Origin of the sequence: Mesorhizobium sp. M6A.T.Cr.TU.017.01.1.1 (assembly GCF_004023115.1) — a bacterium.
GTDB classification, from domain to species: Bacteria; Pseudomonadota; Alphaproteobacteria; order Rhizobiales; family Rhizobiaceae; genus Mesorhizobium; species Mesorhizobium mediterraneum.
Genome location: NZ_RZTA01000045.1, coordinates 1 through 45487 on the forward strand (window position 1 = coordinate 1; position 45487 = coordinate 45487).

Genomic DNA, 45487 nt, shown 5'->3' on the forward strand with positions numbered 1-45487 from the left:
GGATCTGCTGCGTGCCCGACGTGTCGTTGCCGCCGATGTAGATGAAGGCGTCGGCGCCGGCCTTCTTCAGGCCGTTGAGGATGATCTCGCAATAGGCCTCGTCCGGCTTGTCGCGCGTCGAGCCGAGGGCGGCGCTCGGCGTGGCCGCGATCAGCCGCAACCGGTCCTCGGCAATGGCAGAAAGATCGACATAGTTGCCGTCACGAATGCCGCGCACGCCATGGATGGAGCCTAAAACCTTGGCGCCGGGATGCCGCTTGCGGATCTCGAGCGCGGCGCCCACCATCGTCTGGTTGATGACGGCGGTCGGGCCGCCGCCTTGCGCGATCACAAAAGTTCCGGACATGCTTCACGTCTCCCGAGCAGTGGCTTTGCAGGCACATTCGCCTGTCTTGCGAGATCACGCAACGGGAGAGTCGAGCGGCCGCGCCAGCCGCTATGAGGTCAGGCGACGACCGGGAGGGTCAGACGACGACGACCGGGTTCTTCCTGGAGACGCGGCTGTAGAGGTCGATAATGTCCTGATTGATCAGGCGAACGCAGCCCGACGACATCGCCTGGCCGATGCTCCACCATTCGGGCGAGCCGTGGATGCGGTAGCCGGTGTCCTGGCCATTCTGATAGATGTAGAGGGCGCGCGCGCCGAGCGGATTTTCGAGGCCGCCGGGTTGTCCGCCTTGCCATTTCACCAGCTCCGGCTTGCGGGCGATCATCTCGGCCGGCGGCGTCCAGACCGGCCATTCCTTGCCGTACTGGATGTTGGCGCGGCCGGACCAGCGGAAGCCTTCCTTGCCGATGCCGACGCCGTAACGGATCGCGTCACCGCCGGGCTGCACCAGATAGAGCAGCCGCTCCTGCGAATGGACGACGATGGTGCCGGGCTGCTCGCCGGTCGGGTCGACGACGATCTGGCGGCGGAATTCCGGCTTGACCTTGAGGTAGGGCACTTCCGGCAGCGTGAAACCGCCATCGGTGACGGAGGCATACATCACACTCGGGCTGGTGATGTTCTTGTCGACGCTGATGCTCGGGCGGACAGGGGTGATCGCGCCAGTGGTGACGCCGTCGAGCTGCAGCGATGGCAAATCGAGCGTCTGGCTACAGCCGGCAACCCCGAGCAGCGCCAGCGCACCGGCGCCGGACAACACCGCGCGGCGGGAAAGCTGGTTTTCGGAAATTTCGATTTCGACGGCGTCGCCATTGTACGGCGGTGTCAGACCTTGCGGCAACTCACGCATGTACCCAAACCCTACGCTATCGGCGGGAAACACGGTCCGGCCGGATCGATGGTATTTTCACCAATCATGGTTGAAAAAGCGTGAAGACGTCTTGCCCTACCTTAACCTCTGGCCGAGCCGTCGTGCCGTCTATTTCAATGCTGCCCCTTTACATCTTCGCGGGGTCGAGGATTTATCCTCTTCTTTGAGTTCAAGGAGACGAGCATGTCCTTCGAAAACTGGGCCGCCTTTGCCGCGGCCTCGACGATCCTCCTTGTCATTCCCGGCCCGACCATCCTTCTGGTCGTGTCCTATGCGCTCGGCCAGGGCTGGCGCACGGCGCTGCCGATGGCGGTCGGCGTCGCGTTTGGCGACTTCACGGCGATGACGCTGTCGATGCTGGGCATCGGCGCGCTGCTGGCGGCCTCGGCCACCGTGTTCACGGTGCTGAAGGTGATCGGCGCCGGCTATCTGATCTATCTCGGCGTAAAGCTGTTTCGCGCCGGTGGCACGCTCAGGGCCGAGCCGCGCCTGGATGCGGTGTCGTCGGCCAAGATGATGGCGCATGCCTGGCTGGTCACCGCGCTCAACCCGAAAAGCATCACCTTCTTCGTCGCCTTCCTGCCGCAGTTCCTCGACCGGCATGGCGATTTCTGGACGCAGATGCTGATCTTCGAAACCACCTTCCTGGCGCTCGCCTTCGCCAATGCCTTCGGCTATGCCCTGATCGCCGCAAGGGCGCGCAACGTGGTGCGCAATCCCCGGGCGATCCGTATCTTCAACCGCACCGGCGGCACGCTGCTGGTCGGCGCCGGCATCGCCACGGTGGCGATGCGCTCGGACAATTGAGGACATGACATGGCAGTCAGGGACGCATTCGGCCTGACTTTTTCGGGCGCGACCGAAGCCGGGTTCTCGCCCTACAGCCAAGCTGTCCGCGAACTGCAATGCTTCATCGGCGATCCGGTCGGCTCGGTCGACCGAGCCATCGCCGAGGATCCCGGCTTCGTCATGGCGCATGTGTTCAAGGGCTATCTCTTCGGCCTCGCCACCGAGCGCGAGGCGACTGCTGTGGCCAGGACATGCCACGAGGCGGCGCTGCCGCTTGCCGCGACGACGCGTGAGCAGGCGCACGTCGCAGCACTCGGCCATCTTGCAGCAGGACGCTGGCATGAAGCCGCCCGTCTGCTCGAGGATATCGCGATCGAGTTTCCGCTCGACGCGCTGGCGCTGCAGACCGGGCACCAGATCGATTTCTTCACCGGCAACGCTCGCATGCTGCGCGACCGCATCGGCCGCGCGCTGCCGTCATGGCAGAGCGGCATGCCGGGCTATCACGCCATACTCGGCATGCAGGCGTTCGGGCTGGAGGAAATGGGCGACTATGCGCGCGCCGAAAAGCTTGGCCGCGCGGCAGTCGACATCGAGCCGCGCGACGGCTGGGCGCAGCACGCCGTCGCCCATGTCATGGAGATGCAGAGCCGGCAAAAGGACGGCATCGCTTGGATGCGCGCCAACCCCGAAGCGTGGACGCAAGAGAGCTTCCTGCAAGTGCACAATTGGTGGCATCTGGCGCTGTTCCACTACGATCTCGGCGAGACCGACCAGGTGCTGGCGCTTTATGATGGGCCGATCTACGGCGAGCGCTCGACGCTGGCGCTCAACATGGTCGACGCCTCGGCGATCCTGTGGCGATTGCATCTCGGCGGCGGCGATGTCGGCGACCGCTGGGCGGCAATCGCCGCCAACTGGGCCAAGGCAAGCGCCGGCAACTATGCCTTCAACGATGTCCACGCGATGATGGCCTTCGTCGGCGCCGGCCTCGAAGCGCCGGCTCGCACCTTGCTCGAGGCGCAGCGCGAGGCTATGCGCGGCAACGACGACAACGCCGCCTTCACCCGGGACGTCGGCCATCCCCTGACGCTCGCCATCAAGGCATTCGGCGACGGCAATTATGCCGAGACGGTGCGCCTGATCCGGCCAATCCGGGCGATCGCCCACCGCTTCGGCGGCAGCCACGCGCAACGCGACGTCATCGACCTGACGCTGGTCGAGGCGGCGTTGCGTTCCGGCGACCATGCGCTGGCAAGGGCGCTTGCTGCGGAACGAGCGCTGGCGCGGCCGGACAGTCCGCTGTCGGCACTGTTCTCGCGGCGGGCGGACGATTCGTCGGAGAATTGACCGGAGGCGGTTCTTGTCTTAAAAACTGCCAAGTCAGATTTTTTCGAGATCCGAAAAAATTAATGACATTGGGAGGACACCATGTATCTCGGCCTCGATCTGGGCACGTCGGGCGTCAAGGCGCTTTTGATCGATGCCGGGCAGACCGTCATCGGCTCCGGCCATGCTTCACTCGACGTGTCGCGGCCGCATCCCGGTTGGTCGGAGCAGAATCCCGCCGACTGGATCCGCGCCTGCGAGGAAGCGGTCGCCGAGCTCAAGGCATCGCATCCAGGGCAGCTCGCCGCCGTGAAGGGCATAGGCCTGTCCGGCCAAATGCATGGCGCCACCTTGCTCGACGCCGGCGACCAAGTGCTGCGCCCCTGCATCCTGTGGAACGATACGCGCAGCCATGCGGAGGCGGCCAAGCTCGACGCCGATCCGCGCTTTCGCAAGCTCACCGGCAACATCGTCTTCCCCGGTTTCACCGCGCCAAAGCTGGTCTGGGTGAAAAACAACGAGCCTGATATTTTCGCCAAGGTGGCAAAGGTCCTGCTGCCGAAGGATTTCCTGCGGCTCTGGCTTTCCGGCGAACACATTTCGGAAATGTCTGACTCGGCCGGCACATCCTGGCTCGATGTCGGCAAGCGAGGCTGGTCATCCGACCTGCTCACTGCCACGTCGCTTGATGAGAAGCAGATGCCATCGCTGGTCGAAGGCACTGAGAAGGCTGGCGCCTTGCGCAGCGAATTGGCCTCGAAATGGGGGATGCAGGCCGGCACCCCGATCGCCGGCGGCGCGGGCGACAATGCGGCCTCGGCCTGCGGCATGGGCACGGTCGCAGCCGGTCAGGCCTTCGTCTCGCTCGGCACGTCAGGCGTGCTGTTCGCCGCCAACGCGTCCTATCTGCCAAACCCGGAAAGCGCGGTGCACACGTTCTGCCACGCGCTGCCCGATACCTGGCACCAGATGGGTGTCATCCTGTCGGCAACCGATTCGCTCAACTGGCTGTCGGAGATATCAGGAAAAGGCGCCGGCGAGCTGACCGCCGAACTCGGCGATGCGCTGAAGGCGCCGACCGGCGTGTCCTTCCTGCCCTATCTCTCCGGCGAGCGCACGCCGCACAATGACTCGGCCATTCGCGGCTCTTTTACCGGGCTTGCACATGAAACCAGCCGCGCCGTGTTGACCCAGGCCGTGCTGGAGGGCGTGGCTTTCGCCTTCCGCGACAGTCTCGAAGCCTTGGCCAAGGCCGGCACGACGCTGACGCGGGTGACGGCGATCGGCGGCGGCTCGCGCTCGCGCTACTGGCTGACGGCCATCGCCACCGCGCTCGGCCTGCCCGTCGACGTTCCCGCCGACGGCGATTTCGGCGCTGCCTTCGGTGCAGCCCGGCTCGGCATGATCGCGGCGACAGGCGCCGATCCGCTCAGAGTGTGCACGGCGCCAGCCACCGATGCCACCATCGAACCGGTCGCCACACTGAGCAACGCCTATGCGGATGCTTATCAGCGCTACCGGGCGCTCTACCCGGCGATCAGTGCTGTAACCGCGTGAGCCGGCGCTTACCCCCCTCTGGCCTGCCGGCCATCTCCCCCTCAAGGGGGGAGATCGGCAGCGTCGACGGCTATGCCAGTCTTGCGAGATCGGTGATTGGCGAAGGCGGAAAAGCCAGCCAATCTCCCCCCTTGAGGGGGAGATGCCCGGCAGGGCAGAGGGGGGTGCTTGGCTCCCACTTTGCCGAGATTTCCTCACTGCGCCGGAACCTTGTCGAGAAAGCCGGTGACGCTTTTCAGGCGGCCATTCTCGATGACGCCGATGTCGGTGCCTTCGATGACGGAATCAGTGCCTTCCGGCCCGAGATTCCACGAAAAGCGGATCGTGTCGCCAAACCCGTCCGGCTTACCCTTAAGCGAGAACCGGAAGCCGGCAAAGCGCTGCTGCACGCCGTCGATCAGTGCGGCGACGCCATCATGGCCGTCGCCCTGCATGATCGGGTCGCGGTAGCTGACGTCCTCGGTGAAGGTCGCCTTGAGCAAGGCTTGCCGGCGAGCCGCATCACTCTCGTTCCAGGCGGTGATGTAGTTTTCGGCGATCGTGTTGAGGTCGGTCATGGTCTGTCTCCGTTGTTGAGTGGCTTTGACACGACCCTTTTCACCCAGCGCCAGCGCGAAACCAATTACGCCTGAGGTAATCAGGACAGAACCATGCGAGAGGACAGACAAACATGACCAGCGGCTTTTTCGGCGACATCAAGACGATCAAATACGAAGGACCGGATTCTACCAATCCGCTGGCCTACCGCTTCTACAACCCAGACGAGGTGGTCGCCGGCAAGCGGCTGGAGGACCATCTGCGCTTTGCCGTCGCCTACTGGCATTCGTTCGCCTGGCCGGGCGGCGATCCGTTCGGCGGCCAGACTTTTGACCGGCCATGGTTCGCCAAGGCCGGCGGCACCGACACGATGGAGTTGGCCAAGCTCAAGGCCGATGTCGCCTTCGAGATGTTTTCGCTGCTCGGCGCACCCTATTTCTGCTTCCACGATGCCGATGTGCGGCCGGAAGGCAGGGACTTTTCCGAGAGTGCCGCGCGCCTCGACGAGATCGCCGATTACTTCGCCGGCAAGATGAAGCAGACCGGCGTCAAGCTGCTTTGGGGCACGGCCAACCTGTTCTCCAACCGCCGCTTCATGTCGGGGGCCGCCACCAATCCCGACCCGGATGTCTTTGCCTATGCGGCAGCGACGGTAAAGCACTGCATCGACGTCACCAAGCGGCTGAAGGGCGAGAACTATGTGCTGTGGGGCGGCCGCGAAGGCTATGAGACGCTGCTCAACACTGACCTTGCCCGCGAGCAGGAACAGGCAGGCCGCTTCCTCAACCTGGTCGTCGACTACAAGCACCGCATCGGCTTCAAGGGCACCATTCTGATCGAGCCGAAGCCGCAAGAGCCGACAAAACACCAGTACGATTATGATGTCGCCACGGTCTATGGCTTCTTGAAACGCTTCGGACTGGAGAAGGAAGTCAAGGTCAACATCGAGCAGGGACATGCGATCCTGGCCGGCCATTCCTTCGAGCATGAGCTGGCGCTGGCCAATGCGCTCGGCATCTTCGGCTCGATCGACATGAACCGCAACGACTACCAGTCGGGCTGGGACACCGACCAGTTCCCCAATAATGTGCCGGAGATGGCGCTGGCCTATTACCAGGTCCTGTTGGCGGGTGGCTTCAAGACCGGCGGCACCAATTTCGACGCCAAGCTGCGGCGCCAGTCGCTCGATCCGCAGGATCTGCTGATCGCCCATATCGGCGGCATGGACGCTTGCGCACGCGGCCTCAAGGCTGCCGCCAAGATGGTCGAGGACAAGGCGCTGTCGGGTCCGCTGGCCGAGCGCTATGCCGGCTGGAACTCTGCCGAGGCCAAGGCGATGTTTGCCGGCAAGCGGACGCTGGAGGAGATCGCCGAGCGCGTCGTCAAGAAGAAGATCGAGCCGCAGCCCAAATCCGGCCGCCAGGAACTGCTCGAGAATATCGTCAACCGCTACGTCTGAGGTGTCGCGCCGGCGGGGCTCCTAACCGACCCGCCGGCCCGGAACAGCTTTGCGCGAGGGCGGAACCGGCGACAAGGTTTTGCCTCGCACGCCCCTCAATCGCCTCGCTCTTGCCTTCAAACAGCCGTCACGAATCTCGTATAGTGTGGTTCGTGGCGGGAACAGAAAGAAGGAGGCGAAACGATATGCAGCACGAACGCGAAATCGACGCCCTGCTCTCATCTGGCGAGGCCGGATCGATCATCGACCGGCTGATGGCGCTGCCGCATCCGAAGCATGGTGCGCGCAGTGCAAACGAATGGGATCGCGCGGTCGCCAGCCGCTTCGAGACCCACCTTGCGAGACAGATGCGCTCGCAGATCGACGGCAACAGCGACCGCCAGGACGCTGCCTAATCCCCACACTATCTCTGACGCAGCCTGACCGGCGCTTCGCCGAAAGCTCTTGAAAACGCCCTGGAAAATGCCGCGGCGGACGAGAACCCTGTCCGCCCGGCAATATCGGCCATGGCCACGCGCGTGTCGACCACCAGCCGGCGCGCGGCGCCCAGCCGCAGCTGGAGATAATAGGCACCCGGCGTCTCGCCGATCGATTTGCGAAAAATGCTTTCCAGCGTTCGCGCCGTCACCCCGGCGCGCTTTGCCACCGCGGCAATGGTCAAAGGCTGGTCGACATGGGTTTCCATCAGCCGGATGGCTTGCGCCAGTCGCGGATCGTAGCCGTCTAGGCGGCCGAGCGAGACCAGCGGCTGCGCATCGGTCGCCGCCCGCGCCTGGTCGTAGATGAAGACACTTGCCACATCGAGTGCGACAGCCATGCCGAGCCGCGTGCGGATCAGATGCAGCATCAGATCGAAGGTCGGCGAAGCGCCGCCGGAGGTGAAGACCGGCCCGTCGATGACATAGCGGTCGGGGCGCACATCGACGCCTGGAAAAGCCGCCGAGAAATCCTCCATGTCCTCCCAATGGGTGGTGGCGCTGCGCCCTTCCAGCAAGCCCGCGCGGGCAACCAGCCAGGTGCCGGCCTCGACACCGCCGCAGGCGCGCGCAGCGCGGGCCGCGCGGCGCAGGCCGGCAAGCAGGGCCGATGTGGCATAGTTCTGCGTGCCGAAGCCGGCGACCACAACAAGCATATCGGTTGTGTCCGCTGCATCGAAGCGGCCGCTGACCGCAACCGGCAGGCCGCATGTGGTGAGCGGCGCTTCGCCGGTCACCGAAACCAGCCTGAAATCGAACAGCGTCTCGCCGGCAATACGGTTGGCGGCACGCAGCGGATCGACGGCCGATGCAACGCACATGATCGACGAGCCGGAAAACACCAGCAACGTCACCTTGAGCGGCGCGCGCTCGGCGCGAAAGATCGATGGCTTTTCGCTTTTTATCATATGGCCTTCGTAAAACGCAAAACAGTTTCCGGCAAGTCAGGCATTGTTGCCATATGTTCGATCGGGCCCATGTTTGAATGGGCCATATTTGATCGTAGCCGTTTGTGCTGATTGGGAGAAAAGTCCATGCCGCTTGTGATGAATCGTGAGGTTTTCATTACCTGTGCCGTGACCGGGTCCGGCAGCTCGCAGGACCGCAGCCCACACGTGCCGCGTTCGCCCAAGCAGATCGCCGATTCGGCGATCGATGCAGCAAAGGCGGGCGCGGCGATCGTGCACTGCCATGTGCGTGATCCCGAAACCGGCAAGCCTAGGCGTGACGTGCATCTCTACCGCGAAGTGACCGAGCGTATCCGCGCGGCAGACGTCGACGTGGTGCTGAACCTGACTGCTGGCATGGGCGGCGACATGGTGTTCGGCTCGCCGGAAAACCCGCTGCCGCTGAACGAAAAAGCCACCGATATGGGCGGCGCCACCAACCGCGTGGAACATGTGCGCCAGTGCCTGCCGGAAATCTGCACGCTCGACTGCGGCACCATGAATTTCGCCGAGGCCGACTACGTGATGACCAACACGCCCGGCATGCTGCGCGCCATGGGCGGCATGATGACGGCGCTCGGCGTCAAGCCGGAGATCGAGGCCTTCGACACCGGCCATCTGTGGTTTGCCAAGCAATTGGTCGAGGAAAAGGTGCTGGATCCGGATGCCCTCGTGCAATTGTGCATGGGCGTGCCATGGGGCGCGCCGGATGATCTCAACACCTTCATGGCCATGGTCAACAACGTGCCGTCGAGCTGGACCTGGTCGGCGTTCTCCATCGGCCGCAACCAGATGGCTTATGCCGCCGCCGCGGTGCTGGCCGGCGGCAATGTCCGCGTCGGGCTCGAGGACAATCTCTGGCTCGACAAGGGCGTGCTGGCGACCAACGCACAGCTGGTCGAGCGGGCGGTCAGCATCGTATCGAATATGGGCGCAAGGGTCATCGGCCCGGATGAGGTGCGCAAGAAGCTCAATTTGACGAAACGCGCGCCGCTTTGAACAGGGAATCGGTAGGGAGGAGCCGCCGATGAAGACCGTGAAATTCACCGCGATGAAGGACGGCGATCGCGAGGATTACGCCTTCCTCACCGAGCACGAGATCGACTATGCGGCGAAGACCGGCGAGCGGCTGCTTGACGCGCTTGTCCATCTCGACGAAGGCCTGTCCGGCTATAAGATCACCCGGCTCGGCCATTCGCTGCAGGCGGCGACGCGCGCGTGGCGCGATGGGGCCGACACGGACTGGATCGCCTGCGCGCTGTTGCACGACATCGGCGACATCTACGCGCCCTACAATCACGACGAATATGCGGCTTCGATCCTGAAGCCGTTCGTGCGCGAGCAGTGCACCTGGGTGGTGGAAAAGCACGGCGACTTCCAGCGCCTCTATTACGCGCATCATCTCGGCGGCAATCCGCATGCGCGCGACCGCTTCGCCGGGCACTTCTATTTCGACGATTGCGACCAGTTTTGCGAGCGTTGGGACCAGTCGAGCTTCGACCCCGGCTATGACACGCTGCCTATCGATTTCTTCCGGCCGTTCGTGCTCGAAGTGTTCGGGCGCAAAGCCTATGACGCGTCCGTGATCCGCGCCGGCGAGCGCGTGCCCCTGATCGACCCCAAAACAGCCACGACAAGAACCGGAGCCTCCGCATGAGCATCATCACCAAGGCGGCCGCCGTCGGCGGCGGTGTCATCGGCGCCGGTTGGGTGGCGCGGCTGCTCTTGAACGGCATCGACGTGTCGATTTTCGATCCCGACCCCGAAGCTTCCCGCAAGGTCGGCGAAGTGATGAAAGGCGCGCGCCGCGCCTACAAGCAGATGCTGCCCGACGGCCTGCCCAAGGAAGGCAAACTGTCCTTTGCCAAGACCATCGCCGACGCCGTCGCCGATGCCGATTTCATCCAGGAAAGCGTGCCCGAAAGGCTCGACCTGAAGCACCGCGTGCTGGCCGAGATCGACCTTTATGCGCCGGCCAACGCCATTGTCGGCTCTTCGACCTCGGGCATCAAGCCGACCGACATGCAGGTGGCGATGAAGAAGCATCCGGAGCGGCTGGTCGTCGGCCATCCGTTCAACCCGGTCTATCTCTTGCCGCTGGTCGAGATCGTCGGCGGCCAACAGACCTTTCCCGAGGCGATCGAGGTCGCCAAGGAGATGTACGCCTCGATCGGCATGAAGCCGGTGGTGATCCGCAAGGAGATCGAGGCGTTCGTCGGCGACCGCCTGCTGGAGGCGGCATGGCGCGAAGCGCTGTGGCTGATCAAGGACGGCATCTGCACGGTCGAGGAGCTCGACGACATCATGCGCTATGGCTTCGGCCTGCGCTGGGCGCAGATGGGCATGTTCCAGGTCTATCGCGTCGCCGGCGGCGAGGCCGGCATGCGCCATTTCATGGCGCAGTTCGGGCCGTGCCTGAAATGGCCTTGGACCAAGCTCATGGATGTGCCGGAATTCAACGACGAACTGGTCGACCTGATCGCCACACAGTCGGACGACCAGGCGCATGGCCTGTCGATCCGCGAGCTCGAAAAGATCCGCGACGACAATCTGGTCGCCATCATGGAGGCGTTGTCGAAGCAGAACAAAGGCAAGGGCTGGGGCGCCGGCGCCTTGCACAAGGACTATACCAAGCAGCTCGCCAAGCTTGCGGCGAAGAAGCCCGCCTCTTCCAAGGCAGCCGAGAAGGCCAAGGCGACCAAGCCGGTGAAGGCCAAGGCTGAAAAGCCGAAGAAAAAGAAGAAGGGCTGAGACCATGGATTTTGGTCTTTCGGAAGAACAGAAACTCATCGTCGAGACAACTCGCGCCTTCGTCGAGAACGAGCTTTATCCGCATGAGCGCGAGGTCGAGCGGACCGGCGTGCTGCGCCGCGAGCTGATCGAGGAGATCAAGGCCAAGGCGATCGAAGCCGGGCTCTATGCCGCCAACATGCCGACGGATGTCGGCGGCGCCGGGCTCGATACGGTGACCTGGCTGCTCTACGAAAAGGAGCTTGGCCGTGCCAATTACGCGCTGCACTGGACCTGCGTGGCGCGGCCCTCCAACATCCTTCTGGCCGGGACGCCGGAGCAGCGCGAGAAGTATCTGTTCCCCTGCATTCGCGGTGAGAAATGGGACTGCCTGGCGATGACCGAGCCGGGCGCCGGCTCCGATCTGCGCGGCATGAAGGCGACCGCGGTCCAGGATGGCGACGACTGGGTGCTGAACGGCACCAAGCATTTCATCAGCCATGCTGATCTCGCGGATTTCGCTATCGTCTTCATGGCCTCGGGAGAGGAAGAAACTTCGCGTGGAAAACGCAAGAAGATCACCGCCTTCTTCGTCGACAAGGGCACCAAGGGTTTTACGGTGCGCGACGGCTACCGCAACGTGTCGCATCGCGGCTACACCAACGCCATCCTTGAATTCGACGATTGCCGGCTGCCGGCGAGCCAGGTTCTGGGCGAGGTCCACAAGGGTTTTGACGTCGCCAATTCATGGCTTGGCGCGACCCGCCTGCAGGTCGGCGCCACTTGCCTCGGCCGTGCCGAGCGTGCGCTTGGCCACGCCATTGAATATGCCGCGCAGCGCCAGCAGTTCGGCCAGCAGATCGGCAAGTTCCAAGGCGTGTCGTTCAAGCTCGCCGACATGGCGACCGAGTTGAAAGCCGCCGACCTGATGGTGTTCGAAGCCGGCTGGAAGTACGATCAGGGCACCGTTACCGATCAGGACATGGCCATGGCCAAGCTGATGGCCACCGAAATGCTTGCCTTCGTTGCCGATGAAGCGATCCAGATCCATGGCGGCATGGGGCTGATGGACGATCTGCCGCTGGAACGCATCTGGCGCGACGCCCGCGTCGAGCGCATCTGGGAAGGCACTTCGGAAATCCAGCGCCACATTATCTCGCGGGCGCTGCTGCGCCCGTTTGGGGCTTAGAGCATGATCCCAAAAAGTGGAATCCGGTTTTTGGAAAAGATCATGATCAGACGAAAAGATCACCATGCACAGACTTGAGCGTCTCCTGCGTCCACGATCCATTGCAGTGTTCGGCGGTGCGCAGGCGGCTGCCGTCGTCGCCCAATCGATCAAGATGGGCTTTGCCGGCGAGATCTGGCCGGTGCACCCGAGCAAGGACGAAGTCGCAGGCCGCAAGGCCTACCGTTCGGTAGCCGATCTGCCCAGCGCCCCCGACGCCGCCTTTGTCGGCGTCAACCGGCATTTGACCATCGAGGTGGTCAAGGCGCTGGCCGAGCGCGGTGCCGGCGGCGCCGTCTGCTTTGCCGCCGGCTTTCTCGAGACCGAGGCCTATGACGAGGACGGCGAGCGGCTGCAGGCCGAACTGGTCGCAGTGGCCGGCCAGATGCCGATCATCGGGCCGAACTGCTACGGCCTGATCAATTATGCCGACGGCGCGCTTTTATGGCCCGACCAGCATGGCGGCATCAGGCTGGTCGAGGGTGGCCGCGGCGTTGCCATCATCACACAGTCGTCCAACATCGCCATCAACATGACCATGCAGAAGCGCGGCCTGCCGATCGCCTTTCTAATGACCGCCGGCAACCAGGCGCAGACCGGCCTTTCCGAAATGGCGCTCGGCCTGATCGAGGACGACCGCGTCACTGCGCTCGGCCTGCATATCGAGGCCTTCGATTCGGTGGCCGGCTTCGAAAGGCTGGCGGCGCGGGCGCGTGAGTTGAGAAAGCCGATCATTGCCATGAAGGTCGGCCGCTCCGAGCAGGCGCGGCAAGCGACCGTCTCGCACACGGCATCGCTGGCCGGCTCGGATGCGGCCTCGGGCGCCTTCCTGAAGCGGCTCGGCATCGCCCGCGTCGACTCCATCCCCGCCTTCATCGAGGCGCTGAAGCTGCTGCACGTCACCGGACCCCTGCCCGGCTACCGGCTGTCGTCGATGAGCTGTTCGGGCGGCGAGGCCTCCGTCATGGCCGACAGCGCCGAAGGCCGCTGGGTGAATTTCCCTGTTCTGACCGACACGCATCGCGCCCACGTCAAATCGACGCTCGGGCCGCTGGTTGCAGTGGCCAACCCGCTCGACTACCACACCTTCATCTGGAACAACGAGCCGGCGATGACCGCCACCTTCACCGCCATGGTGTCGGGCGGCTTCGACCTCAACATGCTGGTGCTCGACTTTCCGCGCCCCGACCGCTGCTCCGACACTGACTGGTGGGCGACGCTGCGTGCTTTCGAATCGGCGCTGAAGACCAACAAGGCGCAGGGCGCGATCGTGTCGTCGCTGCCGGAGAACCTGCCCGAGGAATACACCGCCGGACTGATGGCGCGCGGCATGGTGCCGTTGTTCGGCATTTCCGAGGCCATGGACGCCGCCCAGGCGGCTGCCTTCATCGGCTGGGCCTGGCGCGAGCCGCAGGCGCAGCCGATCGACACCTCCGCTTCCGGTGCACCGAGTGGCGACCATGTCACGCCTGATGAGGCCGAGGCGAAAGCGCGGCTGATCGAGGCCGGGCTTCCCGTGCCCAAGGGCGAACGCGCCGGCAACGCCGTCGAGGCGGTGATCTCGTCGATGGCGCTCGGCTTTCCGGTGGCGCTGAAGGCTTTGGGCGTCACCCACAAATCCGAGCTTGGCGCGGTGCGGCTCAACCTCAGGGATGCCGAATCCGTCAGCACCGCCGCCCATGATCTCGATCCGCTCGGCACCGGCCTCTATGTCGAGCGCATGGTGCGCGACGGCGTCGCCGAGCTGCTCGTCGGCTTCACCCGCGACCCGATGTTCGGCGCGGTGATGACGCTCGGCACCGGTGGCGTGCTGGTCGAGCTGTTGCGCGACAGCGTCACGCTGATGCTGCCGGCGACACGCGACGACATCGAGGCGGCCCTGCGCGGGCTCAGATTGTTCCCGCTGCTCGAAGGCTATCGCGGTCGGCCGAAGGCCGATGTCGCGGCGGCCATCGATGCAATATCAGGCATCGCCGCCTTCGTGCAGGAAAATGCCGGCGAGATCGAGGAACTCGACATCAATCCGCTGATTGTCTGCGCGCAAGGCAAAGGCGCCTGGATCGCCGACGCGCTGCTGGTGCTTGGAGAGAAAAAGAATGTCTGACGTCATTTCAACGCGCCGCGAGGGCACGATCCTCGAAGTCACGCTCGACCGGCCCAAGGCCAACGCCATCGATCTGAAGACCTCGCGGCTGATGGGCGAGACGTTCAAGGCGTTCCGCGACGATCCGGATCTGCGGGTCGCTATCGTCAAGACCGCCGGCGACAAGTTCTTCTGCGCCGGCTGGGACCTGAAGGCCGCGGCCGGCGGCGATGCGGTCGACGGCGACTATGGCGTCGGCGGATTCGGCGGGCTGCAGGAACTGCGCGACCCCAACAAGCCGGTCATCGCCTGCGTCAACGGCATGGCGGTCGGCGGCGGCTTCGAGCTGGCGCTGTCCTGCGACCTCATCTACGCGTCCGATCATTCCTCCTTCGCGCTGCCCGAGATCCGCGCCGGCACGCTTGCCGATGCGGCGACGATCAAGCTGCCGAAGCGCATCCCCTATCATGTCGCCATGGATCTTTTGCTCACCGGCCGCTGGATGGATGTCGCAGAGGCGCATCGCTGGGGCCTGGTCAATGAGGTGCTGCCCAGGGACAGGCTCGAGGACCGCGTCTGGGAGATCGCACGGCTGCTGGCCGGCGGTCCGCCGCTGGTCTTCGCCGCGATCAAGGAGACGGCCCGGGTCGCCGAATCGCTCACCTTCCAGGACGCGATGAACCGGGTGACGCGCAGGCAGCTGCCGACCGTCGATGTCCTCTACGGTTCGGAGGACAACATGGAAGGTTTTCGTGCCTTTGCGGAGAAGCGCCAGCCTGTGTGGAAGGGACGATAACGTCGGAGATGATGGCGCGAGGCACCCCCCTCTGCCCTTCCGGGCATGTCCCCCTCAAGGGGGGAGATCGGATGTCGCGAAGGCTTTCGCCAATCTTCTATGTCGCAGGGAAAGCGCCGAGCCCGAAGCTGCCAATCTCCCCCCTTGAGGGGGAGATGCCCGGCAGGGCAGAGGGGGGTGCCTGGGCGCCGTCGTCGCAGGTTGGTCTCCTCTCATGACCGACTACAAAACCCTCATCGACGCCGAGACTTGGGCCTTCATCGAATGGACCAATTCCTACTATCCGCCTGATACGATCGACTATACGATCGATCAGCAGCGCGAAATCTACGACCGCATGTGCCGTGAGTTCTCTGCCGGCTATCCCCACGGCGTTACGGCGGAGACCACCGCCATTGCCACGCCCTCGCACCCCATCCCGATCCGCGTCTACCGCACACCAGCGCCGGAAGCGGCGGCGATGGTGCTCTATTTCCATGGCGGCGGCTTTATCCTCGGCGGGCTCGACAGCCATGACGACCTCTGCGCCGAGCTTTGCAGCCGCACCGGCTATGAGGTGGTTTCGGTCGACTATCGGCTAGCGCCGGAACATCTTCATCCGGCTGCCTTCGACGATGCCATCAGCGCCTTCGAATGGGCGGCGACAACTTATAAGCGCGCGATCCTGCTTTGCGGCGACAGCGCCGGCGGCAATCTCTGCGCCTCCGTCAGCCACGCGACACGCGGCCATGCGCGAAGGCCGATCGGCCAGGTGCTGATCTATCCCGGTCTTGGCGGCGACCGGTCGCAAGGGTCTTACGTGACCCATGCCGAGGCGCCGATGCTGACGGTGCGCGACCTCGATTTCTACACGAATATCAGGACTGGCGGCGAGGACCGCACCGGCGATCTCACGCTGTCGCCGCTGGCCGACGCCGATTTTGCCAATTTGCCGCCGACCGTGCTGATCACCGCGCAATGCGACCCGTTGTCGTCAGACGGCGAGGCCTATCGCGACCGCATCGTTGCGGCGGACGGCCACGCCTACTGGTTCGAGGAGCCGGGGCTGGTGCATGGCTATCTCAGGGCCCGGCATACGGTCGGCCGCGCCCGTTCGAGCTTCACCCGCATCGTCGACGCTGTGTCGGTTCTGGGACGCGGCGAATGGATCTGGTGAGGGTTCTACCCCACCGCCCGCGCGGCAGCCCGGCCGGCGCTGCGCCCGGAAAAAATGCAGCCACCGAGAAACGTGCCTTCCAGCGCTGCATAGCCATGCATGCCGCCGCCGCCGAAACCGGCGGCTTCGCCGACGGCATAGAGCCCTTCGATCGGCTGGCCATTGGCACCCAGAACGCGGCTGCCGAGATCGGTCTGCAAGCCGCCCAGCGTCTTGCGGGTCAATATGTTGAGCCTGACCGCGATCAGCGGGCCATTGGCAGGATCTAGCATCTTGTGCGGCCTGGCCGTGCGGATCAGCCGGTCGCCGAGATAGGCGCGAGCGCCGCGCAGGGCGGTGATCTGCATGTCCTTGGAGAACGGATTGTCGAGCTGCCGGTCACGGGCGCGGATTTCGCGCTCGACCTGGCGAAGCTCAAGCAGCGGCTCGCCACCGACAAGCGCGTTCATGCGGGCGACCAGCGCCGGCAAATCAGGCTCGACGATGAAATCCTCGCCCTTCTCCATGAATGCTTTCACCGGACCGGGAACGCCTGATGTGGCGCGGCCGAGCACCTGGCGCCAGCTCTTTCCGGTGAGATCGGGGTTCTGCTCGGAGCCCGACAGCGCGAACTCCTTCTGAATGATTTTTTGGGTCAGGATGAACCAGGAATAGTCGAAGCCGGTGCCCATGATGTGGCTGAGCGTGCCCAGCGTGTCGAAGCCGGGATAGAGCGGCACCGGCAGGCGCTTGCCGCGGGCGTCGAGCCACAGCGATGACGGACCGGGCAGGATGCGGATGGCATGGTCGGTCCAGAGCGGCGCCCAGTTCTTGATGCCTTCGACATAGTGCCACATGCGGTCGCGGTTGATGATGCTGCCGCCGGCCGCCTCCGTGATGGCCAGCATGCGGCCGTCGACATGGTCAGGAACACCGCTGATCATGCGGCTGGGCGGCGTGCCCAGCCGCTGCGGCCAGTTTTTCCGGACAAGCTCGGGATTGCCGCCGATGCCGCCGGAAGCGACGATGACCGCTTGCGCCTTCAGCTCGAAATCGCCGGCGATGTCGCGCGAACTCTTGCGGCCGCGCTCGACGTCGCTCGGCGCCAACATGTCGCCGCGTACGCCGTCGACGACGCCGCCCGTGCGTGTCAGTTCATTGACGCGGTGGCGGAATCTGAAGCGTATCAGCCCGTGCTTCTCGGCCTCGCGCACGCGCTGAACGAACGGCTCGAGCACGCCGGGCCCGGTACCCCAGGTGGCGTGGAAGCGGGGCACTGAATTGCCGTGGCCGACGGCGTTGCCGCCGCCGCGCTCCGCCCAGCCGACCACGGGAAAGAACTTTATGCCGCGCTGCATGAGCCAGGAGCGCTTTTCGCCGGCGGCGAAGCCGACATAGGCTTCGGCCCATCGGCGCGGCCAGAGATCTTCCGCACGGTCGAAGGCGGCGGTGCCCAGCCAATCCTCGAGCGCCAGATCATGCGAATCGCGGATGCGCATGCGCCGCTGTTCGGGCGAACCGACGAGGAAGATGCCGCCAAGTGACCAGAACGCCTGGCCGCCGAGCGACTGTTCCGGTTCCTGGTCGACGACGATGATCTTCTTGCCAGCCTCGACCAGTTCCGCCGCGGCGACGAGGCCGGCAAGGCCGGCGCCGACAATGATCACATCGGCATCGTCAGCCATTTTCTCCTCCCCGGCTTGACGAAATTGTCAGACCGTCTCCCAGCCTTCCTTCTCGCCGGCGCGGAAGATGGCGTCGATGACCTTCTGGTTGAGCACGGACTCTTCCAGCGTGAAGACGCGCTCCGTGCCGCCCTGTGCTGCCCGCGCGAAGGCCTCGACCTCCAGCCGGTACTGCTGCATGCCGGGGAAGCGGAACACTTGCGCCTCGCTGTGTTTCTGGTTGTGCAGCTCGATGCGATGATGATCGTAGATACCGGCGTTGAACGGCGAAAGCACCTCGATGAAGCCCTTCTCGCCGTGGAACACCATCACCTGCCGCGCCGCCATCTGCGTCGACAGATAGAACGACAGTTCAAAGTCGCCGAAATCGGCGCGGGTCGAGGAGTAGATGTCGGTGCCGAACGTCTTGTCGCGCTCGATCGTCGCCTGGACGCGCAGCGGCTCCTTGCCCGTCGAAAAGCGCGTCGACACCGTCGGATAGACACCGATGTCGGGCAGCGCGCCGCCGCCGAGGTCGAGCTGGTTGCGCATGTTGGCGGGATCGACATTGTAGTAGGAGAACGCGCCCTGGACATGGCGCAGCCGGCCGATGGCGCCGTTGGCGATCAGCTCGCGCACCTTGATCCATTGCGGGTGGTAGACGACCATGAAGGCTTCGCAGACCAGCACGTTTTTGGCATCGCGCAGCTTGATCAGCGGCGGAATGTCCCTGGCATCGAGCGCCAGCGGCTTTTCGACCAGAACATGCTTGCCGGCTTGAATGGCCTTCGCAGTCCATTCGACATGCTGCGCGGTAGGCAGCGGGATGTAGACGCCGTCGATGTCCTTGGATGCGAGCAGCTCGTCATAGGAGCCGAAGGCATGGGGCGCGCCGAAACGGTCGGCCAGGGCACGGGCTTTCGACAGGTCGCGGCTGGCGATCGCCGACAGCACGCCGTTCTCCGCCTCGACCATTGCGGGCAAAAGATGCTCACGGCCGATCTTGGCCGTCGACAAAACACCCCATCGGAACATCAGGCTTCTCCCTCTCGATTGCAGGACTGGAGGTTTGCCCTAATTCAGGAGAAAAGCCAATCAGACACTGGCTCGTCGATCCGCACTTTCGTCATCCTCGGGCTTGACCCGAGGATCCATGCCGCGACAGTCGCCGAGGAATGCGACGAAACAGAATTCTGAACCGTTGCAACGCTTTGATGTCCCGGCATGGATCCTGGGGTCTGCGCCGCGTCGCTTCGCTCCTTGCTCCGCCCCAGGATGACGAAGTGAGAGATGTCTCTGCCAATCGCGAAAGTGTGCGATGTGCGAACGAAAGGAACGACCAGTCAAACCCACCGCGCAGAGGTACTAACCTCGCTTGCCGGTCAGTGTCATGTCGAAGTGGACGACGTTCGAATAGATCGGCGTGCCGACGTCCATGCCGTAGCGCGAGCGCAGCACCTTGCCGGTGACATGGAATCTGATCGTGCCCGACTTGAGGCCGCTAAGCTCGGCAGTGAACTTTTCCGGAAAAGTCTTGCCGCGCGCCGTCAGCCGGCCGGTGATAAGGGCTGACGTCTCGCCGGTGCGTTTCACGCTGGTCGAGCGGAACTGGATTTCCGGGTTGTTGGCGGCGTCGAACACCGCGTCGGAGCGAAGGAAGGCGTCGACGCGGCTCTGGCCGGTGCCGACGCTTTCGGGAAAGATGGTGATATTGACACGCGAGCGCCCGACATCGCTGTTGTCGATGCGGATGCTGCCCTTGAAACGGGCAAAGGCGCCGTCGAATCCGCCGCCACCGAGCTTGCCGATCGAGAAGCGAATGCTCGAACCGGCCGGGCTGATCGTGTAGCTGCCGGCGGCATCACCAAGCGCGACCGCAGCGAAAACAGGCATGGCAAGGCAGGTGGCGACCACCGCGAATCCGAGGATGCGCGCATACATGGGATTAGTCCTTTTCTTGCAGGCAACGCTTTTTCCGCGTCCTCGCCCCATCAACGAATGAGCCGCCAGCTCTATTCCGCATCGTGATTTGAAGAAGGCGTGATCATGCGCGTCAGCACCGCGTCCTTCAGCCAGAAATGATGGCGCAGCGCCGCGGCGATATGCAGGGCGACAAGTCCGATGCCAGCATAAGCAAGATACCAATGCGTTGAGATCCAGAAGCTTTCCGCCGTGTCCGATTCCACGAGTGGCAGGTCCGGCATGACGAACAGGTTGAACGGCACGCTCGGTATTTCCAGCATCGACACTGATACCAGCGCCCAGCCGGACAGAGGCAGCGCAAGCTGAAACGCGTAGAGCGCGAAATGAACGAGCGCCGCCGCCCGGCGCTCGAAGCGTCCGACTGAGCGTGGCAGCGCCGGCACCGCATTGCCGAGCCGCCAGGCAATGCGCAGGATCACCAAGCCGAGCAGCAAGAAACCGAAAGATTTGTGCAGCTGGATCAGCTCGAAGGCGGTGCGCTGGCTGAACACCCGCATCATGACGAAGCCGAGCACGAACTGGCCGATGAAGATCGCGGCGATCAGCCAATGGAGGACGATCGCCGCCCAGCCATAGCGGGTGGTGTCGTTTGTGATCAATGCGGGCATGGGAAGTGAACGCCGGCGAGCCCGGCTTTCATCCGGCTATCTTGAAGAAATCGACAAAGGCCCTGAGCGCCGGCCGCATCTGGCGGCGGCTCGGATAGTAGACGAAAAAACCGTCGAAGGGTTGGCACCAGTCCTCCAGCACGCGAATGAGTCGGCCGGTGGCCAACGCCTCGCGGACATAGTCCTCGAACAGGAAGGCAAGGCCGGCACCGTCGACTGCCGCATTGGCGACCAAATGATCCTCATCGAGGATCAGTGGCCCCTGCACCGCCATCTCGATCGCCTCGCCGTCCTTCTCGAACTCCCAGCGGTAGAGGATGCCGCTGGAGAAACGGAAACGGAGGCAACGATGACCTACGAGATCGTGCGGATGGCGCGGTCTGGGCATGGTCGCGAAATAGGATGGCGCGCCGACGACGGCGCCGCGAAGGTTTGGCCCGATGCGCACCGCGATCATGTCGCGCTGCAGGCTCTCACCGAGCCGGACACCAGCGTCGAAGCCGCCTTCGACCACATCGGTGAAGCGATCCTCGATGACGATCTCCAGCACGACGTCCGGGTAGGCCGATGCAAAGGCGCCGAGCCGCGGCGTCAGCGCCAGGTGGGCTGCGGTGCGCGGCACGGTCAGCCTGAGATTGCCGGCCGGCCGGTCGCGCGCCTCGACCGCCGCTTCCAGGGCGAGGTCGATTTCGGACAATGCCGGCCTCAGCCGCTCGAGCAGCTGGGCGCCTTCCTCGGTCGGGGCGACGCTACGCGTGCTGCGCGCCAGGAGCCGCACGCCAAGACGTGCTTCCAGGCTCGATACAGCATGGCTGACTGCGGATGGCGCGATGCCGAGTTCCCTGGCGGCGCCGCGAAAGCTGCCGCATTGGGCGACGGTTGCCAACACGGCGAGTTGGGAAAGATAGCTTCGGTTCATTGATCTATTCTTTAGAACAACCCGTGCGAATGAGAGCCGATTATCGAACGCGATGCAAGACGCTATTTCCGTCGCATCACAACAAGGAGATGCGTGATGCAAACCCGCAAGCTTGGAAATGAACTTGACGTCTATCCGGTCGGCCTCGGCTGCATGGGGATGAGCTTCGTCTATGGCGGTCAGCCTGAGGCCGACGCGATCGCCACGCTGCGCCGCGCCGTCGAGATCGGCGTCAATTTCTTCGACACGGCCGAAGTCTATGGCCCCTATGAGAACGAGACCCTGCTCGGCAAAGCGTTGAAGCCGGTGCGCGATCAGGTGACGATCGCGACAAAATTCGGCTTCAAGATTCTTGAGGAAGGCAACGGCGTCGAGCGCATGGCTGGCGTCGACAGCCGTCCCGAACACGTCAAGGCGGTCGCCGAAGCCTCGCTCCAGCGGCTGGGCGTCGAGGTGATCGATCTCTACTACCAGCATCGTGTCGATCCCAACGTGCCGATCGAGGATACGGTCGGCGCCATGGCCGAGCTGGTGCGCGAGGGCAAGGTGCGCGCGCTCGGCCTGTCGGAGGCGAGTGCGGCGACCATTCGCCGGGCGCATGCCGTGCATCCGATATCAGCCGTGCAGAGCGAATACTCGCTGTGGAGCCGCGATCCGGAAGAAGAGGTGTTTGCCGTCTGCCGCGAGCTCGGCATCGGCTTTGTCCCATACAGCCCGCTCGGCCGCGGCCTGCTGACCGGCACGATCGCCAAGCCCGAAGCCCTCGGCGCCGACGACTGGCGCCTCACCCTGCCGCGCTTCCAGGCCGACGCCATGGCCGCCAATGCGGCCGTTATCGCCACGCTGGCGAGGATGGCAACCGAGAAGGGCGTCACGCCGGCGCAACTGGCGCTCGCCTGGGTGCTGCATCAGGGCGATTTCATCGTGCCGATCCCTGGAGCGCGAAAAATCCGCCATCTGGAGCAGAACGCGGCAGCGGCACAGATCGCGCTGAGCCAAGTCGAGGTTGCGGCCATCGGCGACGCGCTGTCACCGGAAAAGGTGGTCGGCAAGCGCTACACCGAGGAGGCGCTGGCGCTAGTCAACGGATAAACGGCGGGCTGGATGAAAATTCGAAGGGGGCGGCTTCGGCTAGGGCAATCGCCTCAGGCTTGAGTTCGCCCCCCTTATCCGGGGCGAGCCGCTTGTCTCGCCGCCGTCCAGCCTCGCGCGGCTCTCCCTTCTCCCCTTGTGGGAGAAGGTGTCGCCGAAGGCGACGGATGAGGGGTGCTCCAGCTTGGCACCGCCGCACTCCGTCCAACACCCCTCATCCGTCTTGGCGCTGCGCGCCAATCCACCTTCTCCCACAAGGGGAGAAGGCAAAAGCCGGCGCGGCGCCCCTTCTTGTTTCCAAATTTATGCTCGCAGCACGCCACCGGTCTGCTTGTGCACATTCTCGACGATGCGCTTGGCCAGCGCCTCGAAATCCTCGTCGGTCAGCGTCTTCTCCACCGGCTGGATCGACACCTCGATGGCGATCGATTTCTTGGCAGCACCCAGCGACGCCCCTTCGAACACGTCGAAGACCGAGACATTGGTGATCAGCTTCTTGTCGGCGGCAAGGGCGGCGCGGGTCAGCGTGGCGGCTTGGACCGCTTTGTCGACGACAAAGGCGAAATCGCGCTTGACCGCCTGGAAGGCGGACAGTTCCAGCTTCGGCTTTGTCCGCGTCGGCTTAGCCTTCGGCTCGGGCACGGCGTCGACGAAAACCTCGAAGCCGCAAAGCGGGCCGGAGACATCCAGCCCCTCCAGCGTCTTCGGATGGAATTCGCCGAATGTCCCCAAAATGACTTTAGGCCCGAGCCTGATCGTGCCGGAACGGCCGGGATGATACCAGGCCGGCCCGCCGGCCTCGATCTGCAGCCGCTCGACCGGCGCGCCGCAGGCTTCGAGCGCGGCGATCGCGTCGGCCTTGGCGTCGAACACACCGACCGGACCCGAATTGCCGGCCCAATTGCGGCCGGAGCCGTCGAGCTTGGCCGTGCCGCGCCGCACACCGGCAGCGACGCGTCGCTGCTGGTCGGCGCCGTCCCCTTCATAGGTGCCCGACACTTCGAACAGCGCGACATCGCCGATGCCCTTGTCGGCATTGCGCTGGGCGGCGGCGATCAGGCCCGGCAGCAGCGACGGCCGCATGTCCGACATGTCGGCGGCGATCGGATTGGCGAGCTTCAGCGCGGTCTGGCCGCCACCGAACAGTTCGGCATGTTTTGCCGGAATGAACGACCAGGTGACGGCCTCCATCATGCCGCGCACCGCCAGCGCCCGCTTGGCCGCCCGGGTGCGGATCTGCAGCACGGTCAGGATCTTGGCGTTGACGGCATCATGGGCGCCGAGCGGCTGCGGCGCGATATTGTCGACGCCATGGATGCGCATGACCTCTTCGACCAGGTCGGCCTTGCCGTCGACATCCGGCCGCCAGGACGGGACCGCCACATTGACGACATCGCCCGCGCCTTCCGGCTTGAAGCCGAGGCGGTTCAGGATGCCGAGGCTCTCGTCCCTCGGCACCTCGATGCCGGTCAGCCGCTTCACTTCCGACAGCGGGAAGGAAACGATCTTCTCGACATGGCCGGCATAGCCGACGACTTCGGTTTCGGTCGGCGTGCCGCCCAAGAAATCCAGCACCAGTCTGGTCGCCAGCTCCACGCCGGGCACCATGAATTCAGGGTCGACGCCGCGCTCGAAGCGGTAGCGCGCGTCGCTGATGATGCCGAGCGTCCTGCCGGTGCGGGCGGTGGTGATCGGGTCCCAAAGTGCCGATTCGATCAGCACGTCAGTGGTGTTCTCGTCGCAGCCGGAATGCTCGCCGCCCATTATGCCGGCGATCGACTCGACGCCGTCCTGGTCTGCTATCACGCACATATCAGGCGTCAGCGTGTATTCGCGGCCGTCGAGCGCCAGCACCTTTTCGCCGTCGCGCGCTCGGCGCACGACCAGGTTGCCGGCGACCTTGTTCGCGTCGAACACATGCAAGGGCCGGCCGCGGTCGAAGGTGACATAATTGGTGATGTCGACCAGCGCGCTGATCGGCCGCAGACCAATGGCGATCAGCCTTTGCTGCAGCCATTTCGGCGACGGGCCGTTCTTCACGCCGCGCACCAGGCGCAGCGCAAAACCGGGGCACAGCTCCGGCGCTTCGATCGTCACCTTGACCGGCGTCTCGCCCTTGCCGGGGATCGCCTCGACCGGCGCGCTCTTAAGTTGGCCGAGCCCGCTCGCCGCCAGATCGCGGGCGATGCCATAGACGCTGGTCGCATCCGGCCGGTTCGGCGTCAAATTGATCTCGATCAGCGGATCGTCGAGATGGGCATAGGCGGCGAAGCTGGTGCCGACCGGCGCATCTTCGGGCAGGTCGATGATGCCGTCATGCTCGTCAGAAAGCTCGAGCTCGCGCTCGGAGCACATCATGCCGTGGCTTTCGACGCCGCGGATCTTGCCGACCGTCAGCGTCACGTCGATGCCGGGAACATAGGTGCCAGGCGCTGCAAAGGCGCCGATCAGGCCCGCGCGGGCGTTCGGCGCTCCACAGACAACCTGCACCGGCGGCCTGCCGTCGCCGGTGTCGACGGTCAGCACGCGCAGCCGGTCGGCGTCGGGATGCTGCACCGCCGTCAGCACCTTGGCGATGACGAAGGGTTTCAGGCTCGCCTTGTCGTCGACATGCTCGACTTCGAGGCCGATCGAGGTCAGCCGCTCGACGATTTCGGCCAGCGAGGCGTCGGTCTCGAGGTGGTCCTTGAGCCAGGAGAGAGTGAATTTCATGACTGTGTTCCGTCTGGTCTTTGCCCGTCAGGCCTGGGCACGCTGGTCTTCAGATGGCGCGGCAAGTCGTCCGGCATGTGCACGAAGGGAAGCTGCTCGCGTACATGGGCGTGGTGCATCGGCTTGAAATAGGCCGGCATGTCCATGGCGCCGAGCATAAAATAGATGTGGTCGGCCAGCCGCTCGTCGACATAGGCGATCGGCGAGCCGCAGACACCGCAAAAGGAGCGCGTCACCGACCCGTTCTCGAACATCTTCAGCGCCTTGCCCGTAAAGGCGACCTGCTCGGTCAGGAACCCGACAAAGGCCGACACCGGCGCGCCACTGGCCCGCCGGCAATCGCCGCAATGGCAATAGCTGACATGGTGCGGTTCGGCCGAAGCCTCGAACCGCACGGCGCCGCAGCGGCAGCCGCCGGTGTGGGCCGCTGTCATGCGCTCAAGCCTGCGAATAGCGTCGGCATGTCGAGCGGCCGGAAGCCGTAATGCGACAGCCAGCGCACATCGGCGTCGAAGAAGGCGCGCAGGTCCGGCATGCCGTATTTCAGCATGGCGATGCGGTCGATGCCCATGCCCCAGGCAAAGCCCTGATACTCGTCGGGATCGAGCCCGCCATATCTCAGCACATTGGGGTGAACCATGCCGCAACCGAGGATCTCCATCCAGTCGGAGCCTTCACCGAAGCGCACCTCGCCCGGCCGCGAACGGTCGCACTGGATGTCGACCTCCATGCTGGGTTCGGTGAACGGGAAGAAGGACGGCCGGAAGCGCATCTTGACCTGTGGCACCTCGAAGAAGGCCTTACAGAACTCCTCCAGCACCCATTTCATGTTGGCGACATTGGCTGTCTTGTCGATCACCAGACCCTCGACCTGATGGAACATCGGCGAGTGGGTGGCATCGGAATCCTGCCGGTAGGTTTTTCCGGGAATGACGATGCGGATCGGCGGCTTCTGCGCCTCCATGGTGCGGATCTGCACCGGCGAGGTGTGGGTGCGCAACAGCTTGCGCTCGCCCTTCTCGTCCGACTGGAAGAAGAAGGTGTCGTGCATCTCGCGCGCCGGATGGCCTTCCGGGAAATTCAGCGCGGTGAAATTGTAATAATCGGTCTCGATATCGGGACCTTCTGCGATGGCAAAGCCGAGATCGCCGAAGATCGCGGCGATCTCGTCGCTGACCTGGCTGATCGGATGGATACGACCGCGCTCGGCCGGCGATTGCCGCACCGGTAGCGTCACATCGACCTTTTCCGCCGCGAGCCTGGCTGCGATCGCCACGTCCTTCAGCTCGGCGCGGCGCGCTGTAAGCGCCTCGGTGACGCGGTTCTTGAGGCCGTTGATAGCCGGGCCTTTTATCTGGCGCTCTTCTGCGCTCATCGAGCCGAGCGTCTTCAGCATTTCTGAGACCGAACCCTTCTTGCCGAGCGCTGAAACACGCACGGCTTCGATCGCCTGCTCGTCGGCGGCCGACGCAATGTCGGTCATCAGGGAATTTTCGAGAGTTTCCATGTCACTCATGTTTCAGACTCGATTGGAAGCAAAGAAAACCCGCGCCAGCCGTGCCAGCGCGGGTTCCCCAAAATCAGAATTGCGAATGCTTGGGAAGCGCTGGCTTAGGCGACAGCGCTTTCAAAAGCGTTCGGCGTGGTGTTCTTGAGGTATTCGAGCGCGACCTTCGCCTTAGCCACAAGTGCGGCAAATGCCTGCGGCTCGTGGATGGCCATATCCGACAGGATCTTGCGGTCGATCTCGATGCCGGCCTTGTTGAGGCCGTCGATGAAGCGGCCATAGGTCAGGCCATGCTCGTGGGTCGCGGCATTGATGCGCTGGATCCACAGAGCGCGGAACGAACGCTTGCGGTTCTTGCGGTCGCGGTAGGCATACTGCAGCGACTTTTCCACCGCCTGCTTGGCGATGCGGATGGTGTTCTTGCGACGGCCGTAGAAACCCTTGGCGGCTTTCAGGACCTTCTTGTGCTTGGCGTGCGAGGTGACGCCTCTTTTTACGCGTGCCATGTCATGATCTCCTTAAAACGCTGTCCAGACCGAATGCCTTAGAGGCCGTTCGGCAGAAAATTCTTGATGACCTTCTTGCCATCCGGTTCAGCCAGAACCATCGTGCCGCGGGCATTTCGAATGAACTTGTTGGAACGCTTGATCATGCCGTGACGCTTGCCGGCCGCAGCCGACAGGACTTTACCCGTACCTGTGATCTTGAACCGCTTCTTGGCGGCTGACTTGGTCTTCATCTTGGGCATTTTGCTACTCCGTTTATATGCGCATCATCGCGCTTTTTGTTCGCTTCAGGCCGACCAAAGCCCGAAAAGCAAATGAAACCGCCACGGCATGCCCTGCCGGGCGGTTTTTGGGAACGGCGGTCCTATACGTCAAAGCGGGCCGGCGCGCAACACCCAGTGCTCAGCAACACCAGCGCTCATGGGAAACGGAACAGCACCGGCAGTATGCCCGACTGTTGGGCGCCGTCGATCAACTCGAAAAACGGCAAGGCAACGAGGAACACCAATCCGTCCAGCAGCGTCGTGCGCAGCAGGCGCGGCTTGAAGCTGCCGGTGTCGCCTTCCTGATACAGCGAAAGCTTCGGGAAGAAGCGCGGCACCCGCGCCACATAGGCCTGGAATGGAGTGCCGAGGGCTTCCTTCAGGAACTTCTCCTCGCGCAGGATGACGACATGAAAGGCGGCGGCGCAAATCACCGCGAAGCCTACCGTCGCGGTGATCGAGCCCATCTGCGCGCCGACGCCGGCGGCAGCCATCGAGGAGAAGACATAGAGCGGATTGCGGGTAATCGAATAGGGTCCGCCGGTGACCACCTCGGAGGATTTGCGTCCGCCGATATAGAGCGTCGACCACAAGCGCCCGACAATGCCGAGAAAGATCAGCAGGATGCCGACCATTTCGATCGTTTCGTGCGGCACGCTTTCGGGAGGAAAGGCAGATTGGCCGAACAGCAGCGCCACGAACATGACGAGCACGAGCACGGCAAGCACCATCCTGCGCGCGTGCTGGTAGCTGCCCAGCGCACGCCTGGCCTGCACTTGTTCGGCCTGCGCCGATTTAACTTCATTGAGCATGTTGGGAATCCGATCGTCGAGGAACTTTGCCGGCGATCGCAGCGTCTGGCTAAGAAAACAGGCGCCCCGCCGATCGCCGGGACGCCTTTGCGGGATAATTCAGGCGGATTTAATGCATGTCGCCTCTTTGCCTGCCCATCCGTAGCTCAATACAGCCAGAACAGGACGGGAATTACACCGCTTTCCTGTCCGGACTCGATGAGTTCGAAAAACGGTATGGAAGCCAGGAACATCAAGCCATCGCGCAGCGTGTGATTGAAGACGCGCGGTGTGAAGGTGACCTCGGCCTGATCGCGAAAAAGCAAGGGATTGGGAAAAAACCGCGGCACCCGTGCGATGTAGTCCTTGTACGGCGCCCCGAGCACGGTGGTCAAATGCCGTTCCTCGCGCAGCGTGACGATGTAGAACGCGGCCGCGCACAAAACCGCCGACGCCACCGAGACGATCACGCTGCCGGTCTGGGCGCCGATGCCGGCGGCCGCTATGGTAGAGAAAAAATACAGCGGGTTGCGCATCACCGAATATGGACCGGTAGCAACCACTTCGGCCGACTTGCGGTTGCCGATATAGAGGATCGACCAGAGCCGGCCGCCGATCCCGATCAGTATCAGGGCGATCCCGTACTGCCCCTCTATGCGTTCGTGGGCTAGCTCATCGTGCGCGGAGCCGCCGAAGATCAGCAAAGCGCAAAAAACACCGATCAGCAGCGCCAGCAGAAGGCGCCGGCGCCGCTGATAGCGGCCCATTTCGTCGAACGACTTTTCGATCGGAGAACGTGCCGCAGCGGCCATGGAACAATCCTTTGCCGCGAGGACCGGCAACCAGGTTCCTTGTCGATGCAACTTGCGGAGAAATCATGGGCAACTTGCGGAGAAATCATGGCGAAGACAAAAACAAAAACAAAAGGCCGCCGAAGCGGCCTTTGCTTTGACGGGATCGCTTTTAGCGGGGCGCCAGCACCATCATCATCTGGCGGCCTTCGAGCTTCGGTTCCGCTTCGACCTTGGCGATGGGCGCCACTTCCTCGCGAACCTTGTTCAGAAGCTGCATGCCGAGTTCCATATGCGCCATCTCGCGGCCGCGAAAGCGCAATGTCAGCTTGACCTTGTCACCTTCCTCGAAAAACCGCCGGACCGCTTTCATCTTGGTCTCGTAATCATGGCTGTCGATGTTCGGGCGCATCTTGATCTCCTTGATCTCGATGACCTTCTGGTTCTTGCGCGCCTCGGCCGCCTTCTTCTGGTTGGCGTATTTCAGCTTGCCGAGATCGAGGATTTTTACGACGGGCGGCACCGCGTTGGGCGATATCTCGACCAGATCGAGCCCAGCCTCTTCGGCGAGCAGCAATGCGTCGTTGATGGAGACATCGCCGTGGTTCTGGCCTTCGGCGTCGATAAGCTGGACCCGGGGGACCCGGATGTCACGGTTGGAGCGCGGGCCCTCCTTGGTGGGCGCCGTTGCTTTGAAAGGTCTGCGAATGGTCGTGGTCTCCTTGAGCCGTTTCGTTCAGGATTTTCAGTTCAGATTTGTGAACGCGCCAATGTGGTGAGCGCGCGGCCGGAGTCAATAGCACAGCGTTCACAGGAAATCACCTGTTCCCTGACCGCAGCCTGCACCAAACGAAGAAACTTGCCGAGCGCTTTTCGTTGAACCGCCAGCCGTGCCAAAAGACCTGCCTGAGGAGTTAGCCATGACCGCACCGATTTTTCTCGACGTCGACGGAACCAGCATCGCTGTCAGGCGCGCTGCGGGTGCTGCACCAGGCATTGTCTGGCTCGGCGGCTACAAGTCGGACATGCTGGGCACCAAGGCCGAGAAGCTGTCGGAATGGGCGAGCGGGCAAGGTCGTGCTTTCCTGCGCCATGATTATTCCGGCCATGGCGAATCGGGTGGCGCCTTTGCCGACGGCACCATCTCGAAATGGCTTTCGCAGAGCCTCGCTGTCTTTCGCCATTTCACGCAAGGCAGGCAAATCCTGGTCGGCTCGTCGATGGGCGCATGGATCGCGCTGCGCATGGTTCAGGAATTGCACAAGGCAGGCGAGAACCGCATCGCCGGCCTGGTGCTTCTGGCTCCGGCGCCGGATTTCACCGCCGAGCTGGTCGAGCCGGCGCTGACCAAAGCGCAGAAGCGAGACCTTGCCAAAAAGGGTTTTTTCGAGGAGCCGTCGAACTATTCGGCCGAGCCTTACGTCTACACCCGAGCGCTGATCGAGGACGGCCGCAACAACCTGACAATGACCGGCCCGATCGACACCCATTGCCCCGTCCACATATTGCAAGGGCTGGCCGATGCCGACGTGCCGTCGAGCCATGCGCTGAAACTGGTCGGCCTGCTGCCGGCCGACGACGTCACGCTGTCGCTGATCCCCGACGGCGATCACCGCCTGTCGCGGCCGCAGGACCTCGACATGCTGGTGCGGGCGGTCGACGCCATGCTGCGGCAGGCGGGGTAGAGACATGCGTATTTCCATTCCGGTATCCGCCTTCGTCGCGGCGATCGTCGGCTTCGGCGGCACGCTGGCCATCGTCATCGCCGCTGCCAAGGCGGTCGGCGCGACGCAGGTCGAAACCGCGAGCTGGGTGACGGCGATCTGCCTCGCCATGGCGATCGAGAGCCTGTGGTTGTCATGGCGCACCAGGATGCCGGTCATCGCCGCATGGTCGACGCCGGGGGTGGCGCTGATCGCGGCATCGAGCGGCTTTTCAATCGGCGAGGCTGTCGGCGCCTTCATCGTCACCGGGATTTTGCTGATCGCCACGGGCCTGTTCAGGCCTTTGACCAAGCTGATCGCCAGGATACCGGCCTCGGTCGCGTCGGGAATGCTTGCCGGCATCGTCGTCACCTTCGCCATCAACGCGGTGAAGGCCATTCCCGCCGACCCGTGGCTGATCCTGCCGCTGATCGCCGCCTTCTTCGTCATCCGCCTGTTCAATCCGGCGCTCTCGGTGCTGGCGGTGCTGATCGGCGGCGGCGCTGCCGCCTTCCTCACCGGCCGGGTCGGTGGCCTGCCGACGCCGGAGCTTTCGACTTTGACGCTGATTGCGCCGCAGTTCACCGTCACGGCGATCATCGGCCTGGCGCTGCCGCTTTATCTGGTCACCATGGCCTCGCAGAACCTGTCCGGCCTCGCCGTGCTGAGGGCCGCGGGCTACCACCCAGACCCCGGCCCGCTGATCGGCGTCACCGGCCTGCTTTCGCTGCTGTCGGCGCCATTCGGGGCCTCGACCACCAATCTGGCGGCGATCTCAGCGGCGATCTGCACCGGCCCCGACGTGCATCCTGATCCGGGCGAGCGCTGGAAGACTGGTCCCTTCTACGCGCTTGCCTATCTCGTCTTCGCGATTTTCGGCGCCTCGCTAGTGGCGATCTTCGCCGTGCTGCCGCAGAGCCTGATCGTGCTGGTTGCCGGGCTGGCGCTGATGGCACCGCTCGCCAACGCGCTGTCGATCGCCTTGAAGGAAGACGGCGAGCGCATGGCCGCCACCGTCACTTTTGCCGTCACCGCCTCGGGGCTGACGCTGTTCGGCGTCGGCGCGGCGTTCTGGGGCCTGATTGCGGGCCTGGTCATCCTTTTCCTTGAAACTCTCAAAAAGCGATAATCATTTCAGCTGCTTGTCCGGTTTTGGCTGACACTGTCTTGAATCGCCGTTTTTCCCTTCCCATTTCGATTCCACGCAGCCGGGTTTGGCTGTCTCCAACTGAAGGATTGGGAGAAAATGAACACATCTGCATTGATCCGTCCGGCCTGGACGCCGGCAACCATCGCACTGATGGTGATCGGCTTCATGGTGTTCTGGCCGCTCGGCCTCGCCATGCTCGCCTACATCATCTGGGGCGACCGGCTTGAAGGCTTCAAGCGCGACGTCAACCGCGCCACCGACGGCATCTTCGCCGGCTGCCGCCGCAGTTCCGACAAAGCGGCGCGCTGGGGCCACGGCTCCGCCCGCACCGGCAACGTCGCTTTCGACGACTGGCGCGAAAAGGAACTCGAGCGGCTCAATGAAGAGCGCCGCAAGCTCGACGAGATGCTGAGCGAGTTCGACGAATATGCCAGGGAACTGCGTCGCGCCAAGGACCAGGAAGAGTTCGACCGCTTCATGGCGAACCGCAACAAGTCGACGTCGCCTACAACCGGTGGATCAACCGGCTCGACGGGGACCGGCAAACGCGGTGGCAAATCCACGCCAGGCCTACTGGACGAGTAAGGCACTTGCCCCGATAAATAATCAAAAAACGGCGTCGCGTCAGCGGCGCCGTTTCTTTTATGTTCTATTCGTTTTCCTCGAATCACGTATCGTCGCCCCATGTCATTCGGCTTCTTCCGCAACCTGACCAAACCCAGGCCCGCCCCCGTCGTGGAGCGAGAGCATTGTGTTGCCGGCCGCACGCTGCCGCTCAAGATCGTCGAGAGCGACCGGGCGCGGCGCCTGACGCTGCGCATCGATTCCGGCGGCCGTGGCTTGCGCATCACCGTGCCGCCGGGCTTGCGCCGTGGCGAAGTCGAAAAATTCCTGGACCGCCATCAGGACTGGCTGGAGCAGCGGCTGGCCAAGGTGCCCAACCGGCCGCAGGTGCGGCCCGGCATCAAGGTACCGGTGCGCGGCGTGCCGCATCGCATCGTTCATGAGCCTTCGAAACGCGGGACCGTCACGCTGTCGCGCGACGAGCGCGGTCCGCTGATGATCGTGCACGGCGATCGCGTGCACCTGCCGCGCCGCATCGCCGATTTCCTCAAGCGCGAAGCCAAGCGCGAGATCGAGGCGCTGGTGGTCAAGCATACCGGCGCGGTCGGCAAGCGCGCCAAGGCGATCCGCTTCAAGGACACGTCGAGCCGCTGGGGATCGTGCACCTCCGACGGCAATTTGTCCTTCTCCTGGCGCATCATGATGGCGCCATCGCCTGTTATAAACTATCTCGTCGCGCATGAGGTGGCGCATCTCAAGGAGATGAACCACGGCCCGAAATTCTGGAAATTGTGCGAGCAGCTTTGCCCCGACACCGAGCGGTGCAAGGATTGGCTCAAGCGCAATGGCGGCGCGCTGCAAGCGATCATGTTCGAGTAGATCGCCCGATCAATCGTCGTTGGCGGCGTTCAGCTCTTCGGGACGTAAGCCTTCGTCGGTATGGCGCGGCCATGGCAAGAAATTCTTCTCGAAGGCATCGTTGCTGAAATAGGCCAGCGCGCGATGTGCCTCGGCGCCGTTGAAGGCGGCCTTGTCCATCAGATGAGCGATGACCTCGTGGGCCTGGGCGATCTTTTGCCTGAGTTGGGCGACGGTTTGGTCTGCCATGCTTGTTTACTCCCGCCTGTACTGTCTGAAGTAAGGTAGCGCGTTCCGCGCTGGTGGCAAACATGCGCTTTTTCTCGACTCTTTTGCCGTTTCGTGCCAATCCCGCGCCATGGCGCTCGACATCAAGATATGCGGACTGAAGACCGACAAGGCATTGGCCGCGGCATTGGCCGGCGGCGCCAGCCATGTCGGCTTTATTCTCTTTGCCAAAAGCCCGCGCTATGTCGAGCCGGCGGAAGCCGGCCGCTTGCGCGAAGCGGCAATCGGCAAGGCCAAGGCGGTTGCCGTGACGGTCGACGCCAGCGACGCGTTTTTGAATGAAATCGTCGGGAAAATGCGCCCGGACATGCTGCAGCTGCATGGTTCGGAAACGCCCGAGCGGGTGGTCGAGTTGAAGGCGCGCTATGGCCTGCCGGTGATGAAGGCGCTGTCGGTCAGCGAGGCTGTCGATCTGAAGCGGATAAAACCCTTCATCGGCGTTGCCGACCGCTTCCTGTTCGACGCCAAGCCGCCTAAGGGTTCGGAACTGCCGGGCGGCAACGGCGTTGCCTTCGACTGGCGCATTCTGGCCGGCCTTGACGCAGGCGTCGATTACATGCTTTCCGGTGGGATCAACGCCGCCAATATCGGCGATGCTCTTCGGCTTGCCAACCCGTCCGGATTAGACATTTCCTCGGGCGTGGAAAGCGCGCCGGGCGTCAAGGATCCGGCGCTGATCGAACAGTTTTTCCGGGCCGTCAGGGCAGCACGCGACAACCGCGCCGCCTGAGGATAGAACCCGGAGCATGTCCCGGAAACGTGGAAACCGGTCGACAAGGACATGCTCCAAACAAGAAGTAGGAGATCGGCGATGAACAAGCCGACGATACCCAATTCCTTCCGCACCGGACCCGACGAACAGGGTATGTTCGGCATCTTCGGCGGTCGTTTCGTTGCCGAAACGCTGATGCCGCTGATCCTCGACCTGGAACGGCACTGGAACGAGGTCAAGGACGATCCGGATTTCAAGGCTGAGCTGACTGACCTTTCGACCCACTATGCCGGCCGGCCGTCGAAGCTTTATTTCGCCGAAGGCCTGACCAGGCATCTTCGTGAGGTTTCCGCGGCGAAGGGCCTCGGCGGCGGTGCGAAAGTCTATTTCAAGCGCGAGGATTTGAACCACACCGGCTCGCACAAGATCAACAACTGCCTTGGCCAGATCCTGCTGGCCAAGCGCATGGGCAAGAAGCGCATCATCGCCGAGACCGGCGCCGGCCAGCACGGCGTGGCGTCGGCCACGGTGGCGGCGCGTTTCGGGTTTCCTTGCGTCGTCTATATGGGCGCAACCGACGTCGCCCGGCAAAGCCCGAACGTCTTCCGGATGAAGCTGCTCGGCGCCGAGGTGCGGCCGGTGACAGCAGGCCACGGCACGCTCAAGGACGCCATGAACGAGGCCCTGCGCGACTGGGTGACCAATGTCGAGGACACCTATTACCTGATCGGCACCGCCGCCGGCCCGCACCCCTATCCGGAGCTGGTGCGCGACTTCCAGTCGGTGATCGGCACCGAGGCGCGCGCGCAGATCCTCGAGCAGGAAGGCCGGCTGCCGGACACCATTATCGCCTGCGTCGGCGGCGGCTCGAACGCCATCGGCCTGTTCCATCCCTTCCTCGACGACAAAGAGGTTCGCATCATCGGCATCGAGGCCGGCGGCCGCGGCCTCGACGGCATCGAGCATTGCGCCTCGATGAGCGCCGGCGCGCCCGGCGTGCTGCACGGCAACCGCACCTATCTCCTGCAGAACGCCGACGGGCAGATCATGGACGGGCATTCGATCTCGGCCGGTCTCGATTATCCGGGCGTCGGGCCGGAGCATTCCTGGCTGCGCGACTCGGGCCGCGTCGACTATGTGCCTGTTCTCGACGATGAGGCGCTGGAGGCGTTCCAGCTGACGACGCGCGTCGAAGGCATCATTCCGGCGCTCGAATCCGCCCATGCCATCGCGCATGCGGTGAAGATCGTGCCCGCCATGGACAAGGACCAGATCGTCATCGTCAACCTGTCCGGCCGCGGCGACAAGGACGTGCATACGGTGGCCAATATGCTGGGCATGGAGATCTGATCATGACCACCCGCATCGACCGCCGCATGGCCAAGCTGAAGGCCGAAGGCCGCCCGGCGCTCGTCACCTATTTCATGGGCGGCGACCCGGACTACGACACCTCCCTGTCGATCATGAAAGCGCTGCCCGGCGCCGGCAGTGACATCATCGAGCTTGGCATGCCGTTTTCCGATCCGATGGCCGACGGCCCGGCGATCCAGGCGGCCGGCCTGCGCGCGCTAAAAGGCGGCCAGACGCTGGTCAAGACGCTGAAGATGGCGTCGGAATTCCGCGCCGGAGACAATGAAACGCCGATCGTTTTGATGGGCTACTACAATCCGATCTACATCCACGGCGTCGACCGCTTCCTGAGCGACGCGCTGGCCAGCGGCATCGACGGGCTGATCGTCGTCGACCTGCCGCCGGAAATGGATGAGGAGCTGTGCATTCCGGCACTGAAGGCCGGCATCAATTTCATCCGGCTGGCGACGCCGACCACCGACGACAAGCGCCTGCCCAAGGTGCTGCAGAACACCTCCGGCTTCGTCTACTACGTGTCGATGACCGGCATCACCGGCTCAGCCCTTGCCGACACCGGCAAGGTGGCGGCGGCGGTCACGCGCATCAAGGGCCATACCGACCTGCCGGTCTGCGTCGGCTTCGGCGTCAAGACCGCCGAGCAGGCGCGCGTAATCGGCGCCAATGCCGATGGCGTCGTCGTCGGCACCGCGATCGTCAATGCGGTCGCCAATGTTCTGGGGCCGAAGGGCGAAAAAACCGCCGACCCGGCCGAGGCGGTCGCCACGCTGGTCAGCGGGCTTTCGCAAGGCGTGCGCGCGGCTCGCCTTGCTGCCGCCGAATAGTCTTGATCTTCTGGTTGACCATGATCTTACCGAAAACCGGTTTCCACTTTTCGGGATCATGGTCTAACTCTTCGTCAGGACAGGAGCCGAAGCGATGAACTGGATCACCAACTACGTTCGCCCGAAGATCAATTCGATGCTCGGCCGGCGCACCGACATGCCCGAGAATCTCTGGATCAAGGATCCGGAGACCGGCGAGATGGTCTTCCACAAGGATCTGGAGCAGAACCAGTTCGTCATCCCGTCCTCCGGCCACCACATGAAGATCTCGGCTAAGGAGCGGCTGAAATTCTTCTTCGACGACGGCAAGTACGAGACGCTCGAAAACCCCAAGGTCGTGCAGGACCCGCTGAAGTTCCGCGACGAGAAGCGCTACACCGACCGGCTGAAGGACGCCAAGGCCAAGACCGGCCTGGAGGACGCGATCATCAATGCGCTGGGCACCGTCGAAGGCCTGCCGGTGGTGGTGACCGTGCAGGACTTCGCCTTCATGGGCGGCTCGCTCGGCATGGCCGCCGGCGACGCCATTGTTCGTGGCTTCGAGGTCGCCTTGCAACGCAAGCGGCCGCTGATCCTGTTCGCGGCCTCCGGCGGCGCCCGCATGCAGGAAGGCATCCTGTCGCTCATGCAATTGCCGAGGACCACGATCGGCGTCGATCGGCTGAAAGAGGCCGGTCTTCCCTATATCGTCGTTCTGACCAACCCAACCACCGGCGGCGTCACCGCCTCCTACGCCATGTTGGGCGACGTCCACATCGCCGAGCCCGGCGCGCTGATCGGCTTTGCCGGGCCGCGCGTCATCGAGCAGACCATCAGGGAAAAGCTGCCCGACGGCTTCCAGCGCTCCGAGTATCTGATGGAGCACGGCATGGTCGACATGGTGGTCTCGCGGCTGGAGATGCGCCAGACGATTGCACGGCTCCTGAAAATGCTGCTCAAGCTGCCGGAAGAGCAAAAGCCGATGGAACCAGAAATCCTGCCGCCGGCGGCGATCCCGGCGGAAGCACGCCCGCAAGCCTGACGCGACATCCTTCGTCGCGAACCGCGATTGCGCGCCATCTGTGGCGCGCCTAGGATTCTCCCATGACCACGCTTGCCGCCGACCGCGAAATCGAAAGCCTGATGTCGCTTCATCCGAAGGGCTTCGATCTTTCGCTCGACCGCATTTCGCGACTGCTGGAGCGGCTGGGCAATCCGCAGAACCATCTGCCGCCGGTCATCCACATCGCCGGCACCAACGGCAAGGGCTCCTGCGCCGCGTTTTCGCGGGCGCTGCTCGAAGCGTCCGGCCACCGCGTCCATGTCCACACATCGCCTCATCTGGTGAACTGGCATGAGCGCTACCGGCTGGCCGCCGACGGCGGCGGCAGGCTGGTCGAGGACAAAGTCTTTGCCGACGCCATCGCCCGGGTCGCCAAGGCCAATGAAGGCCAGAAGATCACCGTCTTCGAAATCCTCACCGCGGTCACCTTCCTGCTGTTTTCCGAACATCCGGCGGATGCCGTCATCATCGAGGTCGGCCTCGGCGGCCGCTTCGACGCCACCAATGTCATCACCGAGCCGGCAGTGTCGGTGATCATGCCGGTCTCGCTCGATCACGAATCCTTTCTCGGCGACCGTGTCGAACTGATCGCCGCCGAAAAGGCCGGCATCATCAAGCGCGGTTGCCCGGTGGTCATCGGTGCGCAGGAAAGCGAGACGGCGCTTCAGGTGCTTATCGAAACCGCCGAGCGGCTCGACTGTCCCGCCTTCGTCTATGGCCAGGATTTCCTCGCCTTCGAGGAAAACGGCCGCATGGTTTATCAGGACGAAGACGGATTGATGGACCTGTCGCCACCGCGCCTGCCGGGTCGCCACCAGTTCGCCAATGCGGCGGCGGCAATTGCGGCGGTCAAGGCAGCGGGCTTCGAGATCAGCCATCGCGTCGCCGACAAGGCGATGGCCAATGTCGCCTGGCCGGGGCGGATGCAGAAATTGCCGCAAGGCAGGCTGACGGAACTGGCGCCGAAGGGCGCCGACATCTGGCTCGACGGCGGCCATAATCCGGGCGCCGGCGTGGTCGTCGCCGAGGCGCTGGCCGAGCAGGAGGAAAAGAACCCGCGGCCGCTGTTCCTGATTTCCGGCATGATCAACACCAAGGACCAGAGCGGTTATTTCAGCGCCTTCAAGGGCTTGGTGCGGCATGTCTACACGGTGCCGGTGAGCCTCAGCGAGGCCAGCGTGCCGAATGACGAACTGGCGGTCCGCGCCGTCGAGGCCGGCCTGTCGGCCGAACCGGTGAGTTCTGTCGCCAATGCGCTGATGCTGCTGCGCGATACCTGGGACGGACCGCCGCCGCGCATCCTGATCAGCGGTTCGCTCTATCTGGCCGGCGCGGTGCTGGCCGAAAACGGCACGCCGCCGGTTTGAGGCTCTGGTTCACCAGGCCATGATGACGGACTTCGTCAAATCACCACGAGGAGTCAGCCATGATCAACGTAAAGCAGCTCGCTCACGTTTGCATCTTCGCAGATGATCTCGAAGTGACGCGAAGCTTCTATCGGGACGTCCTCGGCATGGACACCCAGTTCAACTTCCTGCGCGACGGCAAGATTTTCGGTTTCTACCTTAATTGCGGCAGCCGCAGCCACGTCGAGGTGTTCCAGAAAGACAGGGCCAGCTATAGCGACTTGAACCAGATCAACCACTTCTGCCTTGAAGTGGAAAACCTTGACGCCGCGATCGCCCACGTAAGAGCGAAAGGCGTTGAAGTCACGTCAAAGAAACACGCATGCGATGATACCTACCAGGCGTGGATTCGCGACCCTAACAACGTGAAGATAGAACTGTTTGAATACACTGAGAAAAGTGCGCAGTTCGTCGGAGGCGATCGTATCGCGGGTTGGTGATCGCCTCACGCCTATGGCGGAGACGGCCTCGGTGGGGACTACTTCAGCTCAATCTCGATGAAGGCGTATTCGCCCTCATTGGCGCTGATGACGTCGTGCTCGACGCCTTCCTTGCGGAAATAGGGCGCGCCCTTCTTCATTTCGGCGAAGGATTCGCCGTCCTTGGTCAAGAGCTTCAGCTTGCCGTCCATCAGCGGCACGATGACATAGTCGTGGCCATGACGGTGCCAGCCGGTGTTGTCACCCGGCGCGAAGCGGTATTCGGTGACGATGACGCGCTCATTGTCGATGAAGACGGTGGCCTTGGCGGATCCGGTCATGTCGTTCTCCTGTTTGACGTAAAGAAGAACATGCGGCGGCGGGCGGCGAGTGCCAGGGCGGACCAGCGCATGACGCCAGTAAAAGAAAAGCCCGGCACGGGGGCCGGGCTCGTCTGCGAAATTTTCGGTCGGATCAGGCGAGATTGCCGTTGATCCAGTGCGACAGGGCGGTCTTCGGCGCGGCGCCGACCTTCATGTCAGCCATTTCGCCGCCCTTGAAGATCATCAGCGTCGGGATCGAGCGTACGCCAAACTGCGCGGCCAGCTCGGGATTCTCGTCGATATTGAGCTTGGCGATCTTGACCTTGCTGCCGAGTTCGATGGCGATGTCTTCCAGCGCCGGCGCGATCATCTTGCATGGGCCGCACCATTCCGCCCAGAAATCGACCACGACCGGCTCCTTGGCGTCAAGCACATCGGTCTGGAAGTTGCTCTTGTCGACCTTGACGGTGGCCATGCGGGAGATCCTTTCGAGAGTTATTGTCGCACCAAATGTGGTGGTTACCGCGCCCTTCTTCAAGCAGGTCTTGTGTCACGCTCTCGTGAGTCGGGCAAGGGCATCGTCCATCGCCGCCGGCGGCAGCTCGATCAAGCGTGGTGCTTCAGTGAACAGCAGCGCCGCCGAGACCTCATGTCCGGGGTAAAGCGGCTGGAGCAGCGCGCGGTAGAGCGCGAGCTGCAGGACATAGGCCGGTGGAACGTCCGCCAGGGTTGCAGGCGCCGGCCGGTTGGTCTTGTAGTCGACGATCGACACCTTGCCTGATGTGACCGCCAGCCGGTCGATCTTGCCGGAGATGGAGCGCAGCTTGCCCTTCACCTCCAGGCTGCCCATGACCGCGACTTCGGCGCGCGACGATGATGCAAACAGCTGATCGAAGCGGCTATCGGCAAGGATCGCCGCCACCGAGGCTAAGGCCTTGTCGCGCTCGGTTTCAGGCCATTGCGCGCCAGCGCGGCTGAGATAGCGTTCCGCGGCGTCCCGGCGTTCGGCCTCCGCAATGCCGGGCAGCATCTGCAACAATTTGTGCAGCGCCAATCCGCGCATCACGGCAAAACTAGGCTCCGCCTCGGTGTCCAGCACCGGCGAGCCGGTGTCGATCACCGCTTCCTTGGCTTCGTCGATTAGCGCCGAGGCGCCGGAGGGCGACAGCGGTCGCGGCAGATCCTCGAAGGGCGGCAAGGGCTGGAACAGGGTCCTTGGCAACGGCTCGAACTGTTGCGTCTGCCGCGCCTCTTCGGCCGCCGCCTGTGCGACCGGCGGCAATTTTGTCACGTGAAACCAATGCACGGTCTCGCCGGTGGCGGGGTGCTGCCGCTCAGCGCTTTCGGGAGCGCCGACCAGCGCGCGGCTGACGATCGAATGCCAGGTGCCGGCATTCGGCGCCCGCTTGCCGTGATAGCCGCAGACGATCAGGCGGTCCTCGGCGCGGGTCATGCCGACATAGAGCAGCCGGCGGTATTCGTCGTCAGCCAGTTCGCGAGCGCGGACCGAAGCGGCCCGTGAAATTCCATTGGCGACATCGCTGGCCGAGCGCCAGAGATAGCCCTTGCCGGCCCAGTGTTCGCCCGAGCCATCGAACGGCATCAGTCGCGGCAGATGCTGGTCGCTGAACGGCGCCGAGCCACCATCGACCAGGAACACGACAGGCGCCTCCAGGCCCTTGGCAGCATGCACGGTCATGACGCGAACCTCGTCGCGGGTCTGGTCCATTTCGCGCTTGATCTCGGGACCTGCGTTTTCCAGCGTCGACAGGAAGGATTCCAGTCCCGGCAGGCCGGTCCGTTCCTCGGCCAGGCAAAAGCTCAGAAACTCGTCTAGGATGTCGCCAGCTTCCGGTCCGAGCCGCGCGATCATTTTCTTGCGCAGGCCGTCGCGGGCGAGAGCCCCGGCATAGAATTCGAACACCGGCTTGAAGGCGGCTTCATCAGACCATGTGTCGAGTTGGGTAACGATTGCGGCCAAGGTTGCACTTTCGACGGCATGCTGCCTGAGCGATGCGATCAGGGAGAGACCAGACGGCCGCTCGCCCGCAAGCGCGAAAAGCATCTCTTCCGAAACATCGAAAATCGGGCTGCGCAGCACGGCGGCGAGCGACAGATCGTCCTCAGGCTGGATGAGAAAGTGACCGAGCGCGATCAGGTCCTTCACGGCGATATGGCCGGGCAGGCTGAGCCGGTCGGCGCCGGCGACCGGGATGTCGCGGCGCTTCAGCGCGCGCGTCAGCGCATGGACGAAACGATCGCGCTTGCGCACCAGCACCAGCACGTCGCCGGGTCGAAGCTTCTTGCCACGGCCTTCGATGATCTCGCCGGCGCCGATCCAGCCGGCAATGGTCGCCGCCACGTTCTCGGCAACACGCACCGCCGGCGCATGGGCGTGGTCGACGGCTTGCGTCCAGTCGTCGGGTTCGTCGACGACGTCGGCACCGATCGATGGCCAGACCTCGACATAGCCCGGCGCATCAGTGCGGATCGCCTTGTGGTCCAGCGGGTCGGGATCGTGGCTGATGCCGCGCCGCACGACCGGGTCGGCAAAGACACGGTCCACCGCCGCAAGCACGTCGTCGGTCGAGCGGAAGGACCAGGTCAGCTTGAGATCGGCGAAGGCGGCGTTGGCGGCGCGCACCCTTCCGGAAAACAGCAGCCTTGAGTCGGCGAAGGAGTCGGGCGCCGCTCCTTGAAAGGAATAGATCGACTGCTTTTCGTCGCCGACGGCAAAGACCGTGCGATGAACATTGTCGCGCGCGCCGAACCCAGCAAAGAATTCCTCAGCCAACCGCTTCACCACCTCCCACTGGTCGGGACTTGTGTCCTGCGCCTCGTCGAGCAGGATATGGTCGATGCCTTGATCGAGCTTGTATTGCACCCATGGACCGGCGTCGGGCCGCGCCAGGAGATTGACCGTTCGGGTGATGAGGTCGTTGAAGTCGAGGAAGCCGCGGGCGCGCTTCAAGTGCTCGTAGCGGGCGATCAGCCAGTCGGCGATGGTTAGCGCGGCACGTGTGCCCTCCAGCATCCTGAACAGGGCCAATCGGTCGGAGATTTCGAGGATGGCATCGGCCGCCGCCAGATAGCGCTCGGCAAGATCGGGCAGCCGGTCGAGCAGCGCCTTCTTGAACGTCTTTGCCGGCTCATAAGGCTCGCCATCTGCCCGCAGGAAGGCTTTTGCCAGCAATTGCAGCCGGCGAACCGGATCATCCTGGGCGAAGGCAAGATGGGCGTAGGGCAGCAAATTGTTCAGCACAATGCGGGCATCGGCGGCTTCAGCAGCGCGGGCAAAGGTAATGAAATAGTCCGGCAGGAAGCCCGGCAGCGGCCAGACGGATGCAGCCAGGCCTTCGGCGGTCTGGCCGGCGCGAAACCTGAACTCGTCGAACAGCGCCCGGAAGCCATCGCCACCGGCCGCGCTGATGAAGGCGCGCAAGCCGTCGCGCTTGCGCACGATCTCGGCCAGCAATGCGTCGAGCCCATGTTCGCCGCCGCGCTCCAGAATGGTGGCGAATGCCTCTGCCAGTCCCGCATCGCCGGCGGCCGTGCCCGAGATCATGTCACGACGGGCGGCGGCGAAGAGCGACGCCTCCATCTGCGGATCGAGCATTTCGAAATGGGCCGGAATGTTGGCTTCCAGCGGGAACTGGTGCAGCACCGATTCGCAGAAGGCGTGGATGGTCTGGATCTTCAGCCCGCCCGGCGTCTCCAGCGCCTCGGCGAACAGCCGGCGCGCGCGGCGCATGGTTTCGCGATCGGGCTGGCGACCGTCCAGCGCCTCTACCCTCGCCGCCAGATCGACGTCGGCAAGCGCAGTCCATTCCGACAACGTCGAAAACACCCGGTTCGACATGTTGGTGGCGGCGGCACGGGTGTAGGTCAGGCACAGGATCTTCGATGGATCGGTGCCACGCAGCAAGAGCCTGATAACGCGCTGGGCCAGCACATGGGTCTTGCCCGATCCGGCATTGGCCGACACCCAGGCGGAATTTTTCGGGTCGGAGGCGCTTGCCTGGCTGGCGGCGGTATCGGTCGGGATGGGATAGGCCTTCTTCATGCCTCCCCTCCTTCGTCGTCGGCGTCGCCGCCGGCGGACCATTCGAGAACGCGGGCGAGATGGTCGTAGTCGCCATCGGTCTCGCCCTCGCGAAATGGCAGCGCCCGCGACAAATAGCCGGTCGTCGGGTCGGCGTAATGGATCAGCAGTTTTTCCAACCGCGCCCAGGCCTCCTCGGCGAGATCGGCGGCGGTTCGCGGCTTGCGGTTGTATTCGAGGATGGATTCCTCGAATACCTCGCCGTTCGGCTTCAGCCTGACGAAGGCCAGTTGCGACGGCTCGCGCGCGCCAAGCCCCTTGAAGGCCCCGCGCCTCAGCAATGCCCCTTCCAGCGCCAATTGTGGCGACAGCAGCGTGTGCGCCTGCGCCTTGGACGGCGAGGAGCCGGTCTTGTAGTCGAGAATGTCGGCCATGCCGCCGGCCAGCAGGTCGACGCGATCAGCGTAGCCGGACAGCGTCACGCCGGACCGGCCAACGCCGGTTTTCTCGGCGCGCTCCTCGGCGTGCCGCATTGTCACGGCAAGGGCGCGGCCGCGCTCCCATTCGATGATCCCGGCCGCAAGCTTTTCGAAGCGCGGCCACCATACCGCCTCGACATCGTTAGGAAGGGCCGCTTCGGCAAAGCATTGGCGGCCGGCGACGATGAGACCGTCAAGCGCCTCCGGCACAAGCGGATCGGCCACCTTCGCCGAGAAAAGATGCAGGATGGCGTGAAACAGCGTGCCGCGCTCGGCAGCACCCGGGTCGCGGATGACCGGGTCGAGCGGCATCAGGCGCAGGATCCTCCTGGCATAGATCGCGTAAGGGTCGCGGCGCAGCGTCTCGATCTCGGTGACCGAGAAATGCTGCGGCCGCTCAGCCAGCGGCGGCTGCGGCTGCGGTCGCGGCGCGAAATCTCTCCTTTCGCCGGCATCGAGCGCACGTGCCCAGGAAAGGAATTCATCACCACGCCGGCGCAGCACTGCCGCATGGTCCTTGCCGATGAAGGTCAGGAGGCGCTGCAGCCAGCGCGACGGCACCGCCGGCGCGTCGCCCGAGCGGGCGGAGCGCGCCAGCACCACTTTCTTCGCCCCCATCGCCATCTGGAAATCATGGGCGGCCAGGCCGATGCGCCGTTCGGGCGGGTCGAGATCGATGCCGGTCTTCATCAGCCGCGACATGAAGCGGTCGCTCTCCGGCTTGCGCGGCCACACGCCTTCATTGAGCCCGCCGACGACCAGCGTGTCGACGCTCTGCAACCGGGCTTCCAACGCGCCCCAGATGGCGATGTTCCTGTCGGTGCCTTGTGCCGGCTTGACGGTTTCGGGCGCGATCAGCGCCTCCATCACATCGGGCGATTCGTCCGCCGCGAAGGAGAACGACGCCGAGGCGGCGACCAGCCCGCGCAAGAGCTCGGCGAGCTTCTCACCGGCATCGCCCGCATAGAGTTCGCTCAGGCTGCCATCCGCGGTGCGGCCGAGACCTTCGAGCGTGACGACGCTGGCCCGGGTCAATTCGGCAAGATCGGCCTCGGCTTGATTGCGAAAGGCGATCAGCGGCGCCAGCGCCGCGGCTAGGCGGATGAGCAATTTGCGGGCGCCCTCGATGTTGCGCACGGTCAGGCGGG

45 protein-coding genes are annotated in these 45487 nt (G+C 63.9%); 23 read left to right on the forward strand and 22 right to left on the reverse strand.

The genetic code is table 11. From position 1 onward, the window contains the following. Both EOB36_RS16315 and EOB36_RS16320 read right to left on the reverse strand, forming a co-directional pair. Positions 1 to 346, reverse strand: a 346-nt coding sequence (locus EOB36_RS16315) for a 6-phosphofructokinase (RefSeq protein ID WP_206637172.1), incomplete at its 3' end; no start/stop codon positions are given. Between the two features lie 118 nt (positions 347 to 464). Next, entirely contained in the window at positions 465 to 1238 is a 774-nt protein-coding gene (locus EOB36_RS16320; protein WP_128285233.1) for a L,D-transpeptidase, read from the reverse strand. A gap of 204 nt (positions 1239 to 1442) precedes the next feature. Here EOB36_RS16320 and EOB36_RS16325 point away from each other — a divergent pair, with 204 nt between their 5' ends. The 3 genes from EOB36_RS16325 (at position 1443) to xylB (ending at position 4934) form a co-directional block, all read left to right on the forward strand. Continuing rightward, positions 1443 to 2066 carry a LysE family translocator gene (locus tag EOB36_RS16325; protein ID WP_128285234.1) on the forward strand — a complete coding sequence of 208 codons (624 nt, stop codon included), beginning with the start codon at positions 1443 to 1445 and terminating at the stop codon, positions 2064 to 2066. 9 nt (positions 2067 to 2075) lie between these two features. Then, positions 2076 to 3398, forward strand: a complete 1323-nt coding sequence (locus tag EOB36_RS16330; RefSeq protein ID WP_128285235.1) for a tetratricopeptide repeat protein — start codon at positions 2076 to 2078, stop codon at positions 3396 to 3398. Between the two features lie 81 nt (positions 3399 to 3479). Next, the gene (gene xylB / locus EOB36_RS16335; RefSeq protein ID WP_128285236.1) at positions 3480 to 4934 is read left to right on the forward strand and encodes a xylulokinase; all 1455 of its coding nucleotides are present in this window, start codon (positions 3480 to 3482) and stop codon (positions 4932 to 4934) included. A 194-nt stretch (positions 4935 to 5128) separates the two neighbouring features. Here xylB and EOB36_RS16345 read toward each other — a convergent pair whose 3' ends face one another. Next, positions 5129 to 5491 carry a nuclear transport factor 2 family protein gene (locus EOB36_RS16345; RefSeq protein ID WP_095484430.1) on the reverse strand — a complete coding sequence of 121 codons (363 nt, stop codon included), beginning with the start codon at positions 5489 to 5491 and terminating at the stop codon, positions 5129 to 5131. A 113-nt stretch (positions 5492 to 5604) separates the two neighbouring features. Here EOB36_RS16345 and xylA point away from each other — a divergent pair, with 113 nt between their 5' ends. Together xylA and EOB36_RS16355 are read left to right on the forward strand one after the other, a co-directional pair. Beyond that, positions 5605 to 6930, forward strand: coding sequence for a xylose isomerase (xylA, locus tag EOB36_RS16350; RefSeq protein ID WP_128285237.1), 1326 nt, complete (start codon positions 5605 to 5607; stop codon positions 6928 to 6930). 185 nt (positions 6931 to 7115) lie between these two features. Continuing rightward, positions 7116 to 7325 (forward strand): hypothetical protein, encoded by a 210-nt coding sequence (locus tag EOB36_RS16355; RefSeq protein WP_095484432.1) that lies wholly within the window; start codon positions 7116 to 7118, stop codon positions 7323 to 7325. A gap of 8 nt (positions 7326 to 7333) precedes the next feature. On the opposite strand, the gene EOB36_RS16360 is transcribed toward EOB36_RS16355, so the two are convergent. Then, positions 7334 to 8314, reverse strand: a complete 981-nt coding sequence (locus EOB36_RS16360) for a GlxA family transcriptional regulator (protein ID WP_128285238.1) — start codon at positions 8312 to 8314, stop codon at positions 7334 to 7336. A gap of 126 nt (positions 8315 to 8440) precedes the next feature. Here EOB36_RS16360 and EOB36_RS16365 point away from each other — a divergent pair, with 126 nt between their 5' ends. From EOB36_RS16365 to EOB36_RS16400, 7 genes are all read left to right on the forward strand, one after another. Beyond that, a complete protein-coding gene (locus EOB36_RS16365) occupies positions 8441 to 9352 on the forward strand; it encodes a 3-keto-5-aminohexanoate cleavage protein (RefSeq protein WP_128285239.1) in 912 nt (303 codons plus the stop codon). Between the two features lie 28 nt (positions 9353 to 9380). Further along, entirely contained in the window at positions 9381 to 10010 is a 630-nt protein-coding gene (locus EOB36_RS16370; RefSeq protein WP_128285240.1) for an HD domain-containing protein, read from the forward strand. Further along, positions 10007 to 11104 carry a carnitine 3-dehydrogenase gene (locus tag EOB36_RS16375; protein WP_128285241.1) on the forward strand — a complete coding sequence of 366 codons (1098 nt, stop codon included), beginning with the start codon at positions 10007 to 10009 and terminating at the stop codon, positions 11102 to 11104. The genes EOB36_RS16370 and EOB36_RS16375 overlap by 4 nt, the downstream gene beginning before the upstream one ends. A 4-nt stretch (positions 11105 to 11108) precedes the next feature. Further along, positions 11109 to 12272 (forward strand): acyl-CoA dehydrogenase, encoded by a 1164-nt coding sequence (locus EOB36_RS16380; RefSeq protein ID WP_128285242.1) that lies wholly within the window; start codon positions 11109 to 11111, stop codon positions 12270 to 12272. Between the two features lie 64 nt (positions 12273 to 12336). After that, positions 12337 to 14415: an acetate--CoA ligase family protein gene (locus EOB36_RS16385; protein WP_128285243.1), complete on the forward strand. Its 2079-nt coding sequence runs from the start codon at positions 12337 to 12339 to the stop codon at positions 14413 to 14415. Beyond that, on the forward strand, positions 14408 to 15190 hold the full coding sequence (locus tag EOB36_RS16390) for a carnitinyl-CoA dehydratase (protein ID WP_128285244.1): 783 nt from the start codon (positions 14408 to 14410) through the stop codon (positions 15188 to 15190). The genes EOB36_RS16385 and EOB36_RS16390 overlap by 8 nt, the downstream gene beginning before the upstream one ends. 214 nt (positions 15191 to 15404) lie before the next feature. Next, positions 15405 to 16346 (forward strand): alpha/beta hydrolase, encoded by a 942-nt coding sequence (locus tag EOB36_RS16400; RefSeq protein ID WP_128285245.1) that lies wholly within the window; start codon positions 15405 to 15407, stop codon positions 16344 to 16346. A gap of 5 nt (positions 16347 to 16351) precedes the next feature. Here EOB36_RS16400 and EOB36_RS16405 read toward each other — a convergent pair whose 3' ends face one another. The 5 genes from EOB36_RS16405 to EOB36_RS16425 form a co-directional block, all read right to left on the reverse strand. Beyond that, entirely contained in the window at positions 16352 to 18010 is a 1659-nt protein-coding gene (locus EOB36_RS16405) for an FAD-binding dehydrogenase (RefSeq protein WP_128285246.1), read from the reverse strand. Positions 18011 to 18037: 27 nt separating this feature from the next. Then, a complete protein-coding gene (locus EOB36_RS16410; RefSeq protein ID WP_128285247.1) occupies positions 18038 to 19024 on the reverse strand; it encodes a Gfo/Idh/MocA family oxidoreductase in 987 nt (328 codons plus the stop codon). A gap of 330 nt (positions 19025 to 19354) precedes the next feature. Beyond that, positions 19355 to 19930 (reverse strand): YceI family protein, encoded by a 576-nt coding sequence (locus tag EOB36_RS16415; RefSeq protein ID WP_128285248.1) that lies wholly within the window; start codon positions 19928 to 19930, stop codon positions 19355 to 19357. 71 nt (positions 19931 to 20001) lie between these two features. Further along, complete coding sequence (locus tag EOB36_RS16420; RefSeq protein WP_126103976.1) at positions 20002 to 20580, reverse strand: cytochrome b; 579 nt, start codon at positions 20578 to 20580, stop codon at positions 20002 to 20004. Between the two features lie 28 nt (positions 20581 to 20608). After that, the gene (locus EOB36_RS16425) at positions 20609 to 21499 is read right to left on the reverse strand and encodes a LysR family transcriptional regulator (protein ID WP_128285249.1); all 891 of its coding nucleotides are present in this window, start codon (positions 21497 to 21499) and stop codon (positions 20609 to 20611) included. Positions 21500 to 21595: 96 nt separating this feature from the next. On the opposite strand from EOB36_RS16425, the gene EOB36_RS16430 reads away from it, so the two are divergent. Next, positions 21596 to 22591: an aldo/keto reductase gene (locus EOB36_RS16430; RefSeq protein WP_128285250.1), complete on the forward strand. Its 996-nt coding sequence runs from the start codon at positions 21596 to 21598 to the stop codon at positions 22589 to 22591. Positions 22592 to 22894: 303 nt separating this feature from the next. On the opposite strand, the gene pheT is transcribed toward EOB36_RS16430, so the two are convergent. The 8 genes from pheT to infC form a co-directional block, all read right to left on the reverse strand. Next, a complete protein-coding gene (pheT, locus tag EOB36_RS16435; RefSeq protein ID WP_126103979.1) occupies positions 22895 to 25303 on the reverse strand; it encodes a phenylalanine--tRNA ligase subunit beta in 2409 nt (802 codons plus the stop codon). After that, complete coding sequence (locus tag EOB36_RS16440) at positions 25300 to 25737, reverse strand: GFA family protein (protein ID WP_095484449.1); 438 nt, start codon at positions 25735 to 25737, stop codon at positions 25300 to 25302. Before EOB36_RS16440 ends, pheT begins: the two co-directional genes overlap by 4 nt. Beyond that, positions 25734 to 26819 carry a phenylalanine--tRNA ligase subunit alpha gene (gene pheS, locus EOB36_RS16445; RefSeq protein WP_095484450.1) on the reverse strand — a complete coding sequence of 362 codons (1086 nt, stop codon included), beginning with the start codon at positions 26817 to 26819 and terminating at the stop codon, positions 25734 to 25736. The genes EOB36_RS16440 and pheS overlap by 4 nt, the downstream gene beginning before the upstream one ends. Before the next feature lie 95 nt (positions 26820 to 26914). Beyond that, complete coding sequence (rplT, locus tag EOB36_RS16450; RefSeq protein WP_006201247.1) at positions 26915 to 27316, reverse strand: 50S ribosomal protein L20; 402 nt, start codon at positions 27314 to 27316, stop codon at positions 26915 to 26917. 38 nt (positions 27317 to 27354) lie between these two features. Next, on the reverse strand, positions 27355 to 27558 hold the full coding sequence (rpmI, locus tag EOB36_RS16455; RefSeq protein WP_006201248.1) for a 50S ribosomal protein L35: 204 nt from the start codon (positions 27556 to 27558) through the stop codon (positions 27355 to 27357). 176 nt (positions 27559 to 27734) lie between these two features. Beyond that, on the reverse strand, positions 27735 to 28391 hold the full coding sequence (locus EOB36_RS16460) for an isoprenylcysteine carboxylmethyltransferase family protein (RefSeq protein WP_095484451.1): 657 nt from the start codon (positions 28389 to 28391) through the stop codon (positions 27735 to 27737). A 146-nt stretch (positions 28392 to 28537) separates the two neighbouring features. After that, entirely contained in the window at positions 28538 to 29182 is a 645-nt protein-coding gene (locus tag EOB36_RS16465; RefSeq protein WP_095484452.1) for an isoprenylcysteine carboxylmethyltransferase family protein, read from the reverse strand. Positions 29183 to 29333: 151 nt separating this feature from the next. Continuing rightward, positions 29334 to 29870, reverse strand: coding sequence for a translation initiation factor IF-3 (gene infC / locus EOB36_RS16470; protein ID WP_095484453.1), 537 nt, complete (start codon positions 29868 to 29870; stop codon positions 29334 to 29336). Between the two features lie 211 nt (positions 29871 to 30081). Here infC and EOB36_RS16475 point away from each other — a divergent pair, with 211 nt between their 5' ends. From EOB36_RS16475 to EOB36_RS16490, 4 genes are all read left to right on the forward strand, one after another. Beyond that, positions 30082 to 30846, forward strand: a complete 765-nt coding sequence (locus EOB36_RS16475; RefSeq protein ID WP_095484454.1) for an alpha/beta hydrolase — start codon at positions 30082 to 30084, stop codon at positions 30844 to 30846. A gap of 4 nt (positions 30847 to 30850) precedes the next feature. Then, positions 30851 to 31993, forward strand: a complete 1143-nt coding sequence (locus EOB36_RS16480) for a benzoate/H(+) symporter BenE family transporter (protein ID WP_095484455.1) — start codon at positions 30851 to 30853, stop codon at positions 31991 to 31993. Between the two features lie 117 nt (positions 31994 to 32110). Beyond that, positions 32111 to 32599, forward strand: coding sequence for a DUF2852 domain-containing protein (locus EOB36_RS16485; RefSeq protein WP_095484456.1), 489 nt, complete (start codon positions 32111 to 32113; stop codon positions 32597 to 32599). Between the two features lie 99 nt (positions 32600 to 32698). Next, positions 32699 to 33457, forward strand: a complete 759-nt coding sequence (locus EOB36_RS16490; RefSeq protein WP_095484457.1) for a M48 family metallopeptidase — start codon at positions 32699 to 32701, stop codon at positions 33455 to 33457. 9 nt (positions 33458 to 33466) lie between these two features. Here the strand turns inward: EOB36_RS16490 and EOB36_RS16495 are convergent, their stop codons facing one another. Then, positions 33467 to 33685, reverse strand: coding sequence for a hypothetical protein (locus tag EOB36_RS16495; RefSeq protein ID WP_095484458.1), 219 nt, complete (start codon positions 33683 to 33685; stop codon positions 33467 to 33469). 109 nt (positions 33686 to 33794) lie between these two features. Between EOB36_RS16495 and EOB36_RS16500 the strand changes: the two genes are divergently transcribed. From EOB36_RS16500 to EOB36_RS16525, 6 genes are all read left to right on the forward strand, one after another. Further along, positions 33795 to 34454, forward strand: a complete 660-nt coding sequence (locus EOB36_RS16500; protein WP_095484459.1) for a phosphoribosylanthranilate isomerase — start codon at positions 33795 to 33797, stop codon at positions 34452 to 34454. 81 nt (positions 34455 to 34535) lie between these two features. Beyond that, positions 34536 to 35786 carry a tryptophan synthase subunit beta gene (gene trpB / locus EOB36_RS16505; RefSeq protein WP_095484460.1) on the forward strand — a complete coding sequence of 417 codons (1251 nt, stop codon included), beginning with the start codon at positions 34536 to 34538 and terminating at the stop codon, positions 35784 to 35786. 2 nt (positions 35787 to 35788) lie between these two features. After that, the gene (gene trpA / locus EOB36_RS16510; RefSeq protein ID WP_095484461.1) at positions 35789 to 36628 is read left to right on the forward strand and encodes a tryptophan synthase subunit alpha; all 840 of its coding nucleotides are present in this window, start codon (positions 35789 to 35791) and stop codon (positions 36626 to 36628) included. Between the two features lie 94 nt (positions 36629 to 36722). Beyond that, positions 36723 to 37649 carry an acetyl-CoA carboxylase, carboxyltransferase subunit beta gene (accD, locus tag EOB36_RS16515; RefSeq protein ID WP_128243707.1) on the forward strand — a complete coding sequence of 309 codons (927 nt, stop codon included), beginning with the start codon at positions 36723 to 36725 and terminating at the stop codon, positions 37647 to 37649. 62 nt (positions 37650 to 37711) lie between these two features. Then, on the forward strand, positions 37712 to 39037 hold the full coding sequence (locus EOB36_RS16520; RefSeq protein ID WP_128285251.1) for a folylpolyglutamate synthase/dihydrofolate synthase family protein: 1326 nt from the start codon (positions 37712 to 37714) through the stop codon (positions 39035 to 39037). Between the two features lie 59 nt (positions 39038 to 39096). Further along, complete coding sequence (locus EOB36_RS16525; protein WP_128285252.1) at positions 39097 to 39516, forward strand: VOC family protein; 420 nt, start codon at positions 39097 to 39099, stop codon at positions 39514 to 39516. Between the two features lie 38 nt (positions 39517 to 39554). Here EOB36_RS16525 and EOB36_RS16530 read toward each other — a convergent pair whose 3' ends face one another. From EOB36_RS16530 to addB, 4 genes are all read right to left on the reverse strand, one after another. After that, entirely contained in the window at positions 39555 to 39836 is a 282-nt protein-coding gene (locus EOB36_RS16530) for a cupin domain-containing protein (RefSeq protein ID WP_128285253.1), read from the reverse strand. 133 nt (positions 39837 to 39969) lie between these two features. Then, complete coding sequence (gene trxA / locus EOB36_RS16535) at positions 39970 to 40293, reverse strand: thioredoxin (protein WP_027152031.1); 324 nt, start codon at positions 40291 to 40293, stop codon at positions 39970 to 39972. A gap of 75 nt (positions 40294 to 40368) precedes the next feature. Beyond that, on the reverse strand, positions 40369 to 43881 hold the full coding sequence (gene addA, locus EOB36_RS16540) for a double-strand break repair helicase AddA (protein ID WP_128285254.1): 3513 nt from the start codon (positions 43879 to 43881) through the stop codon (positions 40369 to 40371). Further along, positions 43878 to 45487: double-strand break repair protein AddB (gene addB, locus EOB36_RS16545; protein ID WP_128285255.1), on the reverse strand; the 1610-nt coding region annotated here is incomplete at its 5' end. The genes addA and addB, both read right to left, overlap by 4 nt.

Excerpts from the sequence above, each read along its gene's own strand:
- EOB36_RS16345 (WP_095484430.1), bottom strand. The coding sequence starts at position 5,491 with ATGACCGACCTCAACACGATCGCCGAAAACTACATCACCGCCTGGAAC.
- EOB36_RS16430 (WP_128285250.1), top strand. The coding sequence starts at position 21,596 with ATGCAAACCCGCAAGCTTGGAAATGAACTTGACGTCTATCCGGTCGGC.
- pheS (WP_095484450.1), bottom strand. The coding sequence starts at position 26,819 with ATGAGTGACATGGAAACTCTCGAAAATTCCCTGATGACCGACATTGCG.
- EOB36_RS16365 (WP_128285239.1), top strand. The coding sequence starts at position 8,441 with ATGCCGCTTGTGATGAATCGTGAGGTTTTCATTACCTGTGCCGTGACC.
- xylB (WP_128285236.1), top strand. The coding sequence starts at position 3,480 with ATGTATCTCGGCCTCGATCTGGGCACGTCGGGCGTCAAGGCGCTTTTG.
- EOB36_RS16420 (WP_126103976.1), bottom strand. The coding sequence starts at position 20,580 with ATGCCCGCATTGATCACAAACGACACCACCCGCTATGGCTGGGCGGCG.
- EOB36_RS16400 (WP_128285245.1), top strand. The coding sequence starts at position 15,405 with ATGACCGACTACAAAACCCTCATCGACGCCGAGACTTGGGCCTTCATC.
- trpA (WP_095484461.1), top strand. The coding sequence starts at position 35,789 with ATGACCACCCGCATCGACCGCCGCATGGCCAAGCTGAAGGCCGAAGGC.
- EOB36_RS16480 (WP_095484455.1), top strand. The coding sequence starts at position 30,851 with ATGCGTATTTCCATTCCGGTATCCGCCTTCGTCGCGGCGATCGTCGGC.
- EOB36_RS16465 (WP_095484452.1), bottom strand. The coding sequence starts at position 29,182 with ATGGCCGCTGCGGCACGTTCTCCGATCGAAAAGTCGTTCGACGAAATG.
- EOB36_RS16415 (WP_128285248.1), bottom strand. The coding sequence starts at position 19,930 with ATGTATGCGCGCATCCTCGGATTCGCGGTGGTCGCCACCTGCCTTGCC.
- EOB36_RS16490 (WP_095484457.1), top strand. The coding sequence starts at position 32,699 with ATGTCATTCGGCTTCTTCCGCAACCTGACCAAACCCAGGCCCGCCCCC.
- EOB36_RS16475 (WP_095484454.1), top strand. The coding sequence starts at position 30,082 with ATGACCGCACCGATTTTTCTCGACGTCGACGGAACCAGCATCGCTGTC.
- accD (WP_128243707.1), top strand. The coding sequence starts at position 36,723 with ATGAACTGGATCACCAACTACGTTCGCCCGAAGATCAATTCGATGCTC.
- EOB36_RS16485 (WP_095484456.1), top strand. The coding sequence starts at position 32,111 with ATGAACACATCTGCATTGATCCGTCCGGCCTGGACGCCGGCAACCATC.
- EOB36_RS16355 (WP_095484432.1), top strand. The coding sequence starts at position 7,116 with ATGCAGCACGAACGCGAAATCGACGCCCTGCTCTCATCTGGCGAGGCC.
- EOB36_RS16440 (WP_095484449.1), bottom strand. The coding sequence starts at position 25,737 with ATGACAGCGGCCCACACCGGCGGCTGCCGCTGCGGCGCCGTGCGGTTC.
- EOB36_RS16460 (WP_095484451.1), bottom strand. The coding sequence starts at position 28,391 with ATGCTCAATGAAGTTAAATCGGCGCAGGCCGAACAAGTGCAGGCCAGG.
- rpmI (WP_006201248.1), bottom strand. The coding sequence starts at position 27,558 with ATGCCCAAGATGAAGACCAAGTCAGCCGCCAAGAAGCGGTTCAAGATC.
- EOB36_RS16380 (WP_128285242.1), top strand. The coding sequence starts at position 11,109 with ATGGATTTTGGTCTTTCGGAAGAACAGAAACTCATCGTCGAGACAACT.
- EOB36_RS16375 (WP_128285241.1), top strand. The coding sequence starts at position 10,007 with ATGAGCATCATCACCAAGGCGGCCGCCGTCGGCGGCGGTGTCATCGGC.
- trpB (WP_095484460.1), top strand. The coding sequence starts at position 34,536 with ATGAACAAGCCGACGATACCCAATTCCTTCCGCACCGGACCCGACGAA.
- xylA (WP_128285237.1), top strand. The coding sequence starts at position 5,605 with ATGACCAGCGGCTTTTTCGGCGACATCAAGACGATCAAATACGAAGGA.
- EOB36_RS16320 (WP_128285233.1), bottom strand. The coding sequence starts at position 1,238 with ATGCGTGAGTTGCCGCAAGGTCTGACACCGCCGTACAATGGCGACGCC.
- EOB36_RS16385 (WP_128285243.1), top strand. The coding sequence starts at position 12,337 with ATGCACAGACTTGAGCGTCTCCTGCGTCCACGATCCATTGCAGTGTTC.
- pheT (WP_126103979.1), bottom strand. The coding sequence starts at position 25,303 with ATGAAATTCACTCTCTCCTGGCTCAAGGACCACCTCGAGACCGACGCC.
- addA (WP_128285254.1), bottom strand. The coding sequence starts at position 43,881 with ATGAAGAAGGCCTATCCCATCCCGACCGATACCGCCGCCAGCCAGGCA.
- EOB36_RS16425 (WP_128285249.1), bottom strand. The coding sequence starts at position 21,499 with ATGAACCGAAGCTATCTTTCCCAACTCGCCGTGTTGGCAACCGTCGCC.
- EOB36_RS16325 (WP_128285234.1), top strand. The coding sequence starts at position 1,443 with ATGTCCTTCGAAAACTGGGCCGCCTTTGCCGCGGCCTCGACGATCCTC.
- trxA (WP_027152031.1), bottom strand. The coding sequence starts at position 40,293 with ATGGCCACCGTCAAGGTCGACAAGAGCAACTTCCAGACCGATGTGCTT.
- EOB36_RS16530 (WP_128285253.1), bottom strand. The coding sequence starts at position 39,836 with ATGACCGGATCCGCCAAGGCCACCGTCTTCATCGACAATGAGCGCGTC.
- EOB36_RS16410 (WP_128285247.1), bottom strand. The coding sequence starts at position 19,024 with ATGTTCCGATGGGGTGTTTTGTCGACGGCCAAGATCGGCCGTGAGCAT.
- EOB36_RS16520 (WP_128285251.1), top strand. The coding sequence starts at position 37,712 with ATGACCACGCTTGCCGCCGACCGCGAAATCGAAAGCCTGATGTCGCTT.
- EOB36_RS16330 (WP_128285235.1), top strand. The coding sequence starts at position 2,076 with ATGGCAGTCAGGGACGCATTCGGCCTGACTTTTTCGGGCGCGACCGAA.
- EOB36_RS16405 (WP_128285246.1), bottom strand. The coding sequence starts at position 18,010 with ATGGCTGACGATGCCGATGTGATCATTGTCGGCGCCGGCCTTGCCGGC.
- EOB36_RS16495 (WP_095484458.1), bottom strand. The coding sequence starts at position 33,685 with ATGGCAGACCAAACCGTCGCCCAACTCAGGCAAAAGATCGCCCAGGCC.
- EOB36_RS16360 (WP_128285238.1), bottom strand. The coding sequence starts at position 8,314 with ATGATAAAAAGCGAAAAGCCATCGATCTTTCGCGCCGAGCGCGCGCCG.
- EOB36_RS16370 (WP_128285240.1), top strand. The coding sequence starts at position 9,381 with ATGAAGACCGTGAAATTCACCGCGATGAAGGACGGCGATCGCGAGGAT.
- EOB36_RS16525 (WP_128285252.1), top strand. The coding sequence starts at position 39,097 with ATGATCAACGTAAAGCAGCTCGCTCACGTTTGCATCTTCGCAGATGAT.
- EOB36_RS16500 (WP_095484459.1), top strand. The coding sequence starts at position 33,795 with ATGGCGCTCGACATCAAGATATGCGGACTGAAGACCGACAAGGCATTG.
- EOB36_RS16390 (WP_128285244.1), top strand. The coding sequence starts at position 14,408 with ATGTCTGACGTCATTTCAACGCGCCGCGAGGGCACGATCCTCGAAGTC.
- rplT (WP_006201247.1), bottom strand. The coding sequence starts at position 27,316 with ATGGCACGCGTAAAAAGAGGCGTCACCTCGCACGCCAAGCACAAGAAG.